Below are 57,671 nucleotides of genomic sequence, written 5' to 3'. Positions count from 1 at the left end.
CACATCCATTGCCAATGTATCCCGAACCCGTACCTGTCATTATCTGTACCGAATGTTTAGGAGACCCACTCGTAACCTTCGTCCGTCAGTTCAAAATATTCGTCCATTCCCGGTTTCACAAAAAACATGAGATAAAAAAGGAACGAAGCTGATTATAAAAGGTGATGGTTCTGTATTTCAGTCATTCAATAAAGGATACCGCAACCACCTCTGGCGGGTGCGTTGCGGTATTTTGCGGGCAGCATTTTTATGCGGCCTTGTCCGGCTTGCGCTGCCTTGTTTTCCAGCCGTACACGGCGGCTACATACGGATAGAGGGAACGTGTTCTCCGGCGGAAGCCTTCTTCGTCGATTTCACGGTTGTAAATCTTATCGGCGATACGTTCCGCTTCGTCACGGCCTTTGGCGATACGGTATAAGGTATAGTTCGTACCGTCATGATGGTCCATCCGTCCGCGAATGTTGTAGCCGTCGCCGTACCATTCTGCATCGTCGCACTGGGATTTCAAAATATCGGCAATGGTGCTGCCCAATATTTGATAGCCTCGTCTCCGGCCGTTCCATAATCCCAAGTTGCCGAACACGACAATAATGCCGTCCACTTCTTTATTCAGATTGCTTCGTTCGTCGTCCAGCCGGCAATATACTTCTTCTGCCCATTCTTCATCGCTGACCTCGTAACTGTCATCGTCCAATATTTCCCGCTGGGAATTTTGATATTCTTCTTTTGCCGTTTCGTCCAACAGGTCATAGCTTGACCAAATCATCTGTTTCATACATTTTGAATTTTAAGTTTGACTTTCGTTTTTATCCCTGCTTTCGGAGGGTTTCCCTCGTCCGGCGGGATTTGATTTACGTGCGGGCCACAAGGCGGACAGAAGGGAAATAAGGCAAGGAGGAAGCGGATAGTCCCGTGGACGATTTCATTTGTGTTGAACAAGTATTGACGAGCTTGCGAGTTGATGGTTGTTAACGACAAATGAAGCCGCGCCTTGCCGATTCCCGACCGCCTTAACTTTGCACGGGAAAATCAATGGACGGCGGCGGACTCTTCGTGTGGAGTATGAAGGAGTATAAAAGTGTGGACGTTCCGGAACGGTAACGAGTAAAACAAAAGCGGCTTTCAAGCCGCTTTGTCCGGATAAGGCAGGAATTACTTCTTGCCTTTTTCCTGCTTCTTTACCGGTTCCGCAGGAGCTTCCTCCTCTTTCTCGACAGCGGGATAGAACTTGACGGCGACCGTTACGATGCGGTTGTGCAGCACGCCGTCTTTGTCGGTCCACTCTTCGGGCTTGAAGTAGCCCTCCACGGTAAGCAGCGTGCCCTTGGTGAGCTGGTCGAACGACCCGGTATTCTCGTTCTTGCGCCACGCTTCAATGTTCATGAAAGCGGATATGCGCTTGGTTTCTTCGCCGTTCTTCTCCTGACGGGCTACTGCCAGCGGGAAACGTGCGACACTTGTGGTGGTGAACTGACGGACTTCGGCATCTTTTGCCACGAATCCGGTTACTGCGAAATTGTTCTCGATCTTTTTCATTGCGATTGCTTTTTGAAGTTAATAAATCAGTTTTACGGTGCATAAAAAGTAGGTGCAGTAAAGGGCTGCACCAAGGATAGCGCATAAATACTCTTTATTTTGGAGGCGAAGCCCCAAACCGCAGGCCCGATAAAGGAAGATTTGTGCGATACGCCATTGGTCAAGACCACCAGGTCGCGCCCGTCTGCATACTAACTTTGCAACGAAAAACGATATGGCGACTTCAAATAGAAAGCGGTCGCGAAAAAGTCGAGGCGAAACAATCCGCAGCGGATTCGGAGACATGAAAGACCTGTCCGTCCACTGACACAAGACCGCTCCCGTTCCGGCAGGTGGGCGGGAAGAACATCTGGCAAGAAAGCGTATCGGTTGTTTGGGGTTGAAGCGGCAAGAACGATATACCGTTTATACAACCATGTACGCTGCATAGTGGAAAGGGGGCCCAAACGAAGAGCCGACAAAAGATGTATGCAGCGTATTGATGTCGCTGTCTCTATCCGGCAAGAGAAATGAGGGAAAGAAGAGGAAAAGGAAAAAGGGCTGAAGTCTGTCTTGAAACAAAGCGGAGGAACCGCCTTCGCACGAACGGACGTTTTCTACAAAAGGATATAGCCTGCCAAAAGGTATAAAAGGTTATTTCCGAAGGAAACGGTATGGATGTCTGTTACGGAGATAAAAAAGGGATTCCCGCCGGTGTGTACCTGTTTAGCCGGTATAAGCGGGCTGAAACCGATGCTACGTTCAGCCCGCTTGCTTTTACCTCTTTTCTGTTTCGGTCTGCAATTCCACCGGTTCATCATCCCATGTCAGCTCCTTACCGAGTAGTTTGTAAACAGACCCCTTGGGGAGTTCTATCTCGATTGATACGTACCCTTGCTCGCTCTCGACGTACACTTTTTCCGAGTACTCCCAATGCCCGCACCAGCCTCGAACGGGCTTTCCGGGCATTATCCATTCTGTTCCGTCTTTATTTACTGCTAACCATGCCATAAAATCACATTTTTAGTCTGTTCCTTAGTTGTAATTTTATTCTTCTTGAGCTATCATTTTCTTGCTGTATTCTAAAATCTCATCCATCGTAAGCCATTCTGGTTTTTCGTCCTCTTTGAAACTCTCATGCAGTTTTATCATAAATTCAATTTGCAATTTTTCGTCGCCAGCCCATAAGGATTTCGGGTGTCTGTTACCGTAATTAAGGTAATACTCGCAATCTGACCGTAAGCGGTCTAACAGTTGGTATCTGAAAACCGAATCCTTGTGTATTACTTCGTCTGCCGTTACTCGTCCATTTGAATTTGTTACATCGTTTGCCATAATCTATAAAATTTTGAGTTTTCTTTTTTCCCTCTTGTAGCACCAGCTACTTTCGGGCCTGATTTAATTATGTCGCCTCGAAAGGTGTCATGGCTCTTTATGCAAGGTTTCACGATTAAATACTACCCGTGCGGAGCGAAGGGTGGAGATTTTGTCGTGAACCGTCAGTCTTTGACCTTGCATACAAGAATGACATGACAAGTACCTTTGCGACACAATTCATATCAGGCAGCCCGAAAGCGACGTGCGAACACAGGGAAAAGAAGGTCTCTTGCAAAAGGTTCGATAGCTTATATAAAAGAGTTGCAGCGAAAAGAAAATATAAATGGGCCTCCGGGTTGTATAAGAATTTTAATTATGAGGATAAAAAAGGTATTGCGCCGGCATGTCTGCCGAGAGAAAAAGAAACGGGCTGAAACTGGCAGTTCCGGTTTAGCCCGCAAAAGTACATCGGAGGTCTCTTGCCCGTTCCCGTCAGAAATGGGCTACCATAATCCGATTTTTGAAAATTCTGTTTTTATCACTCGGTCGCCGTTGGTTTATCCAGATATGGTGTGCTCCGTATCCGAATATAAAATACTCATCGAGTGAGGTCTCGTTCTTCAAACGTTCCATACTTGCACGAAGTTCGGTTTCGTCAGTTGCAAAAAGAATCGTGTTCATGATTCGGAAATAGATTTCTTCCGCTTCATCGCTATAGCGGCAAAAGACGTGTTCGATTGTTACGTTCATGGTTCTATTGGTTTGATTGAGGTGTTTTAGGTACATTGGTCATTATTGATTCTCCGTCTTCGTTGAAAATCTCTATTGTCGGGTTGCCGTCGTTTTCTTCGGGGAGCATAGATTCCGATGTATCGGTCAATGCTTGCCACTCTTCATAGCAAAGACGGTTGTCAATGATGTTCGACACGTCCTCACAGTTCCATGAGCGGACGATTGCCTCGGCTTCTTCGTAACTATTTGCTTTTACACTGAAATAATCCCGTTCCCAACTTGTAACCTTACGGTCTTGATAAAATTTGTATTCTCCCATATCCTTGTTGTTTAACTGTTTACTTCTACAATATCCTCGATTCTGCCGTACAGTATCGAGCGTAACGCTGTTTTGTCAATCGCATAATACTCGTGAATGCTTCCGTGCTGTTTGACGAAATACCGTTTGAGAACGTCGGAAAAATCAAAATGATAACCGCTCAAGGCAATTCCACGTTTGAAATAGATGCTTTCCCACACGTTACGGGTAATCCAGTTCTTTTCTTCCCGGTTTAACTTGCCTCCGTTGTTCAGGTGTACCCGCAATTTGTAAACCTTGCTGTCCTGTAATGTCGCCAGTTCGGGAATATCCCATTTGACGAATTTTGTTGCTATCTGTGTCATACGTTTGCTATCGTTTAATCATGGATAATCACTTCATCACGGTATTCTGAAATTTCCTTGCCGCTTTCAAGGCGGACAACTATGGTGTTACCATAGTTGCCCACGATTGTACCTTCCGTGTAACCTTTGTATGGATTGAGCAGTGTGCAAGACAAACCGATAATATCGCTGTCTTCTTCGTATTCGTACATAGTGAATGCGTTTTTAGGTTACAGCTTAATGTCCCACTTGCCTTGCGAGAATATCCGAAAGCTCACGTATTCGTCCTCTAACTCGTATGTCAGTATGCGGATATAGATTTTATCTTTGGCTTCCAAAGAAGCTACCAGTTCGTCGATTTCTTTTTCTGGGTATTCCCAACGGGAAGAAAATTCTGCATCTACAGTGTCGCCATACCGATTGACAAAACCGTTGAAATTATCGTCCAGAAATGCCTCTATTTTATCGAGGTCTTGCTTGTTTTCCGTACTTGCGTGAAAAATGTTTGTTGCATAGTTCGCCATAATCTTAAATTTTGAGTTTTCTTTTTTCCCTCTTGTAGCATCAGCTACTTTCGGGCTTGATTTAATTATGTCGCTTCAAAAGGTGACATGGCTCTTTATGCAGGGTTTCACAACCAAATACTACCTCCGCAAAGCGGAGCGTGGAGATTTTGTCGTGAACCGTCAGGCTGTGACCTTGCATACAAGAAAGACATGTCAAGTACCTTTGCGACACAATTCATATCAGACAGCCCGAAAGCGGATGTGCGAATACAGGGAAGAGAAGATCTCGTGTAAAAGGTTGATGGTTTATAAAAAGGGAGTTGCAGCGAAAAGAAAAATATGCCGTGGAATCTTTTTTTCTTTTGGCTGCACAATGGGACCAGAGTGTTTTACGAAGTTCGGGAAAAGGTTTAGTTTAGTCCATTAGCCTATATATATGCTAAATCAAAGTAAACTATATTTAGGCAGACAAATTTGCCTGCCTATAAGTTTTTCCTTATCTTTGTATGAATTAAAGAAGGCTTGCTTTTCTTTTGGCTGCAATGGTTCTTGGAAGTTCAAATACAACCGTCGGACGAGGAAAAAAATTCTGGTAGGAAGCTGGTTCAAGAAGTCCCGATTATAAGTAAGTGCAAGGAAAGAAACAGAGTGAAAACAAAAAATCGGGAAATGCCTTTAATTAGCAATTTTGTTTCTTATTTGTTCCTCAATTAAAACTATAAAATTTTCAACACACTGAATTTCAAATCATTATATATACTATTTTTGAGAGATTGGATTTATTGTTAAGTAAGGAACTCCGTGGAGATACTGAGATGGATTCTGGTATCTATACTCGTAGAAATTTTAAAGATGATCAGGTCGATGATCAATCTAAAAAAGAAAAAAAGCATAAAGAAAAGGTGAGAGATGAAAAAGGAGGTGACGATCTTTACTACTAATTGCTTGTTTATGATATGGTTGAAAACAAAATTTTAAATATAACATCGGATGATGTATTCAAAGAAACCGATATAACAATATTATTGGATTGGAGAAGAACCCTACTTCAGGCTGCAAGGGAAATGAAGGATCGGTTGCGTGTTTTGCACACAGATTTAGATAAAAACCACTCAGAAGAATTGAAGTCAAGATACATCAGAACCTCTGATGCTCGGAGTTACAATCTTGCTTTCGTTGATATCATAAATCAGCAAATACGCCAGATTAGGGGAACAATAATTAAAAAAGATATTCCAACTAAGTATAAGGCTAAGGAGTATATAAAATATCTAAAGACTTTCCGGACACTCGTGAAAGAAAGTATTGACGAAGAATTGTTTCAGTCTTTGGATAATTTGGCAAAAGAGCGTTCTTCCTGGACTGATACGACAGAATAAATAGAATTAAATCCTTTTACTAAATCCGATGACTATGTCATTCTTGTGATGTCACAAAAATGTTAAATATGAAATGGCGGTTGCCCTCTTTTCCAATTCTTAAGCCTTTGGGATTACGAATCATTGTTTGACGACATGGAAAATGGCAACCGTTTTTGGAGGTCAAAAACTATTCCAATCAATGCTGTCCCAATTCTCAACGATATCTTTTGAGTCTCCAATATAGATACTGTTCCCTTTTATATCACGTAATAAATAATAAGGATTACCATTTTCATCAGTATGTAATGTTTCGAATATCTCTTTTGTGTCTTTTATAGAGTTGTCGGCTTCTTTTAAATCAAAGTGCTTAGCTATTCTATTTGTGCTATCCAAATATGAACATAGTTTCTCTGATTCGTCTTTAAAGGTACATTTCCTATTTAGCTCGTCTAACATATCTTGCACAAAAGCAATTCGTTTGTCTCTATCTCCAAAAGCATTCAGGATTTCTCGTTTTAATCTTGCTTCCTGTTTAGCATTCCCTTTTATTTTTATTTTCATTTTAGTATCTGATGCCAAGGGAATAAATACATTTGCTCCGTTATATGTATCCTTGTTCATTCTCTTATGTATGTGTATGCCTGGTTTAAATTCGATTGGAGAACCATCACCCTGTTTATGGTTATCAATACCTATGATTTGTCCGTTAATTAATGCACGCATGTTTCTGCTCATAATTGAAAGATTTTAAGATTATATGTACAAATATATAAATAAAAAAACCACTATACGAAACTTTTACTCCTTTTTTGGGGAGAAATATTGTTATTTTCTTTTTGACTTTTCAAATTTTATCCCCATCTTTGCAGAAGCTAAAAGTCAAGCATGTTTGTCATGTACATAGAAGCAGCGTTAAGTGCTCAATACGAATTTGGGCTTTTTTTATGCCCATATATCATCTTCTTGGCATCAAGAAAATGATTCGAAATACATAATGAAATGGCGGCTGCCTTTCCCAAAACTTTTTTTGCTCTACGGAGTGACAACTGTTTGACTTTTAGCGAAGCGGGAATGTGCAGCCGTTTCTGTATTTCCGGTTGTTGGGCGGTTCTCAACAAAAAGCTAAAAGTCAAACAGTTATGAAAAAAAGAACTCAATCCGGCAAAGTTCCGGTATCTAAGCTCCAAACATTCTTAAGTGAGCTTTCAGGCATGCTATCTCAAGAAGGTAGCGAGTTTTTCGTTAACCGTTCCGATGACGGTACCACCTCCATCCGCCTCGCTCGAGGTCAGTATTTAACCATTTCCATGCAGAAAGGAGGTCAGTCATGATGTATTTCACAAGCAGTCTTTCTATCATCTCACCTAAAAACCGGACTTGGAAGAAACTCGTTGACTGGATCCGGCAGTTCGAACACGTTCTTATCTTGGATGAATGTTCTCTCGATGCCTTGAAAATGGAAATTGAAGCTAAGGTAAATGAAATTAATGCTGAACATCCTAAACTTAAACCAATCATTTTCAGTGGTGATAACAGTAAATTTTCCGGTTGCATCTCTGCGAGGGTAATGTCGTGTGGATGTCCTGATACTGTATTTAATCTCAATTATTGCATCGTAAAAAGCACATACGCATTTTCAGAAGATAATTCTAAGGAGACCATTTTACTTGATAGTCAGAAAGGAGGTCAATCATGACTTCAGGCAAGGAATTAGCTGTCGATAAGATTGAAACCTATCGGATCAATGGCAAATCTGAATTATTTTTAATCAAGATTGATGGAAACGAAATTGTAGCGTTCAATCGTGAAGAATCTGAAGAAGTGGTATTTCTATTACAGGGTGCACTTAAAAAAGAAAAGGAGGTTGACCATGAACACTAATGTTGATGGAGCGATTATAACTCCCGAAGCCATTCAAACCATTAAGTTTCTTCAGCAAGAAAACTATGTTGATGAAACAGTGAAGCAAATTAACGAGGTTATAGACATCGTCATCGCCGAAGATATTCCAGCCGTTTTAGACTCAGAGAAGGATTGTCTCCGTATTGTGCGTAACCTTCGTTATCTTGCACAACATATATCATCTTTCAAAAAACCTATAAATCATGGATAATCAAGAACAGAAAATCACCGATATCAGCATTTACATAGCTGGATTGCAAGCAACCTATCGTCCGGCTCCGGACGCTCGTCATACCACCCATTGGTTCTCTACCGATGAAGTCTATACCGCTATCAAACGTCTGGATCCTTCGGCCAATATTACGAAGGAACAACTCTTCCAGGCAATGACTGCTGCCGGCTTCAAGTTCCAAAACCGTCCGGGAGCATCCGGATGCGATTTCCGCTGGATGCTTCAGGAGCGTAGTAATAAATAGAAGAAGCCTGGGAACTACCATCGTTTGAGTTCCGTTACACAAAAGATTAGCCGGTCGGTAGTTCCCGGCTTTTTTTGTGTCCTTTCCCCTCCTGTATCCCCTTCCTACATTCGCTGAAAAATAACTTCAGCGCACTATGATTACTGACGATTTAATCAGAAAACGTTTTATTCATGACACTATTTCCCAGGGTATAAACCAAATTTATGCCATTCAGGAAAATGTTGTCCAGGTCAACCTAAAAACCCAATCCGGACAGCTCAAAGCACATCTCAGCCGACGACCTTTTAGTTTTACTGAGTCCGATTCCAGGGAAGAATTCTTCATTCGTATCTTCCCATACCTTCGTTTCCTTGATATTAATTATCGTCGTGGTTCCGATCGTATCTCTCGTCACATTCGCAGTAACCTGGCTCTCTACAATCGTGCTATCTGGGGAGTTCTTTATCACGAGACTTTTCCGCAAATCCGATACGGTTTCAATGACGAGATCCGGAACTCAATCCGCCAGGAACTGGAGCAGGCACTTCAATATGAAACATCTAACAGTTAATTCCCATGGCTAAGAAACATTTATCAGAAGACGAAATCCGTTATATCATATCGGCAGAGAGTTCCGAAGCCCAGAAAGCCGTTCATGCACTGACTCAGGAAAACAAGTCTCTTAAAAAAGAAGAGCGGGAGAGGCGGAAGGCGATGGTCGAGCTCGAGGCCCAAGGCAAAAAAGAAACTGACACTTATCGTAACCTTCAAAAAGAGGTCACAGCGTACTCTAAGCGCATATCCGAGAATAATGACAAGATTAATCGGCTCACCCGGCAGCTCGATGTCAATGCTATGTCGATGCGCCAGCTAAAGAAGCTCGCTAAGGAGCTTACCACTGAACTTGAAGATATGTCGGAGGCTGCCAATCCGGAAGAGTATGCCGCACTCAGTAGCCATTTACAAACAGTGCGTTCCCGGATGGACGAGCTTAGGAACTCTGGAAAGAAAGTATCTCAGGAGTTTGATGTCACCAAATCAGCATTATCCAAACTGAAGGCGATAGCTGTTGCTTTCATCACAGTGAAGTTAGCCGGTTACCTGAAGGATATCGGTGCCAATGCCTATTCAACACGTAAAGAGTTTGCTAAGTACGAAGCAGTTCTTCGCAATACACTACGTTCCCAGGAGAAAGCTGCTCAAGCAATGAAGATGCTCCAGCAGTTAGCTGCTGATACTCCTGCTTCTCTGAAGGAGTGGACCGAAGCTTTTATTAAACTTGTCAACCGTGGCATTAAGCCCACCAGTGACGAACTTACTAATATGGGTGACCTTGCTTCTTCTCAAGGTAAGGACGTTGATCAATTGATAGAGGCCATCTTGGATGCTATGACCGGAGAGAACGAGCGTCTGAAGGAATTCGGTATTAAAGCAAGTAAGAATGGAAATACGGTCAAATATACCTTCCGTGGTGTTACAACTGAAGTTCAGAACTCAGAAGAAGCTATTAAAAACTATTTGTTGTCGCTTGGAAAGCTCGATGGTGTTGCCGGATCCATGGCTGTACAGATGAAGGAACTTGAGGGCATGCAGTCCAATCTGGGTGATACGCTTGACAGCTTTTATAATAAACTTGGCAAGCGGATGGAGTCGTTCTTCAAAAAGGGAATTACTTGGATGAAGAACTTTGTTACAGACTTATCTAAAGCCATAGAACCTCTTTCCGATACTTTTGACGAACAGTTCGAAAAGGTAGTATCTCTTGAAAGGACCCTTCCTTCTTTGATTGACCGGTACGATAAATTGAAGAGTAAGGTTCATCTGAATGCTACAGAGCAGAAAGAACTAAATTCTCTTATTGAAAATATTGCTCGTATTGTACCATCTGCTGTTACAGGGTGGGATCGGTATGGTAGAGCAATATCTGTTAATACAAACAAAGCTCGTGAGTTTCTAAAAGTGGAGAAAGCCCGTTTAAATTATATTAATAAGGAACAAATTGAGAAACTTCAAGCTCGCCAAAAACAAATTGAAAAGGAAAAAAAAGACTTAGAATTTATTTATGATAGAGGTACAATATGGGCTGGGGGAACTGGTGCTTATCGTAGTAAGGATAAAGGTGTACATCAATTGACAGAGTTCGAAAAGGATGAATATTCTAAGCAAATAACTGCTTTGGGAGAAAAGTTACAAGGAATTGATGCCGAACTTGATAGACTTACCGGCACCGATATTGAGAAAATGGTGCAGAAAGAAATTGCAGCTACGGACGCTGCTACTGCTGCCCGGGAACGCTTCACAAAAATGAATAAATCCATGCTATCAGCTTGGCTCAAGGACGAAAAGAATGCTGCCGATCAATACAAGGAAATAGCCCAGGAAGTTTACGACACCCGTTTTCCGAAAACCAATGCTACAGAAGACAAGTCAGACCCGAACGCAGTCGCTCTCAAGAACCTTGAGTCAACTCACAATGCCGAAATCAACCAGATCCGGTTAGCCGGTCAGGAGAAACAGCAGGAAGAGAGTGAAGTTAACTTGGCCATATTAAAATCAGATCAGGCATACTACGAGAAGCGTATCGTTGCTCTTGAGAAATTTAAAAAGAACGAGAAGAAGTCTTCTAAACAGGCTGAATACCAGAATCAGATCGTTACTGCCAAATCTAAACTGTTGGATATCGAAGTCAATATGGAGAAGCAGGCCATTGCCTCTATTGAGAAACTCCGCTCCGATGATTTAACCAGGGAAAAGAGTACGACCGAAGCTTATAAACTCTATTACACCAAGTCCCTGTCCGAGAAGAAGATATCGAAAGAGCAATATGATATGCTTATGTCTTCTCTTGATGTTGCCAGTACCGAAACCCGCTTAGCTATCGAACAGCGTTATCTCAACGATGTAAACGACTTGGAGCTGAAGAATGGGCAACTCAAAGCCGATGCTGTCAAGAAGGCAAATGAAGCGGTGATGACCGCTGATCAGAATGCTGCCAATGCCCGTGCTGCCCAGCAACAGAAACTGGATGACTTTATTAAGGATTTCAAATCTCAGTTTAAAGTAACTACTGTTGATGAAGATTATGATGCCCAGAAAAAGGTTCTTGAAGCATCTTATCAAGCCAGATTACAAATGGCTAAAGAGGAAAATCTTGATTCAACTAAGTTGACTGAAGCCTATCATCGTGCACAAGAACAACTTGAACTGGATCATCAACAACGTATTCAATCTATTAAAGATCAGTACGGCATTTCCACTCAGCAGGAGCGTTTCGATGCCGAGCTTGCCCAGTTGAAGAGTGCTCACGAACAGGGTTATCTGGAAGAAGAAGAATATCAGAAGGCCGTTCAGAACCTGAAGCGTGATTCCTTTAAGAAACAATTCGACTATTACTCCAACCTCTTCTCCGGGGCGGTTCAGGCACTTCAGCAAGCAGAAATGGATAATGTCGATGCTCAGTATGATGCCGAAATTGAAGCAGCTCAGGGAAATTCAGAGGAAGTGGAACGTCTCGAGAAAGAGAAAGCCCAGAAGAAGCTCGATATCCAGAAGAAGTATGCCGATGTCAACTTCGCAATTAAAGTCTCCCAGATCATTGCGGATACTTCGGTCTCTATAATGAAAGCCTTTGCCGATCTTGGTCCCATTGCCGGCGCGATAGCAGCTGCTCTGATGGGGGTTACCGGTGCAGCTCAGATAGCATCTGCCAATGCCGAACGTCAGAAGGTTAAGAACATGACCTTGTCCGGATCCTCTTCCTCCAGTAAGGGTGGAGCCCGTATTGCAACCGGTCGCCAAGAAGGTGGTAAAATTGATGTCCGTCGTGCCCAGGATGGTAAACTCTTTCCGGGTACCGATTACGATCCTGATGCCCGGGGCTTCATAGATCGTCCCACGGTAATAGTTGGAGAGGGACCGGTCGGTCAGTCTCGGGAGTGGGTGGCAAGTAATGCTGCAGTCGAGAATCCCACGGTTGCTCCTATACTCAATCTACTCGATCAGGCCCAGCAAGCCGGTACTATCCGTACACTTGATCTTAATCAGGTGATTCGGGCACGGATGGCCGGTTTCTCCTCGGGTGGATCTGTCGATAAGTCGCTTTCGGTTCCTCCTGATAACTCTAATCCGGATATTGGTGTTACCCTTCCACCTGAATTAATGCGGAGATTGGCCATGGCTGTTATCTCAATTGAAGAAAATGGAGTGTCTGCTCCAATTGTTCTTTCCGAGATTGATAAGAAGCGGGCGCTTCTTGAACGCTCTCGTTCCATTGGTTCAAAAAACGATTAACTTTTAGAATATGAAAATTATTAATACGGCCTCTGGTCTGGCCTATCAGCTAACTTCTGGTACACAACTTAAAGTTGAACGTCCTAATCTGTTCTTTAATGAGTATGGTGAGCAGACATTTCCTTTAGATTTACCGGATACAGATCTTAACCGTAAACTTACCGGTTACTCTGACATGCTTGCCAATCGCAAGAAACCTTTTGCTAACATTCAGGCGACTATTCAGGATGGAGAGTATTTTATGCCTTGTAGACAGGCTATTTTAGGTGCTCAACGAAAAAAGAGTATATCCACCTCCTTTTACATGAACGAGGGATCCTTTCTGTCCAGGATATCGAAGACTTCTTTGGCAGAAGTGTTTGGAACTGAGACAATACCAGGGGTATCGACTGTCACTCAAGGGATTTCATTTTGTAAGTCACTACTTGATAACTCTAATCCGCATTTTGCTATTTTTCCTATCTTGGTTGAACTCGATGGGCAGCGTCGATTTTGTAACCGGATGAACTACATGGATGTAAATGGAAAAGTAGTGACTTCTACATCCGGAGTTTTGGGCTTTTATAATGAATTTCCACGTTCTGAGACAGTTAATGACAGTCCTGTTAAGTTGGAACCGGGTTATTATATGACTCCTTTTATTCGTTCCTCTTATCTTCTTCAGCGCATCATGTCGTATTTTGGGTATACTCTCCAAGAGAATTTTTTCACTCGAACTGAGCCGTTCAAAGATATGGTCTTTGTAAATAATACGATTGATTCTTTGGTGAATGGTTCAATCTTGCTTGCTCACTTAGTTCCTGATTGTCTGTGTAGTACAATTCTGAATGTGTATCGAAAGAAGTTTTGCTGTGAATTTGTATCGGATGAATCGAATATGACAGTAAGTATTGAACTCTTTAATGAAATCATGTCCTCCAAAGCAGAGTACGATCTTAGTTCTATGCTTACGGCGTATCCAATAGTTGATGTACCTGAGTATAAACAGATAAAACTCTCTTCTGAGAAGGTCATTCAGGATGGAGACTCATTTGATTCTATAATTGATTTGAAGGCTAAGTATCCGGAAGCATTTTATGATCCGGATGATGGCGCTTTTTACAGATGGGGATATGACAGTACTGATAGAATTCTGCAGAAGGTTGCATCTGCTACGATCCCTTATTACATCGGAGGTAGTTTAAAGACTAAAGAAATTACTTGTCCGGATTGTGCCTATTCTATTGTTTACGGTGCATATGATGATATTACTGCTCAGGACTATCGTAGGGGAGTGGAGCGTGGTACTTTGGCACCCTATATTGGAGACGGGCGCTGTCTGAATTCTACACTAAGACTTCCTGGTGCCAACGATGAAGGAGAACCTCAAACTCCTATTACGACATCAGATGACGGACAAGCACCTATTCTCGTATTTGTTTGTAAGGATGGAGAATCTTGTAAGGGGACAAATCATACCAATAATGGTAAATGGAAATATTCCTTATTGTATCCTGGACCTGATGGAATATTTGAACGCTTTTATAGGACATTGGATGATTTACTACGTAATTCGTTGATGCCTGTTAAGGCGGAACTTCTTTTATCTGATTCTCTGAAAAATCGTATAAATGCTCATCATAAAGTTCTCCTTCAGGGGCAGGAACTTCTTGTCAATAAGCTCTGCTATCATTTGGGAGGGGATAATGCTCCGGTAGAGTCCGAGTTTCTTACTACACACTTATATGAGCCTGTCCAAAGTGCTGTTTCTGAGTCAGATATTCTTGTTGAGAATAAGACGTATAAATGGAAGATTCTTCGTTCGACTACGATTATTACAGAGCAGGAGTATAATGATTCTCCTGTTCAAATTGGACAGTTCGATCCTCGGGGAGCATCCCCTCTTCCTGCTATTTATCCAATGCCACCAACTGAGGTGCAATATAATCAAGGAGGTAATTATTATCATCGGGAATATGCACACTATTACGTAGAGCGAGGTTCGAATTCTAAAGTATATTATAAAGTTGACTGGTATCTTACTCCTGTATTATATTCAACTCCTGACTCGGCTCATTCTCGTCCGACTTGAGAATTTTTTGTCCTTTTCATTTTTGTTTCTCACTCTTATTTTTGTTACATAAAATATTTGCTATGACGATTCTTCAACAACCCGATGTGCTTTCTTTGAGTGGTAATATTGCTCCGTTTCGTATAAATTCAGCAAGCCCGGTCTTATTTACGTTAAGACAAGGCTCTGAGGAGATATTATCACATCGTTATGCTCCTGGACAGGATGGGTATATTACTATTGATATTCGTGATATTGTTCATGCCCGTCTTTCTTTCTTGCTTCAAGAGTCTTCAACGGTTTATGTCCAACCTTCTTTAGCGGCCACCTTTACAGCTGTTATTGATGGTACAGAGGTCAATTTTCGTGTTGTTCGTGCTGGAGTCGATAGGCTTACGGATACCACTTCTAATTTTCTCACACAAAACTTCCTTTCTTGGCAACCTTCGGTTAAGCCAGTTACATATTATTCCCCGGAATTTCTTACTTACTATGCAATCCTCCCTTGCAAAGCAAAACTCCGTGCCTATTTTACTGATAGCTCTGGAAATATGATCTCACAGCAAGATCTTGAACTATACACCTTTGCTTCCGGTAATGCCTATACTATTCCATTGCAATATGCGATAGTTGCAGGTCGGTTGGGGCATAAACTACCTGCCTATTATGATGTTTGGATAGAAAACAACTCTTCAGAGCGTTTAACATATATACAACGGTATTATGCATCCGATATGCGCTCGGAGCAAGAGCAATGGATTCTATTCGAAAACTCACTTGGAGGAATTGATACTTTTCGTGCTTATGGTACAACTGATTTTATAGGTGAACACACACATAATATTGCGGAAGTTGAAGATATAGCTTTTGAGTATCGGGTAGACACAGAACGGAAATTTCAAAAAAATACAGGGCATCTTAATCGGAAAGAACGGCAGTGGTTACTTGATTTCTTTCCTTCTGAGGTGAAGTATATTTATTCAGGTTCTGCTTTGCGACGCATAGTTGTCGTAGAAAGTAATGTTACTTATACTGACCGAGAACTTCCGAGTCATTACACGTTTACTTATCGTTATGCAGACGCTCGCCCATTATTGAATCTTCCCAGAACTGATATTCCTACTGAAGTACTTAATATTACAGTACCCGAAGTCGGTTCTTTTACGGTGCCCCCTCGACTTGTTGAATTTTCTCGCTTATCACTAACTGAGGGGGCACTATTTCCTGTCCAGCAACCTTATTCAGAAGAATGGAATACTACCACAGCAGGTGCTTTGGAAGAATATATCTCAAATAGAATTTACGCAAAATACAATGCTGCTTGGAGTAAGCAGATATACTTAATAAGAAGGAATGATAAGACTCCTCCAACTGAAGAAAATGCTTACTCTGCCTTGGAAGCTGATAATAGGTTTCTTACTAAGGAAGAAGTTCCTGACTCCTACTTCACGAAGAAAAGATCTCCTGATGGACAAGAGTACTTGCATACGAATTATCCACTTGTACTTGAAAGGTATGCTGTTTTTGGGCATGGTGATACTCCTTATCTTCCTTCCATGTTTGAAGAAATTCCTTTGGATCAGCAGACTTTGGGCTGGAAGGATGGGGTAATTACTGTGTTAGGAGGTGGAGGTTCTGACTTCGATGAATTGGCCATGTGGGGTGTCCTCGGTAAAGAAGGTGTTCAGCAGATCGACAAGTCACATTTGTCCGGTGCTCTTGCCGGATATGCGACAGAGAAATTTGTCACAGATAAAGGTTATATCACTTCCTCCGCTCTTACCGGCTACGCTACGGAGACCTTCGTCAGAGAGAACTTTGTAACCCTTGCCGGTGCCCAGGAGATTACCGGTGAAAAAGATTTCACCGGCGGACTGAAAGTAAACGGTGGCCTGCTCGATTACGATCCGACCGAAAGAGTTTGGAAACTGAACGGTAATATGCTGATCTCAGGTAACATCACTTTCGGCTGGGACAATGGAACATACACAGCTCCGACCCTTCTTGATCTGTTGCCTTATGATCCGGCTACCCTGTCAAAAGAGGGCGGCCGGCTGTCAGTAATCGGCAGTGCCGGTTCAAGCTTCGACGAATCCGCCATGTGGACCGCACTCTTGAAAAGTGGTTCTCAACAGATCGACAAATCACATCTGGGTACAGCTCTTGCCGGATATGCAACAGAGAACTTTGTAAATACGAACCTTAATGCCCTGAAAGGAGCTGGTCTTCCAACTACGGAAGGATATCGCAATGTTACAGAGATAGCCAATACTCTGCTTACCTTTCTCACCGGATCAGATACCGACTCGACAATCAACAAATGGAAGGAACTTGAAGCGTTCCTGGCCGGATTCTCCGAAACGGATACCCTTGCTACTGCTCTATCTGTCAAAGCGGATAAAACCCGTAGCATCATTGCTGGAATCGGTCTTTCCGGGGGCGGTGATTTGTCTGCGGATCGTACCTTGTCCCTTTCTCCTTCCGGGATAAAGGCCGGTACATACACAAAACTCACTGTTGACGCTTATGGTCGCGCAACGTCCGCATCAGAGTTGATAGCCTCTGATATCCCCACTTTAGAGATTAGCAAAATCAATGGTTTGCAGGATCGTTTGAATACCTTCGTCACCCTCGCCGGTGCTCAGGAGATTACCGGTGAAAAGAATTTCACCGGCGGTCTGAAAGTAAACGGTGGCCTGCTCGATTACGATCCGACACATAAAGTCTGGAAACTGGATGGTAATCTGTTAATCACAGGTAGCACAACCTGGAATGCGGTGGGCGATTATACTGCTCCGACCCTTCTCGACCTGCTACCTTACGACCCGGCCACTCTGTCGAAAGAAGGTGGCAGACTTTCCGTTATCGGTGGCAGTGGAAGTATCGGTGGTGGAAACATTATGTTGAACGGCACACTCTATGAAGCGGCTAACGGAGTCATCACACTGCCTGATTTATATCAGAAAACACCTAATGGAACCGCATCACAATTTCTCAAGGCCGATGGTAGTGTGGATTCCAACCTTTATGCATTAGCGTATGGTGGTGACCAAAACAGTATTCAGTATTCAAGTAAATCTAATTACTTAAGAGTTATTGATAGAAGAAATGACACAATACTTCCAACCTCTTATGATAATTATAATATTAGTGGCTTATTTCATATGTCCGGCATGCCATCATCTAACTGGTGGTCAGGTATTCATGTGAAAGGTTGGGGAGAAGGTTATGCTACCTGGGAACTTGTTGGTCCTTCTTCAACAGATAACACTAATAATAGATTATACTATAGAGATGGCAAAGGTTCTTCTTGGGCTACTGATTGGAAAGGTATAGCTTTTCTCGAAGATTGTAATAAAGTTGCAACTCCTTACTTTGAGGGACAAAATATATATTCAGACTATGGGTGGTGGGTAGTTGCTTTATGTAAACTTAGTCCTGCTGATTCTGAATATAATTATGCAAGCGGTACTATGTTTTACAGAAGAGGAAATGGTATATATGGCAATGGCTCTGTAAACTTTAGTGTTATGAAGAAATATAGTACTACTAATGTTTATGCAGGAGTTATATATAATGGATTTGGAGTATCTACAGATGAAGATGCTCCTAAACTATGTACTTTTACTTATGGTGGAGTTAAATATTGTGGTCTTAAATGGACAGGAGCAGCAAGTTTAGATAATATCAAAACTCTTATATATGATATAAGTTCTACAGGATTACCGTTTTATGTCAAGTATTTCAATTCTCAGAGTGGAGAAGTATTTAACGCTGAAATAAAAAATTCTATTGTTGAACTTGGAAGTGATATTATATTATATAATACCAGTACACCTTGTGGATTATTTACATCTGCTAATAAAGGTTTAGAGATTAAAGCTAAAGACAACGCTTGGGCATTTACAAGATATAATACTAATGGTAGAATAGTCGATACTGGTTTATCTGGTACTACTGCTGGTTTAGCAGGACAAGCAGGTAATTATGAAATTAGACCTGGAGCAAATAATAATGAAGGAGTATTTGTTAGATATAGTGGAAGTTCTTATGGCAAATTTGCTGTAGTTAATAGAAGTGGTTCAGAATGTTCTATTGGATATTATAATAACGTCAACCCTACAGGGGATAAACCTGTTTGGACAGTAGGCGCTGGTATTAGGAATCAATGGTCATTTGATTGGTGGTATTCAGATGCTGGTATTAAAATGACTATGGATAGTGATGGTAAACTATTTGTTAATAGAAAAAGTGGAGATGCACCAAGTATTTCACTTGCTATTGGGGACAATGATTCCGGTTTACATCAGATAGAAGATGGAAGAATTAGATGTTATTCTAATAATAAGGATGTTGGTAACTGGGGCTATACTGATGCCCGTTTTCATAATGTAACATTCAGAGAAGCAAGCAACAACGACTATAATGGCTTGGGTCTTATGGTTAATGGAAATGGAACAGCTAATACAGTTAAGCCTGGTATTGGTTTCCATCAGCCGGGAGTATATGCCGGAAGTCTTAGGCTTGATGGTGCAGGAGGTTGGACATTTGCAGTTCAAGGAGGGAGTACCGGCGGTACTGTCAGCGCAGGTTCTTTTTATGCCAATGGAGGCTGGTTATACAGTAATGTTAATGGTTGCGAGATAAGAATAGGTAGTCAAAATACAAGCTATGTTCATATAACGAACAATGCTAACAGACCGTATTATATTGATAATACTATTAATATATCCGGCACTATATCTCCTTATTCAGACAACACTTATGATTTAGGCAGAAGTGCAAGTAAATGGAATTATATATGGGGTAATCACTTTATGGGTAATTCTGCATCTGCCACATTTATACTTCCGAACTATGTCGGCGGACAACAGGCGAATCCTCAAACCTATTTCAATAATAGTATGGGGGTCAAAGTAGCTATGACAGGCGTTAATCCTGATTCATATTGGGGCGATACTTTATGGATTAATGGATATTGGGGTACTGATGTCCCGGATATGTGTGCTTTGCATTTCTCAAGGGGCGGTGCTCCTCTTATTTATATAAGCAGTCAAAAATATCACGCTACGAGTTATGGCACAATGTACCATATATGGACCGGCTATAATTCAAACCATTCTTCTGCCGCCTGGACTTGCAGTACCTTAAATGCAAACGGAAGAATTAGCACTACCTCTGATATATATTCTACCGGTTGGGTCAGGGCCGGCGGAAGTAACGGATTCTATTGTGAATCCTATGGCGGTGGCATTCACATGACAGATTCGACCTGGGTACGTGTCTATAATGGTAAACAGTTCTATGTAGGCAGCACCTCTTCCGATGCTATCCATACCGCCGGAGGTATTAACGCAAGTGGCAGGATTTATGCCGGTGGTCACCTGAGTACTAATGGTGGGCTTGCTGTAAGTGGAATTTATGGCGGCTCAGGCGCATCAGGTTTTAATGTGTATGCTGTATTCCAGGGCAGGTCAGACCATGGAGGAATAGAAGTGAGGGCTTCTGACAATACCTTTGGTATCGGTGTACACTCCAATGATCACATGTACTGGTGGTGGGGAACATCAACCTCAACCAATTCCAGTTCTGGAAAATCCTATATCATGGACTATGGCGGCGGTAACTGGAGTTTCACCGGTAACCACTACGTCTCCGGCTATTCAACCTGGGGTTCCGACTCACGTTATAAAACCTATCTGGGTGAAGTAACCCTGCAATTGGATCAGATCGCAGACTCACCCACTATCTACTACCGCTGGAACAGCAAGAAGAGAGATCGTGACGGACTTCTCCATGTGGGTGGTTATGCTCAGTACACCGAGCAGATCCTTCCGGAACTGACCCATGAGACAAGCGATTTTAAAACGATGGACTATGCTGTATGCGCATATGTGTATGCAGTGCATGCAGCCCGGTTCCTCCGGAATCATCTCCTTTCAGACTATGAATGGAAGTCGGACACGGAGTTGAGAATGGATGCTTTGGAAAAGGAAAATATCAAATTGAGAAACAGAATTGAACAATTAGAAAGGAGGGCTGCTTAATGGCGGTATATAATCGAATCCCTGAGCGGTTTACTAACCTGGATATCCGCGATACCCTGAACGCTTATGGTGGAAGTGTGGGTGATAACTCGCTTAACTATTTCTCAGCTGCTGCACGCATTAACATGTGGAGCAAACGTAAACCGGTGAAAAGAAATATCATGTTTAATACGGAGGACCCGAACTGGTTCCGTGCCGATTCCGGAAACTACGGTATCAATGTCCCCCGTGCAGCGGATATTGCGCTACTGACCGGAACTTACACCTATGATATACCTGTTCAGGGATCGTACAACCTGCGTGTCGGTGATTTTGCCGGATACAATCCGGAAGCTACCGTACCATTCACTACCATGCTTCCCTCCGGACTTATCCTTGCCTCCGGCAGTGCCACTGTTGTGAAGTTGATGCTGAAATCACTTGATTCAACATACAATGTTGTCCCGGCCGATATATTCCCATCTAATTCATATTTGGGATGTGCTGTCACATACGGAGCCCGGACGCTTATTAAAACGCTTTCGGTTACAATCTTCAATGGAGGGGTAACTCTGAACATATCCGATTGCGAGCTCTTGAAATCAGATAAGACGGGAGTCAGGATAAAGGTATTCATCTGTACATCGCAGGTTCCATCCTGGCAGGGTGAAACGACACAATCCTATTACAGCTTGAACGCAGAGGACGGCTTTGATGAATCGACCGTTGATATCGTCACCCCGCATGCCGATGTTTACTCGTTCGGCATCCTTGGACTCAGCATTATCGAAGCGAGAAAGATATCTTTAATCGGTACGGCGATTATCAACTCCGGAAGTCTCTTTCAAGAGGGCCACTTAATAAGCAGACTGGATAATAATTACTATTTAAAGTCAGTAAAAGTCGTTGCGACCCGTGCAAGTGACGGTGTTACTGTTGCCGAGAAAGCACAAAGCATAACATCTTCCACTACACCGACACGCTTAGGAAACGACTGGATGGCAGGTGAGTCCGTCAACTTCAGAACACCGGTCTCTATGCCGGATGTTCCGGCCCTTCCTGCTAATGATTATTATCATTTTACATGCTATTTTAGATTTGAATGATATGGAAAGAGTAAAACTATTTATTGAAGGTAACCTTATTGTAAAATATGGTTACAAAATGGGGGGGGTAAAATCTCCTTACAACAAAAGAAAGAGGATTTTGAGTATGAAAAACTAATTGAAGGTGATTATGTCTATAACGGTGAAACTGGCGATATCGCTTTGTCTGGCAGTATTACTTTCCTTCGGAAAGGAGGTGAGGATGGCTGTTTATAATGTTATTCCTGACCGTTTCACGAATCTTGATGTTCGCGATACCCTGAACGCAAACGGTGGTAGCGTCGGGGATAACTCAAGCGATTATTTTGGGGTCCGGGCGAATGTGAACATCTTCTCTTTGAAGAAGCCCGTTAAATTCAACAAACAGTTTGTAACGGATGCCGATGCTTGGTGGAAAGCTGATAATGGGAATTTCGGTATCATCCTTCCTCCGACCGGCTCTCTTCCGGCTGTGGGTTCCCCCATGTCTCCTTGGTCATGGGATTTTCCCGGCGGTAGCGGCAGTCCGTTGAGGATTTCAGATTATGCAGGCTATAATCCTAAAGCCCCACATCTGTTTTCGATGCATCCGGACCCCGGCCTGTATCCCAATTCGCAATTCAGATGCTCCATCCTGCTAAGGCAGAATGCTGAGATATCCATTAATAACATAGCTGATATCAGCAGGGCTTATATGGGTGTGGTGGTAAGGCATCAGGCAAACGGAGAACTTCGATTCCGTACACTGGACAGGTCCGTTATGGAGATGCAGCAACAAGAATATGCAGTGGTACTGGATGTGCCGAATTGGCCGGACGGTAAAGTGGATGTTTATATGGTTGCTTCCTATGCTGAAGCTTCAGAGCAGTCTTACAGTAGTATAAATGTGACTCTGTTTTCAATGAATCAGGGTCCTTTAGAGACAGCTTACATGGTCAAGACCCTTGCCAAGCCTGTACCGAACAGCTTTAAATTTGATTATAAGGTCGTTAATGACTTTGCGAATGAATATCATTTGGAATGTACATTTACGTCTATTAAAGGAGCATGGGAGAAAGCCCGATTCTCAGTATTCCTTGAGTCTGATCCGATTGGTGCTTTCCTCGGTGGTATGGGTGAGTCTTTATCTCCTGCTCCGATCGGAGAAATGCTGTCACAGGGAGAGTCGTATACATTCAACTCTCAATCATTTACTCGTGTACAGACTTCTCAAAATAACTATGTAAACTATACAGCGAGATACTTAGGAGACAATTATCAATCCGGCTCTATCTTCTTTAGAGCCAAATAAATTAGAATAATGGAAAATCAAGAAACAAAAATCAGTAATGTAACCACTTCAATGAAAGTGGAGAAAGAGATCAACGGATTTAAAGTATCCGGAACGGTCGAAGTCTATAACGACAGTAAACGGATCAAGCGCATTGACGCTTCCGTACAAAAAACAGATTCGAACGCTATGGCACCTTTCAAGTATTCCTTTACGGTTACCCGTGGACTGAACGATATGGTCAATCCATCTGAGGAGAATGAACCGGAACGGGACCAGGCTCTGACAGCCGGCATCGAATTTGAGAAAGCTGTCGAACAGGCTGTATCCGGTATGATATTTAACACTATCGTAGAATAACATTAAAACAGAATCAATGGAAAATCAAGAAACAAAAACAGAAAAGAAAATCGTGAAAGTGAAACTCAGTGATGCAATTAAGAAGGCATCTATCCTGAAAGCCGTTCTTCTTGCTTATAAAGATAAGGAACTGTCGGCAGAGCTCAAATCTAAAGTGATGATGACCCGTATTTATTACGGCAAATTTCGCAAACAGTTTGAAGAGGATGTAAAGGAAGCCCGTGAAGGGCTGAAGCCGGAAGGTTATGATAAACAACTTCAGGAAATCGACGAACTGGAAAACAAGGCCCGTGGAGATAAGGACATTCGTAACCTTACTCCTGAAATGCTAAAATCTGCTCTCACCCAAGAGGAATACGACAAGCATGAAGCTTTCATGCCAATTTTCAACAAGTATATGGAAGAGGTCACTAACTTCAAATCTGAGAAGTTGGATGAAGAGGTGGAGATGGAAGAAAAGAAATTCACTCAGAAAGAGTTCGATGAAATTCTGAATGTCAATACCGCTGAGAGCTATAATCTTGACCTGTGTATGCCCTATAACGGTAAGAATATGATCTTTCCCGGATCAATGAAAAGTGCCGATTTTATGGAGGTACTGTATGAAGAATTGGTAGGGTAAATGTAATTTCGCCCAACCTTCTCAGGCTGGGCGGAATGTACGGTATGAAAGAGGAATGGATAATTGGTTTATACTCATACCGTATAGTTGGTAATGCGTATTTAAGATTTATACTAATATAACAATTAAATCGAAAAAAAGTTGAAAAACGATCTTGCTTGTTATGTAGGACGGTAGGACAGTAGTTTATAAATAATAGCATGTACAATATTTCCATGTAGATTTTAGATGGAACCATTGAAATGCTTGGTTTCCTCATGCACAGCTAAGTTATTACCTTTCAGATATTGGTTGGTAGTCGATATGTCTGAATGTCGTGCTTGATCTCTTGCAATAACAATTCCTTCAGCGTTGGCCAGGTCGCGGATTCCAGAATCCTTTAATGAATAAAATTGATAATTCTTCGGAAAGCTTAAAAGGGCTCGTATCTTGGCAAAGTATTCTCGGAAAATTCTGGCATCTGCTTTCTTCTCCGCTGGTTTAAAATCTCGACCAAACAAAAAATAGTGGGAAGGATTATCAAATGTACCAAGCTCAATCATCAGTTTTATTAGTTCGTCGTTAAGTCCTACCATTCCATCTCTACGGTTCTTTGATATCGATGATGCAATGAATACCCGTTGCTCTTTGATATTGATATCCTGTAGGCGAATGTTTGTTAGTTCATCGGGACGTATAAAGGTGTAATACTCCATTCTACATGCGAGTAAATAGAATTTGTTTGTTTCTTCAAGGTAATCCTTCATTCGAAGCAGGTCCTCTTTGCTTAAGGCTGATCGGAATTTTATTTCTTCTGCTAAACTCTTAATCTTTTCCACTGGATTATTTTCTAAATATTGTTTCTCAATTAGCCAACTGCAAAATGCTGAAGCCCATACTCGGTAGTTGTTACGGGTCCGGGGGGATGCATCTCGATCCAATAATATGTAATCGAGGAAGTCACTAATGTATGCTTGATTGAATTGGTAGATATATATAATAGGTATGGCTAAGCTGGAATTGTAATCCATCAACATGTTTAGTCGCGATTGATAATCAATGTTTGTTTTTGCTTTCAGTGCTGAAGTGCTGGTCAATTTATTAAGGTATTTACGGTAGAGTTCGCATACTTTATAGAACTCGGCATATTGGCGTGAGTTTGATGCTTCAGCCCATGGATTCCATCCTGATCGGAGACGATTGGTACAGTTGGTTATAATTTCGGCAGCTTGTTTTTTGCGTGCTGATTGTGATTTTATAGAATCAAGCATGTACTTTTTGCGTCGCATTTTACCTTCTACCGGGTCGTAGCATAGAAAATCGACATACCAATTTTTTCCTGTGTGTAACTTGGGTAACGTGTAGTTGATAACTTCGTGTAAGGAAGCTCCTTTTCTTGTTTTAGGGCACATTTTTTTTACATTCTTTCGATTGAGAAGAATGTAAGCGGTTAATTCTCTATTATTTTTTTAGTCCGACATTTGTCCGACCTATCTTTAAAAAAGAAAGGCAAATAACTATTTTACAGTCATTTACCTTTTATTTAGTTGCGGAGGCCTGACTCGAACAGACGACCTTTGGGTTATGAGCCCAACGAGCTACCAACTGCTCCACTCCGCGATGTTTCTGTTTTGTGAGTGCAAAGGTACGGCTTTTATTTGAACTACCAAATATTTCGATATTTATTTTTCGATAAAAATGTCTTTTTTATGCTATGTTCCTGAAAATCAGAGATGATCTGTTTTGCTTTTTTTTATAGTGTTTTCAGGTACAATTGTTAATAATTTATTTATTTTCTTGTGTGGACGAAAGAAAAGAATTACTTTTGCACAAATAATTCAGCAATGTGCAATTAACCTATGACCGTATCAAAAACAAAAGCCAAGTTAGTAGACGTTGCCCGTCAGCTTTTCGCCAAGATGGGCGTGGAGAATACTACAATGAATGATATCGCTCTTGCTTCTAAAAAGGGTAGGCGTACGCTCTATACCTATTTTAAAAGTAAGGATGAAATCTATTTGGCTGTTGTAGAGTCTGAACTGGATATTCTGTCGGATATGATGAAGCGTGTGGCAGATAAAGATATCTCTCCTGATAAAAAAATTATAGAGATGATCTACACGCGACTGGATGCAGTAAAAGAGGTGGTTTATCGTAACGGAACACTCCGTGCCAACTTCTTCAGAGATATTTGGCGGGTGGAGAAAGTCCGCAAAAGGTTTGATGCAAAAGAAATGCAACTTTTCAAAAGTGTGCTGAAGGAAGGACAAGACAAAGGGGTGTTCCATATAGATGATGTGGAAATGACCGCTGCGTTGGTACATTACTGCGTAAAAGGCATCGAGGTGCCATATATTCGAGGACATATCGGGGCGAACCTGGATATGGAAACCCGAAAAAGATATGTTGCCAACATCGTGTTTGGTGCACTACATAGAACAAAAATTAATCAATAATTTAAATTTAGTATGGGATTATTAGATGGAAAAACAGCCATTGTGACCGGTGCGGCTCGTGGTATTGGTAAAGCTATTGCTTTGAAGTTCGCTTCTGAAGGAGCAAATATCGCATTTACAGATCTTGTTATCGACGAAAATGCACAGAACACAGCGAGAGAAATCGAGGCAATGGGTGTAAAAGCTAAAGGATATGCTTCGAATGCTGCCAATTTTGAAGATACTGCAAAGGTGGTAGAAGAGATTCATAAAGATTTTGGATGTATTGATATTCTGGTTAACAATGCAGGCATTACTCGTGACGGATTGATGATGCGTATGAGTGAACAGCAGTGGGATATGGTTATCAACGTAAACCTGAAATCTGCTTTCAACTTTGTTCATGCTTGTACACCGATTATGATGCGTCAGAAAGCAGGAAGCATTATTAACATGGCGTCAGTGGTAGGAGTTCATGGTAATGCGGGACAGTCTAACTATTCAGCTTCAAAAGCCGGTATGATTGGTTTGGCTAAATCTATCGCACAGGAGCTTGGCTCTCGTGGTATTCGTGCCAATGCCATTGCTCCCGGATTTATAATCACTGATATGACAGCCGGCCTTTCGGAAGAAGTGAAAACTGAATGGGCTAAGAAAATTCCATTGCGCCGTGGCGGTACTCCTGAAGATGTGGCCAATGTGGCTACTTTCCTTGCTTCTGATATGTCTTCTTATGTATCAGGACAGGTGATCCAGGTTGATGGTGGTATGAATATGTAATATTCGGTATGACCGTTGTATACGAAGACAATCATATTATAGTAGTTAACAAGACCGCTTCCGAAATCGTTCAGGGAGACAAAACGGGGGATACTCCTCTTTCAGAAACAGTTAAGCAATATCTGAAAGATAAATATCAGAAGCCCGGAAATGTCTTTATCGGTGTAACCCATCGGCTGGACCGCCCCGTGAGCGGTCTTGTTATTTTTGCGAAAACCAGTAAGGCCTTATCCCGGCTGAATGAGATGTTCAAGAACAGTGAGGTCAGAAAGACCTATTGGGCTGTTGTGAAAAATTGCCCGAAGCAACCTGAAGGTGAACTGATACATTATCTGGTACGTAACGAAAAGCAGAATAAGAGCTATGCTTATGATAAGGAGGTTCCCAATAGTAAGAAAGCAATTCTGAGCTATAAGCTTATCGGCCGTTCGGATAATTACTTCCTGCTTGAGGTTGACCTTAAGACCGGACGTCATCATCAGATCCGTTGCCAACTGGCAAAGATGGGATGCCCTATTAAAGGTGATTTGAAGTATGGCTCTCCACGTTCCAATCCGGATGGTAGTATCTGTCTGCATGCCAGGTATGTACGTTTTGTTCATCCGGTATCCAAAGAATTGATAGAACTCGATGCTCCTGTGCCGGATAGTAATTTGTGGCATGGGTTTGAAATAGATATATAGCAAAAAAGCCATTCCCTGAATAGACGAAGTAGGAATGGCTTTTTTGTTGTAGTGTGCTTACTATTATTCGGCAAACTGTGCAAATGCTCCTGGTGCTGCGACCGTTGTAGCAGTTGTATCAGCTACTTCTTTTTTAGGCTCGGTTTTCACAGTGTCTTTGACCTCTTTCTTTTGATCTTTTTTCACCGGATCCTGTGCCATGGCAAAGAATGATCCACAAGCAAACATAAACATAGCTACTACTAAAACTAACTTTTTCATAATTATTGCTTTTTAAAAGTTTTGATTGTCTGTTTTTTTAATTTCATGTTAAGGTCTAGGTTAAAAACCATCACAAACAAACATAAACATTGCTACTACTATAAAACTAACTCCTTAGTTTTATTTTCATTTGGTTAAACACTTGTACAGAGTATTTCCCAAATGCTGTGCCAGAAAGGAAGGCCTGATGTAACCGGTTGATTTGCAGTATGCTAAAAGAAAGATAAAGATGAAGGATAGTGTAGAACACTGTGGAAAGTGTGGAATGGGGTGTGGAAATATTCCACACCTTGCTGTTCGTTAAAGATCGATTCCGTATAGTTTCAATTTATTATATAATGTTTTGCGGTCAATGTCAAGTAATTGCGCGGCGCGACTTTTATTGTTGCCTGTCTGTCGCAACGCCTCCATTATATGCTCTTTTTCGGTATCTTCATCCCGCAATGCCATTTTGGGAGTTGAGGGTTGCGTCTCCTGTATCTCATTTCCCAGTTCTGTGAGACCAATAAAACTACCTTGTGCGAGCAGTGTGGCACGTTTGATTATATTCTTCATCTGTCTCAGGTTGCCGGGCCAGTGATATTCAAGAAGTGCTTTTGAAGCGTTGGCATCGAAGCCGATAAGTTGCTTGTCAAGTTCTTTATTAGCTTGGTCGAGGAAGAAGTTGGCAAAAAGAAGGATATCTTCTCCACGTTCTTTCAGCGTAGGCATTCGCAAAGTGAATTCATTAATCCGATGATATAGATCTTCACGGAATGTTCCTTTTTCGATAGCTTGTTCCAAATTCTCATTGGTTGCAGATACCAGACGGATATCGACTGTTATTTCTGTATTTGAACCAACAGGACGTATTTTACGTTCCTGTAATGCACGAAGAAGTTGAATTTGTATTTCGTAGCTGAGGTTACCTATTTCATCAAGAAAAATGGTACCTCCGTTTGCTGCTACAAATGCACCGGTTTTGTCAGAGAGTGCTCCGGTAAAAGAGCCTTTGATGTGTCCGAAAAACTCAGAAGCAGCCAATTCCTTGGGGATGGAGCCACAATCGATAGCGATAAACGGTTTGTCGCAACGTTTGCTTAACTGATGAATACGGTGAGCTACATATTCCTTACCGGTTCCGCTGGCACCGTTGATCAGGACTGACATGTTAGTGGGAGCTACCAGGCTGACATAATTATAAAGTTGTTTGGCTGCATCGCTTTCTCCCTCCAGATAGGAATGGGATTCCTGTTTGGTTTTGGGACTTTTACCATGTGGGGCTACCTGTAGAAGAGGGGATTCTTTAACTTGAAGGGCTTCAGTTATTTTTTTGAGTAGCTCTTCAGGATTAACCGGTTTGGCAATATAATCTTGCGCGCCCAATTTCATGGCTTGTACTGCTGATTGGATGTCTGCATATCCTGTCATGATAATCAATGGGATATGAAGTTCTTTCTCACCCATCCATTTCAATAGATGGATGCCATCGTGGTCGGGAAGTCGTAAGTCGGAAAGAATCAGATCTGTCGGTTGTGCATCGATGTGCTTTTGCGCACGTGCAATGTTACTTACCGATGATACATTAAACCCTTTTTTGCCTAACCAGGTTTTTAGCATCATTCCGAACGTAATATCATCTTCAACTATCAGTATGGATCTCATGATGTTAGCTTTTGCCTCTTTTTGTGAGCTACAAAGGTAAGAGGTTTTGAGGTAAAGTCGTATATTTGCAGACTTAAATTAAATAAAAGCGTTATGAGAAAGAATTTTTGGATATTATTAATTATACTGGTTTGCGGTGCAGTAGCTTGTAAACCGGGACAAAAGAAAAATGGAAACATGGAAAAAGAAACTGTATTGAAAATTGAGACCTCTTTAGGAGATATCAAAGTGAAATTGTATAATGAGACTCCAAAACACAGAGATAATTTTATTAAATTGGCTGAAGACGGAACATATAATGGGACGCTGTTTCATCGCGTAATAAAAGACTTTATGGTGCAAGCCGGTGATCCGGAATCGAAAAATGCTCCGAAGGGTAAGATGTTAGGTTCGGGTGATGTCGGCTATACAGTTCCGGCAGAGTTTGTATATCCTAAATATTTCCATAAGAAAGGTGCCTTGTCTGCTGCTCGTCAGGGCGATGAGGTAAATCCTAATAAGGAGTCATCCGGCTGTCAGTTCTATATTGTTACCGGAAAAGTGTTCAGTGATTCGACTCTTCTGAATATGGAACAGCAGAAGAATCAGAATAAAGTGACTGAGGCTTTTAATGCTTTGGCACAGAAACATATGAAGGAAATCTATAAAATGCGTAAGGCTAACGATCAGGATGGACTTTTCGCTTTACAAGATACTTTGTTTATACAGGCTGAGGCTGAAGCTGCCAAACAACCGGATTTTCATTTTACTCCTGAGCAGATAAAAGCTTATACTACCGTCGGAGGTACTCCGCATTTGGATGGTGAATATACAGTTTTTGGAGAAGTTATAGAAGGTATGGATGTTGTTGATAAAATTCAGCAGGTAAAAACGGACCGCAGTGACCGTCCGGAAGAAGATGTGAAGATTATCAACGTTTCTGTTATCGAATAAATATGCTGCAGATCAACAGGCATATTCTGAGCAATGGCTTGAGGCTGGTTCACTCACAGGATGCCAGCACGCAGATGGTTGCACTCAACGTTCTTTATAATGTGGGAGCCAGGGATGAAAACCCGGAACATACCGGGTTTGCTCACCTTTTTGAGCATCTGATGTTTGGGGGCTCGGTGAATATACCCGATTATGATGCACCGCTTCAATTAGCGGGAGGAGAAAATAATGCCTGGACCAATAATGATATTACCAACTATTATCTCACTGTACCCCGGCAGAATGTGGAAACTGGATTTTGGCTTGAATCTGATAGGATGCTGAGTCTTGATTTTAGTGAGCGCAGCCTGGAAGTGCAACGTGGAGTGGTAATGGAAGAGTTCAAGCAACGCTGTCTCAATCAGCCATATGGTGATGTCGGGCATTTGTTGCGCCCTTTGGCATATCGGGTTCATCCCTATCAGTGGCCTACCATTGGTAAAGAATTGTCCCACATAGCCAATGCAACATTGGAAGAGGTCAAAGATTTCTTTTTTCGTTTTTATGCGCCCAATAATGCTGTGCTTGCTGTCACCGGAAATATATCATTTGAAGAGGCCGTAAGTCTTACGGAAAAGTGGTTCGGACCCATTCCCCGTCGGGAGGTTCCTTTACGGCAGTTGCCCAAGGAGCCTGTCCAGACAGGAGAGCGCCGCCAGGTAGTCGAGCGGAATGTGCCGCTTGATTCGCTTTTTATGGCTTATCACATGTGTGACCGTTTGGATGCCGATTATTATGCATTTGATATTTTATCGGATATTTTAAGTAACGGACGTTCCAGTCGCCTGAATCAGCATCTTGTACAAGAAAAACAATTGTTTTCGAGTATTGATGCCTATATATCAGGAACGATTGATGCCGGTTTGTTTCATATCAGTGGTAAACCGGCTGCCGGTGTATCATTGGAAGAGGCCGAGGCAGCCGTACGTGAAGAGTTGAACGAGTTGCAAACTGCTTTGGTACAGGAACATGAACTTGAGAAAGTGAAGAATAAATTTGAGTCTACCCAGATATTTGGAAATATCAATTACCTGAATGTAGCGACGAATCTTGCATGGTTTGAGTTGAACGGACAAGCAGAAGATATGGAGAAGGAAGTAGAACGTTATCGTGCTGTAACTGCCGACCGTCTGAAAGCAGTGGCACAAACCGCATTCCGTGAAGAAAATGGGGTGGTACTTTACTATAAGAGTAGCAAGGGAGAGCAGGAATGAGACTTATATATAAGAATCATTATAAAGCACTATTTCTTCTTGGCCTTCCTATTGTCATCGGGCAGGTGGGAGTGATTGTACTTGGTTTTGCCGATACCTTGATGATTGGGCATCACAGTACCAATGAACTGGGGGCGGCTTCCTTCGTCAATAATATGTTTACGTTGGCTATCATTTTCAGCACCGGATTCTCGTATGGGCTTACACCCATTGTTGGCGGTTTTTATGGTGTGCGTAAATTTGCTGCTGCAGGACAAGCTTTGCGTTGTAGCTTGCTTGCCAATCTTTTGGTGGGCATTTTGCTAACCGGAATTATGGCGATTCTTTATCTGAATGTGGAAAGGTTAGGGCAGCCGGAAGAATTGCTTTCTCTGATCAAACCCTACTATCTGATATTGCTTGCTTCATTAATTTTTGTGCTGTTATTTAACGGATTCAAACAGTTTACTGACGGAATAACCGATACCAAGACAGCTATGTGGATACTTCTGGGTGGTAATGTGCTGAATATTGTAGGAAATTATATACTGATTAATGGTAAACTGGGATTCCCTGAGTTGGGACTATTGGGAGCCGGAATCAGCACATTGTTTTCGCGCATTGTCATGGTGTTGGTTTTTGTATTGGTCTTTTTTAGTAGTCGCCGTTTTTTGCGTTATAAACTGGGATTTATCCGTTTAGGATGGTCGCGTGCGTTGTTTCGGCAGTTAAATGCTTTGGGGTGGCCTGTCGCTTTTCAGATGGGGATGGAGACTGCTTCATTTAGTTTGAGTACGGTGATGGTAGGATGGTTGGGCACTATTGCTCTGGCTTCCCATCAGGTGATGCTCACTATCTCACAGTTTACTTTTATGATGTTTTATGGGATGGGAGCGGCAGTGGCTGTACGGGTCAGCAATTTCAAAGGTCAAAACGATATCGTTAATGTGCGACGTACGGCTTATGCCGGCGCACATATCATATTGGCTATGGGAATCGTATTGTTATCCATTGTTTTCTTTTTCCGATATCAGGTGGGAGGATGGTTTACTGACAATACGGAAGTGTCAGCGATGGTAGTCGTTCTGATGGTGCCTTTTCTGGCTTATCAGTTTGGAGACGGAATGCAAATCAACTTTGCCAATGCCCTGCGTGGCATTTCGGATGTAAAACCTATGATGCTGATTGCTTTCATTGCCTATTTTATTATTTCTCTCCCGGCCGGGTATTTCTTTGGTTTTGTCATGGGGTGGGGATTGTTCGGAGTCTGGATGGCTTTCCCTTTCGGCCTAAGCAGTGCGGCAGTCATGTTATGGTTACGTTTCAGGTATAAAACAAGATAAGTTATGGCTATTCCTTCCCGTTTCACAAAAGTAAAGATCGCGGCGGGGTATACTTTGTTGCTGGTCGTGTTATTGTTCTCTCTGTTGTTCGTACATAGGGAGATGGAGAAATTGTCTGATACGGATGATGTACAAAGTTTACAGACGGACAGTTTGCTTCTTCTGTTGAAAGAAAAGGATGAAAATACTATCCGGATGCTTCAGATCATCAATGAAGCGAATGAAAGCATGATTACTCCGGTTGAGTTGGATTCCATTATTGCCGAGCAGGATACGGTGATCACCCAGCAGCGTGTGCAGCACCGTATCATTACCAAACGCGATTCTGTTATTACCAAGCGAAAAAAGAAGGGTTTTTTTAGGAGGCTTGGTGAGGTTTTTGTGCCTTCAAAGGAAGATACTGCTGTATTGGTCAATACAGCAGTAGAGTTTGCCACGGACACTATTCTTGAGTCTTATAACCCGATTGACTCGTTACATCAGCGTATACGTACGGTAACCAAGCGGAAGGCAAAGCCGGCAGTACGCCCTAATTATAATGCCCGCCTCCGTCGGATGAACAGGGAACTGACCACTCGCATAGACAGTATGATTACAACTTATGAACAGGTAGTCACCCGGCGTGCTGTGGATAATGCGTCCGAACAGCAAGAGCTTCGCAATAGATCCACTCGAACTATCGGAGGAATTGCCGTTGCTGCTGTATTGTTGTCTGCTTGTTTCTTGATTATGATCTGGCGGGATATTACCCGTAGCAATCGTTACCGTAGAGAATTGGAAGAGGCCAATAAACGTGCAGAAGCATTACTTGAGGCCCGCGAAAAGTTAATGCTTGCCATTACTCATGACTTTAAAGCTCCTCTGGGTTCTATTATCGGATATACGGATTTGCTTTCAGGGTTGACAACGGACGAAAGGCAACGATTCTATCTGGACAATATGAAAAGTTCTTCGCAACATTTGCTTAAACTGGTAAGTGATTTGCTTGATTTCCATCGGTTGGATCTGAATAAAGCAGAAGTCAACCGGGTTACATTCAATCCGGCACAACTGTTCGAAGAGATTCGTGTAAGTTTCAAACCACTGACCGATGCCAAACACTTAGCTTTGGACTACAGTATAGATTCTGAGTTGGATGGACGTTTTATCAGCGATCCTTTACGCATCCGGCAAATTGTGAATAATTTGCTTTCGAATGCTGTGAAATTTACAGTAAAGGGCAATATCGCATTGAATGTCACCTACCATTCATCCAGTGTCCGCATTGAGGTTGCGGATACGGGTAAAGGAATGGCGCCCGGCGATCGTGAGAAGATTTTTCAGGAGTTTACCCGGTTACCCGGAGCACAGGGGGAGGAAGGATTTGGGTTGGGACTTTCTATCGTTCACAAACTTGTGACGTTACTTGAAGGCTCGATTAGCGTGCAAAGTACGCTGGGGGAAGGAAGCCGTTTTATTGTCATTTTGCCACTGTATCCGGTAGGGCCTGTTGTCGGGGAGAAGCAGGAGGAGGCAGTTGCTTCAACCTCAGTTTCAGACCAGGCTGGTGATAGAGAAGAAATATCCTTCCAAAAGCTAAATCATGTTTTATTGATTGATGATGACCGGATTCAATTGGCACTGACCGCGGCTATGCTTGAGCAGCAGAATATTCGAGCTACTTGCTGTCAGCAGCCGGACGAGTTGATAGAACAACTTCGTACTTCTTCATTTGACGTATTGCTGACTGACGTTCAGATGCCTGCCATTAACGGGTTCGATTTGCTGAAGTTATTGCGTGCATCCAATATTCCTCAGGCACGTGCTATCCCGGTTATTGCTGTTACTGCACGTAGTGAGATGGGCGAACAGGATTTCCGGGAATATGGGTTTGCGGGATGTCTGCACAAACCTTTTACGGTGAAGGAACTGTTAGCGATAATAACGGGTGAAGTCCTTGAAAATTCGTCAATCAGGCCGACGGAGACCTCTCTTGATTTTCGGGCGTTGACGGCTTTTTCCGAGGATGACTCGGAAGCAGCTTCAGCTATTATTCAAACTTTTATTGAAGAAACGGAGAAAAACCGGAGTCGGATGGAAGAATCTGTCCGGACCATGGATGTGGATGGGATAGCAGGGATGGCACATAAGCTGCTGCCTCTGTTTACTTTACTTGGGGCTTCAGGAGTACTTCCCTTACTTTCGTGGTTGGAGCAGCGCCGTGGAGAAGCTATTTCGGACGAAATTGTACGAAAAGCAAAAGAAGCCCTTCAGCAAGTAGATATCGTGCTGACAGAAGCGCGCCGGTATGCGGCAGAGGATCAGTCCCGGTGATTGTTGTGAGTCTACTCATATATAAAATCATCGTCACTTTAATCTTTTTCCGGATAATTTTGTTTTCTTTGTATCACTTTTTACATTGAGACACAAGCTTCATGAAACGAAAATGGATCAAATGGGTAAGCTGGATTTTGCTTACTCCTGTCATACTCTTTGTGATACTGATGGTATTACTCTATATTCCTCCCGTACAGAATTTTCTGAGAAAGGAGGCTGCTGCTTATGCTTCCGAAGCGACCGGTATGCAGATTAATGTCCGGCGTATCGATTTGCGATTTCCTTTAAATTTGCTGGTAAGAGGGGTTGAGGTCATTCAGACTCCCGATACATTATTATCACTTGAAAGTTTCAATGTGCATGTGCAGGCACTTCCGCTTTTTCGTGGAAAAGTAGAAGTGGATGATATCACTCTTCGTCAGGTGACTGTTAACTCTGCTGACCTGATAGATGGTATGCGTCTGAAAGGTGTCTTAGGCAGCTTTAAACTCGAAAGCCATGGGGTGGATTTACCCAATGAAGTAGCTGTTATTAATCGGGCCGAATTATCCGATACCCATGTTCAGTTACTTCTGAATGATACTACTGCTACACCGAAAGATACTGCTCAGAGTGAGGTTCGTTGGAAAGTTGATTTACGCCATTTGAAATTAAAGAATGTTTCCTTCAGCATGCAGTTACCGGCAGACAGTATGCGTTTGGCAGCCCATGTGGGAGACGCACAAATCAATGAGGCCGAAGCCGATTTGAAGAATCTGCGTTACGGGCTTCGCAGCTTTTTGTTGTCGGGTACTTCTGTGAATTATGATGTGGGTTCGATGGAACCAGCCGAAGGCTTTGATCCGTCACATATTGCTTTGCGTGATATACGTATCGGGCTCGATTCGATGTATTATCGCGGGCGTAATATGAATGCTGTCATCCGTGAGTTTTCGATGAACGACCGGTCCGGGTTAAGTGTCACTTCACTTACCGGGCGTGTGTTTGCCAATGATACTGTCATCCGGGTGCCGGACTTGAAACTGTTGACACCCCATTCTGAAATAAATTTTACGGCACAGACCTATTGGGAGTTGGTGAATATTCCTACGACCGGACGGCTGACCGCACGCTTTAATGCGATGATCGGGAAGCAGGATGTTCTGCTTCTTGCCGGTGGGTTGCCTGATAGCTTCAAGGAGGCCTATCCTTTCCGCCCTTTGGTGATACGTGCCGGTACGGAGGGCAATCTGAAAGAGATGCAGATCACTCGTTTCAGCGCTGAGCTACCCGGAGCTTTCTCACTTTCGGGAGGTGGGGAGTTGCTGAACCTGACTGATAGCGTGGAGCGGTCGGCTGTTATCGACCTGAGAATGCAGACCCAGAATCTTAATTTCCTGACAACTCTGGGTGGAACAAGGGCGGACAGTTCTCTTGTCATTCCCAATCAGATGTCGCTTGTCGCAAAAGCCCGGATGAAAGGTCCGCAATATATGGCGCAACTCTTGCTGAAAGAGGGTGAGGGATCACTGAATGTAGATGCGGCTTACAATGGAAGTACCGAGGCTTATCGGGCCGATCTGAAGGTGGAAGCCTTGCAGCTCCATCATTTCCTGCCTAAAGACTCGATTTATGAACTGACTACATCGGTAGCAGCAGTAGGCAGGGGAACGGACTTTACTTCTTATCGTACGGTTGCTTCACTGAAAGCTTCGTTGGAGTCACTCCATTACGGACGTTACCGTATTTCGGGAATTGAAGTGACCGGTGATGTTAAGAATGCACTTGCCACAGCCCATGTGGTTAGTGACAACCGGTTGTTGAAGATGAACGCCAATGCCGAATATCATCTTGCCAAACCCTACATGGACGGAAAGGCTGATTTGGATGTTACCCAACTCGACTTGTATGAACTGGGTATTGCTCCCAAACCCTTGAAGCATCCTTTAGCTTTTAATTTTACAGCAGAGGCTCGTCGTGACCGTATTTTCACCCATCTTACGGCTGGTGATATGAAACTTAACCTTTCGGCACGTTCCAGTCTGGACAAGTTGATTGAACAATCTATTCACTTTGCCGATGTGCTGATTGAGCAGATTGATAAAAAAGAGCTTGATCATGGAGAATTGCGTAAGGCGTTGCCTACTGCCATTTTTTCGATGTCTGCCGGTAAAGAAAATCCCCTGGCATATTATCTGGCAACAAAAGATATTGCTTTTCATGATATGGGTGTGAAGTTTGGCACCGCTCCCGATTGGGGTATCAACGGAAAAGCTGCTATTCACGCATTGAAGATGGATACCCTGCAATTGGATACGATTTACTTTACTGTCAAGCAAGATACGACTCGCATGAGTTTGCATGGAGGAGTCATCAACGGGCCCAAGAATCCGCAGATTGTATTTAAATCGAGTATTGCCGGAGAAATACGCAACGATGATGCCGAACTCACGTTGCGCTATGAAAATGATAAAGGAGAAACCGGTGTACTTTTCGGTGTGAATGTCCGTCCATTGGTTGAGGGAAGTGGAAAAGGGGAGGGACTTGCTTTCACGCTGATACCGGAGAACCCCATTATCGCTTTTCGGAAGTTCCACTTCGTAGACCGGCACAACTGGATATATCTTCATAAAAACATGCGTCTGTATGCCAATGTCGATATGGTAGATGATGAAGATATGGGATTCCGAATGAAATCAAACCAGAGTGACACCGTGTCATTGCAGAATATTGACGTGGAGTTGCAACGCATCCGGTTGGCTGAGATCAGTAAGGTACTTCCTTACCTTCCTGATTTGTCCGGTCTCTTCTCGGCTGAGGCCAATTATGTGCAGACAGCTACTTCTTTGCAGGTATCTGCCGAGGCCAGTATCGATGAACTGACTTATGAGCGCCAACGTATCGGAGACGTTGCACTTGGGGTAACGTGGCTTCCGGGTGAAAGAGGGAAACATTACATCAGTACTTATCTGACCCATGAGGGTGAGGAAATTCTGATGGCCGACGGTTCGCTTCATCCCTCGGTAACCGGTAAGGACAGTATCGAGGTAAATGCCACAATGGAGCATTTCCCGCTAAAGATAGCCAATGCTTTTGTACCGGATCAGGTTGTTAACCTTTCGGGTGATATGGATGGTGGACTGCACATAACCGGAGATACGGATCAGCCATTGGTCAATGGTGACCTGATTCTGGACAGCGTGTCGGTCTTCGCCCGTCAGGCGGGAGCAAGGTTTACGTTCGACAACCGTCCCGTACAGATTAAGAACAGTCGTTTGATGTTCGACAAATTTGCTATTTTTACCACCAGTAAGAATCCTTTCACGATTGATGGTACAGTCGATTTTCGCGATTTGAGCAGTCCTAAAGTGAATCTGTCGATGTTGGCGGAAAACTACATGCTGCTCAACGCTCCCCGTACTAAAGAGAGTCTGGTATATGGAAAAGTGTTTGTGGACTTTAATGCAACTTTGCGTGGTCCGGTGGATGCGTTGGTGATGCGTGGCAATATGAACCTGCTGGGCAATACGGATGTCACCTATGTCTTGATGGATTCGCCGCTCACTGTGCAAGACCGGTTGGGGGACCTGGTTACTTTTACTTCTTTCAGTGATACGACCACCGTACAGAAAGAAGAAGCTCCTGTCGTGTCACTTGGCGGACTCGATATGATTATGACTGTGCAGATTGATCCCGGAGTCCGGTTGAAAGCGGATTTGAGTGCTGACCGCAGCAGCCGGGTCGAATTGCAGGGAGGAGGTAATCTGAGCATGCAATATACTCCACAAGGAGACTTATCTCTTTCAGGACGATATACCCTTACGGGGGGAATGATGAAATATGCCCTTCCTGTGATTCCGTTGAAAGAATTCAATATAAACAATGGCAGCTATGTAGAATGGACGGGAAACCCGATGGACCCGATGCTAAACCTGAAAGCCACCGAGCGCCTTCGTGCTTCGGTAGGCAGCGAAAGCGGACAGTCGCGTATGGTTAACTTTGACGTGTCGATTGTCGTGAAGAATCGTTTGGATAACCTTTCGCTGGCTTTTGAAATTGATGCACCCGATGATGCAGAAGTGCAGAATCAGTTGGCTTCTATGAGTGCTGACGAACGTGGGAAGCAAGCCATTGCCATGCTGGCTACCGGACTCTATCTTGCAAATTCCGGAAGTTCCGGAGGTGGCGGACTGAATATGGGATCGGCACTAAACAGTATACTTTCCAGTCAGATCAACGCATTGGCGGGTAATTTGAAGAATGCCAGTTTCTCGATGGGGGTAGAAGACCATGATGCTGCCGATGCAGGAGGAAAGCGTACCGACTATAGTTTCCGTTATTCACAGCGTTTCTTCAACGATCGTTTCCAGATAGTGCTTGGCGGCAAGGTATCTACCGGTGCACAAGCTACAAATGATGTTGAATCGTTTATCGATAATATTTCTTTGGAATATCGTCTCGATACATCCGGAACCCGTTACATCCGTCTTTTCCATAATAAGAATTATGAAAGTGTGCTTGAAGGAGAAATTACGGAGACCGGTATCGGTTTGGTACTGCGTAAGCGTATCGACAGATTAAGTGAGTTGTTTATTTTCCGTAAAAAGAAGAAGACATCTCCTGATACACAGAAGGCTTCATCAACCGGTGAAGCACATCAGTAATTGATTAATAAAAGAGATTAAAATAGGATGATACGTAAAAAGATATTTCATATATTTCTTGGCACCATACAAGCCGGTTTGGTAATGCTGCTTTTGGGAGCTTGTTCTACGACCAAACATTTGCCCGAAGGAGAAGTGCTTTATACCGGATCGAAAACTATTATTGAAAACCGTCCGCAGGCACCTTTGACGGACGATGCCCTGACAGAACTGGATGCTGCGCTCGAAAAGGCTCCCAGTACAAAGGTGTTGGGATTCATTCCTATCCCTTTTAAAATGTGGGCTTACAACAGTCTGGTTCATTATAAGAAAGGATTCGGGCGCTGGCTCTTTAATCGATTTGCCGCCAATCCTCCCGTATTCATTTCTACTGTTAATCCGGAGATACGTGCCAAGGTGGGTACTAATTTGCTGCACGATTATGGATACTTTAATGGTACGGTCCGTTATCAGACTCTGCCGGACAAGAAAGACAGCCTGAAAGCAAGCATACGTTATACGGTTGACATGAAAGACCCTTATTATATTGATACGGTTTATTACACTCGTTTCAATCCGCGTACGTTGAGAATCATGGAGAGAGGGCGACGAGGTTCGCTGTTGACACCGGGCGAACAGTTCAATGTCAGTGATCTTGATGAAGAACGTAGCCGTATCAGCGCTTTGCTGCGTAACCGGGGATATTTTTATTTTCGTCCGGATTACATGAAATATCAGGCGGATACTCTGTTGAATCCCGGACATGTCAGTCTCCGGCTGATACCTGTACCCGGGCTTCCGGAAGCAGCCCAACGCCCATACTATGTAGGGAAGACATCAGTTTATCTGTATGGAAAGGGTGGAGAAGTGCCTAACAGCACACTTGAATACCGTGGACTTGACATTCATTATTATAAGAAAATGCAGGTGCGTCCGAATATGCTTTACCGTTGGCTGAATTATCAGGCATATGTCCGCAATGATTCTTTACGTAACTCCGCCCATAGCCGCTTGTATAGCCAATACCGGCAGACACGTATTCAGGAACGTCTTTCACAATTGAGTATTTTCCGTTATCTTGATCTGCAATATATACCTCAGGACTCTACGGCAACATGTGACACACTGAACGTACGTTTACAGGCTACATTTGATAAACCGTATGATGCCGAACTGGAATTTAACCTGACGACCAAGAGTAACAACCAGACCGGGCCGGGGGCATCTTTCGGGCTGACTCGTTACAATGTATTCGGTGGGGGAGAAACGTGGAATGTAAAATTGAAAGGTTCTTATGAATGGCAGACCGGGCAGAATAAAGGAAGTTCATTGATGAATAGCTGGGAGATGGGAGTGTCTACGGCTTTGACTTTCCCCCGGGTGGTATTTCCTTCTTTCGGAGGACGTGAATATGACTTCCCGGCAACAACTACTTTCCGTTTGTATATCGACCAGCTGAACCGTGCTAAATATTATAAACTATTGGCGTTCGGGGGGAATGCCACTTATGATTTTCAGCCGACTCGTACCAGCCGTCACAGCCTGACACCCCTCCGGGTGACTTTCAATGTGCTGCAACATACAACAAAAGCTTTTGAAGAGATAGCCGAACAAAATAAGGCATTGTACCGCAGTTTACAGAATCAGTTTATTCCGGCCATGGAATATACTTATACGTTTGATAACGCAGCTTTGCGCGGGGTGCGTAACCCTATTTGGTGGCAGACTACGTTTACTTCTGCCGGAAATATCACTTCCGGCATTTACCGTATTTTCGGACGGAAGTTTAGCCAGAAAGACAAAAAGTTGTTTGGTGTTCCTTTTGCTCAATTTTTAAAGGTGAACAGTGATTTCCGTTATACTTGGAGGATCGACAAGAATCAGTCCATAGCCAGTCGTGTTGCAGGAGGAATTATCTGGGCTTATGGCAATACTAATACGGCCCCTTACAGCGAGCAGTTCTATATCGGAGGTGCCAATAGTGTACGTGCTTTTACTGCACGGAGCATTGGTCCGGGTGGATTTCGTCCCACGAAAACATCCAAGGGGCTTTATCTGGACCAGACCGGGGACATCCGTATGGAGGCTAATGTAGAATATCGTTTCCGCATTTATGGTGACTTGCATGGTGCTGTCTTTTTGGATGCAGGTAACGTCTGGATGTTACGTAAAGATGATGAGGCGCCGGAGAAGCAATTGCGCTGGAAGACTTTCGGTAAACAGATTGCTTTGGGAACGGGTACCGGTTTGCGCTATGATCTCGATTTCCTTATTTTGCGTCTGGATTGTGGCGTACCTTTGCATGACCCATACGATACGGGAAAGAAGGGATATTACAATGTGACCGGTTCTTTCTGGAAAGGGCTGGGGGTACACTTTGCTGTAGGTTATCCGTTCTAAAATAGTCGATGGCGATGAACGGAGTAAGAAAATTCTTCATACTTCGTTCTTCATTCTTCATTCTATTTTGTACTTTTGCAACGATATCTGATGAGACACATCACTAACCTTTTAATATTCACAGTTATGAAACCAACATTATTTGTGCTTGCTGCCGGCATGGGCAGTCGTTACGGAGGATTGAAACAATTGGACGGACTGGGTCCTAACGGCGAAACTATCATGGATTACTCTATCTACGATGCTATTCGTGGTGGATTTGGTAAAGTTGTATTCGTTATCCGTAAAGATTTTGAGCAGGATTTCCGTGATAAGATTCTGAGCAAATACGAAAATCATATTCCGGTGGAACTTGTGTTCCAGGCATTGGATAACCTGCCCGAAGGCTTCACTTGTCCTGCCGACCGTGTAAAACCCTGGGGTACTAACCATGCTGTCCTGATGGGTAAAGATGTTATCAAGGAACCATTTGCCGTTATCAATGCCGATGACTTCTACGGACGTGACAGCTTTGCTGTATTGGGTGCCGAACTGTCTAAGATGGACGGTAAAAAGAACGACTACTGCATGGTAGGTTACCGTGTAGGAAATACGCTTTCAGAAAGCGGATCTGTAGCCCGTGGCGTTTGCGAGACAAATCCGGAAGGTTATCTGACTACTGTGGTAGAGCGTACTGCCATCGAACGTATCGACGGTAAAGTATCATTTAAGGACGAAAACGGTGAAATGCAGACAATCGGTGATAACACTCCGGTTTCAATGAATATGTGGGGATTCACTCCCGACTATTTTGCTTATTCGGAAGAGTACTTCAAAGAATTCCTGAAAGAAAACGAAGGAAACCTGAAATCAGAATATTTCATTCCGTTGATGGTAAACAAGTTGGTGAACGAAGGCACTGCTCGTGTGAAAGTTCTGGATACTACAAGCAAATGGTTCGGCGTGACTTATGCAGCCGATCGTCAAGGTGTAGTAGATAAGATCCAGGCATTGGTAGATGCAGGTGAATATCCTAACAAACTGTTCTAAAGCTAATTTGCTCATTTCTATAATGTAGATTTTGAAAGGGACGTCTTTGTGAAGATGTCCCTTTTTAATATCAAGCCGGATCACACCTCTTCTGTGTGATTCCTTCCGATGAACTTTAAATCACCATTCGGGTTATGATGGTAAAGATTGTCAATTTGTCAAAGTGTCAAATTGATAATATGATTTCTCTATATCTCGTTTTTTCGGACCGCAATCCGATAAGGTTCATAAAAACGGCTTACAGGCAAATATCCGTTTGCGCTTTTGATTTTGTTTCATTCATAATGGCGGTAAATGGAAAGGAAGTATGACCTTCCTGTTTCTAAATCTTTTCTTCGAGGAGTTTTGCCTACTCTTTTGATACTTTGTAAAGGGCGACCGAAGAAAGGCAAGCAGGAAAAAATCAGTTGCTCTCGCCACCCGATTATCGTTACAATATATGTAATCTGCCAAAACATATAGAGATATTCAGAAAAGAAGTAAGCATTTTCCGAAAATGCTTACTTCTTTTCACCCGAATGCTTACTTCTTTTGGGGTAAATGCTTCCTTCTTTCCGAGAAAACAAAGGTGCAATCGGCTAAAAATCCCGGCTTTTCTGCAGAAAAAATCTTTTACTGGGCTCTGTTTCTTCTGCTTTGACCCGGAAACAAAAAGGGCTTGTAAGTGAAACCTGCAATTCGGTGTCTTTTTGATGTCTGTGTTTGCAAATGGGTGTCGATTCTTTATAAGGAAATAAAGTGTATGAAGCTCCGGAACGAATGAAAAAGGATGAATATTCAGGATGTGCCACATATTTGCACTCTTTTCGTTGCTTATTTCAAAATATGTGTTTATATTTGAAATATTCCTTGATACTTAATCCTGATTATGTATGAAAGAACTCCTTATTCTGATTGCCCTTTTTTTCTCTTTTATTCGGCTGTCTGCCCAGTCCGATTCTATCTGGCCTCATGAGAAACTTTATGTCCATACGGACCGTGCCAATTATGAGCGCGGCGACACGGTGCGGTTCCGTGCTTACCTGATGGATACCCGCCTCGAGGCAACGGCTTACAGCCGTTACGTTTATGCCGAACTGTTGGCTGACAGTCAGGTCATCTCCCGTGAGATGGTGAAGGATGATCACGGTGTCTTTTCCGGTTACATCTCTTTGGGTGATACGCTTCGTTCCGGCAATTATACGCTTCGTTTCTATACTCGTCATCTTTCCTCTTTGCCCGATCCCCGTTATTTCTATCGTCAGATTATTGTCGGCGGTCGTCCCTTTCAGGATTACCGCAAGGAGAGTGTGACTCGTATGGCGGCTTCCTATCACGTCTCTTTCTTTCCCGAAGGCGGACATCTTCCCTCGGGTTGTGTCAGTCGTGTCGCTTTCAAGGCTTTGAGTTCTGACGGTTTGGGGACAGATGTTCAAGGCTTTGTGCTCAATCAGCGTGGAGATACCGTCACCACACTGAGTTCGGTTCATCGGGGTATGGGCTTTTTCAATCTTGAACCGATTCCCGATGATAGTTATACAGCGGTATGTCGTAATCGTGAGGGTAAAGAGTTACGTTTCGCCCTTCCGAAGGTTGAACCGGTTTCTGCGGTAGCCCTCCGTGTCGATATTCGTAAGGATGACTTTTGGGTGCGTCTGAATTCAGGTACTGTCGTGTCTTCGGGTTATTCCCTTCGTGTCGAATATCGGGATAGTGTTCTTTTACATGCGGCTTTTTCCGGCTCCACCCCATTGCGTGTACCTCGCTCTCCGCTGCCTCCGGGTGTACTCCGTTTTGTTTTGTTGGATGGTTCGGGCGTCCCCTTAAGCGGCCGTACCGCTTTCAATTGGAACCCTTCCGTGCGTGCTGATGTTGATTTCTCCGCTTGCCTGAAAGAGGATAAAGGACGTTCATTTTGGGATATTACTATGGGGCTTCGTGATACTTCCGGTGAGCCGTTGAGCGGTACACTCTCTGTTTCAGTTACCGACGACCGTTATGCTCTTCAAGATACCACGGTCAATATTCTTTCCTCTTTTCTTCTGAGTTCCGATCTTCAGGGATATGTTGAGGATCCCTCTTTCTATTTTTCCAGTGATGACTCCCGTACCTCGTATCTGTTGGACTTGTTGATGCTGACTCAGGGTTGGGTGAAATACAGCCTTGTTCCGTCCCGCAGTACCTTTTTGGTAGAGAGTAGTCAGTGCATTAGTGGCAAGGTGGTTTCCGAATATTCCGAGAAGAAGTGCATCCCTGATGCGGTTGTCACTTTATTCTCTTTCGATAAAACGGTTATGCTTCAGACGAGGAGTGACGCTTCGGGCTGTTTCCGTTTCGACAGTCTTTCTTTTCCTCAAGGTACGCATTTCATTCTTCAGGCGCGTAAGGAAAAAGGGGGTACGGGTGTGGCGCTGTTAGTCGACCGGGATTCCATTCCGCCTGTGCATTCTTCTCTTCCCATTTATGCGGATTGGTTTCGTGCGGAGATGGACGAGCCGATTGTTGCCGAGCAATCCGGTGATGATCCTTCTCCGGCAAGCGTGGATATGTTTCAGCGGTCTTCTACCGATCCTTTTTCTATGGAGCAATATTTAGACGAAGTTGTTGTTTCCACCCAGAAGATTGAGAAAAAGAAACGGTATGCAATCGAGTCTTTAATGGCTCACTCCGATTGGAATAAAACTTATCATGTGGACGAAATGACTCTTTCACCTTATTCATCTATCAAAGATTTATTGATTAATATTCCCGGAGTGGGGCGGGCAGTCGATTCACAGGCAGGAGATTTCTTTTATATAACACGGTTATGCATGGGGATGAATTCTACTCCTCCTCCGGCTCTATTGATGGTAGATGGACTGGAAACTTCTTATTCCGAACTTGTTGCTATTCCTGTATCCATTGTCGAATCCGTCGAGTTGGTAAAAGATGCTGCCCAAATGGCATATATTGGATCTAAGGCATCGAATGGCGCTATTCTGATTAGTACAAAATCGGGTTTAGGTACTATTGGTAAGAAAGCATCTAATTTTAGGATGATTCGTCCCATGGGGTATCAGCTGAAACGTGAATTTTATTCGCCTTTCTACCCTATCGTGCAGAAGTCGGCAAATAACAGTGAAAATAATTGCAAAACGATATATTGGCTTCCTGCTCTTCCGTTAAATAAAACCGGCTCCCAGTTGGAATTCAGTGATCCGGGACAAAGCCGGTTAACTTTTGTTGTTCAGGGTATCGCTTCAAATGGTCAGTTGGTCAGTTTGATACGTTCTTTAAAAAAAGAATAGTGGTGCGGTAGCATTATTTCTTTGGGTAATGTCCGGAAGAATCGATTGAACTGTCATTCCGGATATTTATTGCTGTTTCCGAAGATGCATATTTATATAGATTCTTTTTCGCAGTCTGCATAATTGAGTATCTTTGTTGCCTCAATTCCCTTATTTATAGAAAGAAGTGATTTCAGTAGAAGGATTAACAGTAGAATTTAACGCCACACCATTGTTTGAGGACGTTAGTTATGTCATCAATAAGAAAGACCGCATAGCCCTGGCGGGTAAAAACGGTGCAGGAAAATCAACGATGTTAAAGATCCTGGCCGGACTGCAAAGTCCGACACGGGGTGTTATAGCTATTCCGCGTGATGTAACGATCGGCTATCTGCCGCAGGTGATGATTCTCGCCGATAACCACACTGTGATGGAAGAGGCAGAACTGGCATTTGAACATATTTTCGAGCTTCAAGCCGATTTGGAGAGGATGAATCAGGAGTTAGCCGACCGCACTGACTATGATTCTGAAGAGTATCATAAACTTATTGACCGTTTTACGCACGAGAACGACCGTTTTCTAATGATGGGAGGGACTAACTTTCATGCAGAGATAGAACGTACCCTCTTAGGATTGGGCTTCAGTCGGGATGACTTTAATCGTCCTACCAGTGAATTTTCCGGTGGATGGCGTATGCGGATCGAGTTGGCAAAACTTTTGCTCCGCAAACCGGATGTACTGCTGCTCGATGAACCTACCAATCATTTGGATATTGAGAGTATCCAATGGCTGGAGAATTTTTTATCTACCCGTGCCAATGCGGTAGTACTGGTCAGCCACGACCGGGCTTTCCTGAATAATGTAACTACCCGTACCATCGAAATAACCTGTGGACAGATATATGATTACAAGGTGAAGTACGATGAGTTTATTGTTCTGCGTCAGGAGCGTCGTGAACAGCAGCTGCGCGCTTACGAGAATCAGCAGAAGCAGATTGAAGATACAGAGGCTTTCATTGAGCGTTTCCGATATAAAGCAACTAAGGCCGTACAGGTTCAGAGTCGTATGAAGCAGCTGGAAAAGATAGAGCGGATCGAAGTGGACGAAGTGGATAACTCAGCGTTGAGGCTTAAGTTTGTCTGCTCCAGCCGTAGTGGCAACTATCCTGTAATCTGCGAAGATGTGAAAAAAACTTACGGATCGCATGTTGTCTTCCATGATGTCAATCTGACCATCAATCGTGGTGAGAAGGTTGCTTTTGTGGGAAAGAACGGCGAAGGTAAGTCTACCCTTGTGAAATGTATCATGAGCGAGATTGATTATGAAGGCAAGCTTACCTTGGGACATAATGTACAGATAGGTTATTTTGCACAGAATCAGGCACAGATGCTTGACGAGAACCTGACTGTTTTCGATACGATCGACCGGGTGGCAGTGGGAGATATCCGTCTCAAAATACGCGATATACTGGGAGCCTTCATGTTTGGTGGTGAAGCCTCGGATAAGAAGGTAAAAGTGCTTTCGGGGGGGGAGCGCACCCGGCTGGCAATGATAAAATTATTGTTGGAACCTGTGAACTTCCTGATACTCGACGAGCCTACCAATCATTTGGATATGCGTTCGAAGGATGTATTGAAAGAGGCCATACGCGAATTTGACGGTACAGTAATTATTGTCAGTCATGACCGTGATTTCCTGGACGGACTTGCGACTAAAGTATATGAGTTCGGTGGTGGTGTAGTGAAAGAGCACTTGGGAGGTATCTATGATTTCCTTCAAAAGAAAAAAATAGAGAACCTGAACGAACTTCAGAAAAACAATCCTTTGTCTGTCTCACCTACAGGCGGTAAGAAAGAGGAAGGAGCTGAAGAGGGGCTATCCGAAAATAAACTGTCCTACGAAGCACAGAAAGAATTTAATAAGAAGATAAAGAAACTGGAGCGCCAGGTGGCAGACTGTGAAGCTGCCATCGAACAAACAGAATCGGCTATAGCTATCCTTGAAGAGAAGATGGCTACACCCGATGGTGCTTCGGATATGTCACTTTACGAACAACACCAGAAGTTGAAACAACAACTTGACCACACGGTGGAAGAGTGGGAACGTGTTTCAATGGAGCTGGAGGAGATGAATGAAAAATAATAGTTTTTAAGTGTATGAAAGTAATTAAGTATTTACCAATCCTTGCAATCTGTTGTATGGCAACAGGATGCAACAGTAAGAAAGAGGCCGTACTTACGTCCGGCATTGACCTTGCCAACCTTGACACAACTGCCCTGCCGGGCACCAGTTTCTATCAGTACGCTTGTGGCGGATGGATGAAAAACCATCCTCTGACAGACGAATATTCGCGTTTCGGTTCGTTTGATATGCTTGCCGAGAACAATCGCCGGCAATTGCGCGGGCTGATTGAAGGTTTGGCAGCAGGCAAACACGAAGCGGGCAGCATTGCACAGAAAGTAGGTGAACTTTATAATATTGCTATGGACAGCGTAAAGCTGAATAAGGAAGGCGTTGCTCCCATTAAACCCGAACTGGATAAAATAGGTGCTATCAAAAGTAAAACTGAGATTTATCCGTTGATCGTGGAAATGCAAAAGAATGGTATGTATCCCTATTTTATTTTTTATGTCAGCGCTGATGACATGAATAGCAATGAAAACATGGTACACACCATGCAGGGAGGCCTGGGTATGGGCGAACGGGATTATTATCTGGAGAATGATGCACAGACAAAAGAGATCCGTGATAAATATCAGCAGCATGTAGGTAAGATGTTCCGATTGGCAGGATATGATGAGACTACTGCCGGAAAAGCAGTGAAAGCTGTGATGAACATTGAAACCCGCCTGGCCCGGTCGGCACGTTCACAAGTAGAATTACGCGATCCGCATGCCAACTATAACAAGAAGACTTTGGAAACATTGCAAAAAGAATATCCCTCTTTCGCATGGGATGTATTTTTCTCGACTGCCGGACTGAATAACTTGAAAGAGATTAATATCGGGCAGCCTGATGCAATGAAAGAAGTGAATGCCATTATCGATACAGTACCGCTTGAGGACCAGATTCTGTACTTGCAGTGGAATCTGATCAATTCGGCCGCCAATTACCTGAGTGATGACTTCGTGGCTCAGAATTTTGACTTCTATGGTCGTACCATGTCGGGTAAGAAAGAAATGCAACCTCGTTGGAAGCGTGCTGTCAGCACAGTTGACAGTTCATTGGGCGAAGCTGTCGGACAGATGTATGTGGAGAAGTACTTCCCTGCTGCGGCCAAAGAAAGAATGGTGGCTCTGGTCAAGAATCTGCAAGAATCTCTGGGCGAACGTATCAGGGAACTGAGCTGGATGGGAGAAGAGACTAAAGAAAAGGCCATGGAAAAACTGGCAACTTTCCATGTAAAGATCGGATATCCGGATAAATGGAAAGACTACTCTTCACTTGAGATAAAGGATGATTCGTATTGGGCTAATATTGAGCGCGCCAGTCAGTGGGGCTACAATGAAATGATTGCCAAATACGGTAAGCCGGTAGATAAAGAGGAGTGGCACATGACTCCGCAGACAGTAAATGCATATTACAATCCGACGACGAATGAAATCTGTTTCCCGGCCGGAATACTTCAATATCCTTTCTTTGATATGAATGCGGACGATGCTTTCAATTATGGAGCGATTGGTGTAGTTATCGGACATGAGATGACTCATGGATTTGATGATCAGGGCCGTCAGTATGATAAGGATGGTAACTTGAAAGACTGGTGGACGGCAGAGGATGCCAAGAACTTTGAAGCACGTGCAGCAGTGATGGTTAACTTCTTCGACAGCATTGAAGTAGCTCCCGGGGTTCATGCCAACGGAGAGTTTACTTTGGGTGAAAATATTGCCGATCACGGTGGACTTCAAGTGTCTTACCAGGCATTCAAAAAAGCAACGGCGGCTGCACCTTTGAAAAATGAAAATGGATTTACACCCGAACAACGTTTCTTCCTGTCTTACGCAAATGTGTGGGCTGGTAATATCCGTCCGGAAGAAATCCTGAAACTTACGAAGATTGATCCGCACTCATTAGGCAAATGGCGTGTAGATGGCGCACTACCTCAGATTGGTGCATGGTACGAGGCTTTCAATATTACTGAAAAAGATCCGATGTACTTGCCAGTGGATAAACGGGTATCTATTTGGTAATAGATTGTTGCAAATAAACTGATAATAAGAAAGGCGCTGACTCATTTAATTGTGAGTCAGCGCTTTTTTATTATTAATTCACACCTTATTTATAACGTGTGATAAACAATATTTTGTAACTTTGCGCACCAAATACTTAATAAGCAAATCAATGTCTGAGTCTAAAAGAATAAAAACCGCACTGGTATCGGTTTATCACAAAGAAGGTTTGGATGAAATCATTACCAAACTGCACGAAGAAGGAGTGGAGTTCTTATCAACGGGAGGAACTCGTCAGTTTATCGAATCACTGGGCTATCCCTGTAAGGCTGTCGAAGATTTGACTTCGTACCCTTCGATTTTGGGTGGCAGAGTGAAGACGCTGCATCCGAAGATTTTCGGAGGTATTCTTTGCCGTCGCGGACTGGAACAAGACATCCAGCAGATTGAAAAATATGAAATTCCTGAAATAGATCTTGTCATTGTAGATCTTTATCCATTTGAGGCTACGGTTGCTTCAGGTGCCGATGAAGCTGCTATTATCGAGAAAATTGATATAGGCGGAATCTCTTTGATTCGTGCCGCTGCTAAAAATTACAACGATGTGATTATTGTTGCTTCTCAGGCCCAGTATAAACCATTGCTCGATATGTTGATGGAGCATGGAGCTACTTCTTCCCTTGAAGAACGCCGCTGGATGGCAAAAGAGGCATTTGCAGTTTCATCACATTATGATTCGGCTATTTTCAATTACTTTGATGCCGAGGAGGGATCTGCTTTCCGTTGTTCTGCAAACAGCCAGAAGGCGCTGCGTTATGGTGAAAATCCGCATCAGAAAGGATATTTCTATGGAAACCTGGACGAAATGTTCGACCAGATTCATGGAAAAGAAATTTCTTACAACAATCTGCTCGACATTAATGCTGCTGTAGACTTGATTGATGAATTTGATGACGTTACATTTGCTATTCTGAAGCATAACAATGCTTGCGGACTGGCTTCCCGCCCGACTGTGCTTGAGGCATGGAAAGATGCTTTGGCCGGTGATCCGGTTTCTGCGTTTGGCGGCGTATTGATCACGAATGCCGTTATTGATAAAGAGACTGCGGAAGAGATTAATAAAATCTTCTTTGAAGTAGTGATTGCTCCTGATTATGATGTAGATGCACTTGAAATTCTTGGGCAGAAAAAGAACCGTATTATTTTGGTTCGTAAAGAAGCCAAATTGCCGAGAAAGCAATTCCGTTCTTTGCTCAATGGTGTACTGGTTCAGGATAGAGACTTGAATATTGAAACAACGGCAGACCTTAAAACGGTAACTGATAAAATTCCTACTCCCGAAGAGGTCGAAGATCTGTTGTTTGCTAATAAGATAGTGAAAAACAGTAAATCGAATGCCATCGTACTGGCAAAAGGTAAACAATTACTGGCAAGCGGTGTAGGACAGACTTCGCGTGTGGATGCATTGAAGCAGGCTATCGAGAAGGCTAAGTCATTTGGATTTGACCTGCAGGGTGCAGTGATGGCGTCGGATGCTTTCTTCCCTTTCCCCGACTGTGTGGAAATTGCGGATAAAGAAGGTGTGACAGCTGTTATTCAGCCGGGAGGTTCGGTGAAAGACCAGTTGACATTTGACTATTGCAACGAACATGGCATGGCAATGGTGACAACGGGTATCCGCCACTTTAAGCACTAATTAAAAACTTGTTGTATGCCGGACAACCCGTTAGGGCACACTGGCATATCGACGCATTAGAAATTTATTCATTATGGGATTATTCTCTTTTACACAAGAAATAGCAATGGACCTCGGTACGGCCAATACTATCATAATTACCGGTGGTAAGATTGTAGTAGATGAGCCTTCGGTGGTGGCCCTTGACCGTCGGACAGACAAGATGATTGCTGTGGGGGAAAAGGCAAAACTGATGCACGAAAAGACCCACGAGAATATTCGTACCATCCGTCCGCTACGTGACGGAGTGATTGCCGACTTCTATGCTTGCGAGCAGATGATGCGCGGATTAATCAAACAGGTAAATACTCGCAACCGTCTTTTTTCTCCGTCGCTTCGTATGGTGATCGGAGTGCCTTCGGGTAGTACGGAAGTTGAACTTCGTGCTGTTCGTGACTCTGCCGAACATGCCGGTGGACGTGATGTTTATCTGGTATTTGAACCTATGGCCGCAGCTATTGGCATTGGTATCGATGTAGAGGCACCGGAAGGAAATATGATTGTCGATATAGGTGGTGGTTCTACCGAGATTGCCGTAATTTCATTGGGAGGTATTGTTTCGAATAACTCTATCCGCATTGCAGGTGACGATCTGACAGCAGATATTCAGGAATATATGAGCCGCCAACATAACGTTAAAGTCAGTGAACGTATGGCCGAGCGTATTAAAATCAATGTAGGTGCTGCTTTGACCGAACTGGGTGAGGATGCTCCGGAAGATTATATTGTTCACGGACCGAACCGTATTACTGCGCTTCCGATGGAAGTGCCGGTATGTTATCAGGAAGTAGCACACTGCCTTGAGAAATCAATTTCAAAAATTGAAACGGCTATTTTGAGTGCGTTGGAGAATACGCCTCCTGAACTGTATGCTGATATTGTACACAATGGAATCTATCTGGCCGGTGGTGGAGCGCTGCTTCGTGGCTTGGACAAACGTCTGACTGATAAGATTAATATTCCTTTCCACATTGCGGAAGATCCGTTGCATGCAGTGGCTAAAGGTACAGGTGTTGCATTGAAGAATGTAGACCGTTTCTCATTCTTGATGAGATAAATAATTAACTACGAATTACGAGCTATAAGTTACTGGCAGTGCATAAATGTAGCTGCATATACTTGTAGCTCGTAGTTCGTAGCTTGTAACTTATATGTCTTTATGCGGAATTTACTGAACTTTCTCTTGAAATATAATCACTGGTTCCTCTTCATTTTATTGGAGGTGATCAGTTTTGTTTTGTTATTTCGCTTTAATCACTATCAACACAGTGTTTATTTCAGTTCGGCTAATGCGGTTGCCGGCAAAGTGTATGAAGTATCCGGAGGGATTACTTCTTATTTCCATTTAAAATCGGTCAATGAAGATTTGCTGGATCGCATTATGGAACTGGAACAACAGAATCACAATCTGGAGGATGCTCTGGGAAGGCATTTATCAGACTCTACCGAATTAAATAGTATCCGCAATTTACCTAATACGGATTATCAGGTTTTTAAGGCGCGGGTCATCAATAACAGTCTCAATCTGGTAGATAATTACATCACTTTAAATCGTGGATCGAAAGATGGGATCCGCCCGGAAATGGGAGTTGTCGACGGAAACGGAGTCGTTGGTATCGTATACGATACTTCTTCTCATTATTCCCGGGTCATTTCGGTGCTGAACAGCAAGTCCAGTATTAGTTGTAAAATTGTGGGTAGTGAATATTTTGGTTATCTGAAATGGGAGTATGGAGATTCCCGATATGCTTATTTGAAAGATTTACCCCGTCATGCAGAGTTCAACTTAGGGGATACAGTGGTAACCAGTGGTTATTCTACCGTTTTTCCTGAAGGGATCATGATTGGTACTGTAGATGATATGGCCGATTCGAATGACGGGCTCTCTTATTTGTTGAAAGTAAAGCTGGCAACGGATTTTGGTAAAGTGAGTGAAGTGCGTGTGATTGCAAGGACCGGCCAGCATGAACAAAAAGAATTGGAACAAAAGAGTTTGGCGCAATGATTATCAACTATATACATAGAATAGGATGGTTTGTCGGTCTGATCTTGCTTCAGGTACTGATCCTGAATAATGTGCATATTGCCGGTGTGGCTACTCCTTTTTTATATGTCTACTTTATTTTAAAGTTTAATTCCGGTACTTCCCGAAACGAATTGATGTTATGGGGCTTTTGCATAGGTCTTGCCATTGATATCTTTTCTAACACACCGGGTATGAATGCGGCGGCGACAGTGTTACTGGCTTTTCTACGTCCGTTGTTTCTCCGTTTGTTTACTCCCCGCGATACTTTGGACAGCATTGTACCTTCGTTGAAAAGTATGGGGATTGCTTCTTTTCTCAAATATCTGGTGGTGAGTGTCTTTGTACATCATCTTATGTTGCTTACTCTTGAGTTCTTCTCATTTACCAGCATACCGTTATTGCTGTTAAGGGTGGTGTCGAGCACCATTTTGACTATAACTTGTATTATGGCTGTTGAAGGAGTGAGGAAATAGATATGGCAAAAGATTATGTGCTGGAGAAACGAAAATATGTGATCGGTGGAGTAGCGCTGGCTATTGTCCTGATCTACTTAGTGCGTTTATTTTCACTCCAGATAGCTACGGATGACTATAAGAAGAATGCCGACAGTAATGCTTTCTTAAATAAAATTCAGTATCCGTCACGTGGGGCGATGTACGATCGGAATGATAAATTGTTGGTGTTTAATCAGCCTGCTTATGATATTACAATGGTTCCAAAGGAAGTTGAGAACCTTGATACACTTGATTTGTGTCAGACGCTGAATATCACCCGTGCGCAGTTCCTGAGAATTATGAGTGATATGAAAGACCGCCGTAGAAATCCGGGATATTCACGTTATACTAATCAGGTATTTATGTCTCAGCTTTCGGCAGAAGAGTGTGGGGTGTTTCAGGAGAAACTATTTAAATTCCGGGGATTCTATATACAGCGTCGCACCATTCGACAATATAGTTATAACTCTGCTGCCCATGTGCTTGGTGATATCGGTGAGGTATCAATGAAAGACATAGAAAATGATGATTACTACATCCGTGGCGACTATATCGGTAAGCAAGGCATTGAAAAATCGTATGAATCTTTTTTGCGCGGTGAAAAGGGAGTGGAAGTATTGCTGCGTGATGCCCATGGGCGCATACAGGGGCATTATATGGATGGGAAGTATGATAAACGTCCGATACCCGGGAAGAATCTGAAACTCGGAATTGACATTGATCTCCAGATGCTGGGAGAGCGTTTATTGAAAAACAAAATCGGTAGTATTGTAGCTATTGAGCCGGAAACGGGGGAAATACTTTGTATGGTTTCCTCGCCTGATTTTGATCCGAGACTGATGATTGGGCGTCAGCGTGGAAAGAATCACCTCATGCTTCAGAGAGATCCGATGAAACCTTTGCTAAACCGTTCGATTATGGGGGTATATCCTCCGGGATCAACGTTTAAGACAGCACAAGCACTGACTTTCTTACAGGAAGGAATTATTCAGACCAATACGCCGGCCTTTCCTTGTGCTCATGGATTCAATTACGGAAGCCTGCATGTAGGTTGCCATGCTCATGGTTCACCGCTGCCATTGATACCGGCCATTGCTACTTCATGTAACTCTTATTTTTGTTGGGGATTGTTCCGGATGTTTGGTGACCGGAAGTATGGCTCCTCGCAAAATGCCATTACTGTTTGGAAAGATCACATGGTTTCTCAAGGTTTTGGTTATAAACTTGGAGTAGACTTGCCGGGGGAGAAGCGCGGATTGATCCCTAATGCTCAGTTTTATGATAAAGCTTATCGTGGACGCTGGAATGGATTGACGGTAATCAGTATTGCCATCGGTCAGGGAGAGATTCTGGCAACTCCGTTGCAGATAGCCAATCTGGGTGCTACTATTGCCAATCGGGGACATTTTATCACTCCGCATATTGTGAAAGAAATACAGGACGAACAGCTTGACAGTATCTATCGGGTGCCCAGAAAGACCTCTATCGACCGAAAACATTATGAAGATGTGGTGACCGGTATGCGGGCTGCGGTTACGGGAGGAACTTGCCGGGTGGCTGGGGCCATTTTGCCGGATGTTGAAGTGTGTGGTAAGACCGGTACGGCGCAGAATCGTGGTCATGACCATTCTGTCTTTATGGGATTTGCTCCGATGAATAATCCCAAGATAGCCATTGCTGTATATGTTGAGAACGGTGGCTTTGGTGCGGTTTACGGAGTACCTATCGGGGCACTGATGATGGAACAATATTTAAAAGGAAAGCTGTCCCCCGAGAACGAGATACGTGCAGAAGAATATAGTAATAGAGTGATTATGTATGGAAACGAGGAGCGTTAGTTTATGGAAAACATTGGATTGGGTAACGATCGGTATTTACCTGCTCCTTATTATCGGCGGATGGTTCAGTGTGTGTGGAGCCAGTTATGATTATGGTGATCGTGACTTTCTGGATTTTTCTACCCGCGCCGGTAGGCAGTTTGTGTGGATTATCTGTTCTTTCGGGCTTGGCTTCATTCTTCTGATGCTTGAAGAACGGATGTACGATATGTTTGCATACCTTGTATATATAGGTCTGATTCTTCTGTTGATAGTGACTATCTTTATCGCACCTGATACAAAAGGCTCCCGTTCCTGGTTAATATTAGGTCCGGTCAGTCTCCAGCCGGCGGAATTCGCAAAGTTTGCAACGGCTTTGGCATTGGCGAAG

General features: G+C 43.2%; 44 protein-coding genes, 1 tRNA gene and 2 pseudogenes (1 of these 47 only partly in view). 32 read left to right on the top strand and 15 right to left on the bottom strand.

Translation table 11 applies throughout. The annotated features are described in order from the left end of the window. Positions 1–247 precede the first annotated feature (247 nt). The 9 genes from R3O62_RS01760 to R3O62_RS01720 form a co-directional block, all read right to left on the bottom strand. Complete coding sequence (locus R3O62_RS01760; protein WP_004289498.1) at positions 248–775, bottom strand: hypothetical protein; 528 nt, start codon at positions 773–775, stop codon at positions 248–250. Between the two features lie 377 nt (positions 776–1,152). Next, the gene (locus R3O62_RS01755) at positions 1,153–1,536 is read right to left on the bottom strand and encodes a single-stranded DNA-binding protein (protein WP_004289499.1); all 384 of its coding nucleotides are present in this window, start codon (positions 1,534–1,536) and stop codon (positions 1,153–1,155) included. A gap of 756 nt (positions 1,537–2,292) precedes the next feature. Further along, positions 2,293–2,526, bottom strand: coding sequence for a hypothetical protein (locus R3O62_RS01750; protein ID WP_004289500.1), 234 nt, complete (start codon positions 2,524–2,526; stop codon positions 2,293–2,295). 36 nt (positions 2,527–2,562) lie between these two features. After that, entirely contained in the window at positions 2,563–2,850 is a 288-nt protein-coding gene (locus R3O62_RS01745) for an LPD11 domain-containing protein (protein WP_004289501.1), read from the bottom strand. Positions 2,851–3,324: 474 nt separating this feature from the next. Further along, positions 3,325–3,582 (bottom strand): hypothetical protein, encoded by a 258-nt coding sequence (locus tag R3O62_RS01740; protein WP_004289503.1) that lies wholly within the window; start codon positions 3,580–3,582, stop codon positions 3,325–3,327. Positions 3,583–3,586: 4 nt separating this feature from the next. Further along, positions 3,587–3,883: a hypothetical protein gene (locus tag R3O62_RS01735; RefSeq protein ID WP_004289504.1), complete on the bottom strand. Its 297-nt coding sequence runs from the start codon at positions 3,881–3,883 to the stop codon at positions 3,587–3,589. 11 nt (positions 3,884–3,894) lie between these two features. Next, the gene (locus tag R3O62_RS01730; RefSeq protein ID WP_005777168.1) at positions 3,895–4,227 is read right to left on the bottom strand and encodes a hypothetical protein; all 333 of its coding nucleotides are present in this window, start codon (positions 4,225–4,227) and stop codon (positions 3,895–3,897) included. A gap of 14 nt (positions 4,228–4,241) precedes the next feature. Beyond that, the gene (locus tag R3O62_RS01725) at positions 4,242–4,418 is read right to left on the bottom strand and encodes a hypothetical protein (RefSeq protein ID WP_004289506.1); all 177 of its coding nucleotides are present in this window, start codon (positions 4,416–4,418) and stop codon (positions 4,242–4,244) included. 18 nt (positions 4,419–4,436) lie between these two features. Next, positions 4,437–4,730, bottom strand: coding sequence for a hypothetical protein (locus R3O62_RS01720; RefSeq protein ID WP_004289507.1), 294 nt, complete (start codon positions 4,728–4,730; stop codon positions 4,437–4,439). Positions 4,731–5,668: 938 nt separating this feature from the next. On the opposite strand from R3O62_RS01720, the gene R3O62_RS01715 reads away from it, so the two are divergent. Continuing rightward, positions 5,669–6,091: a hypothetical protein gene (locus R3O62_RS01715; RefSeq protein ID WP_317472931.1), complete on the top strand. Its 423-nt coding sequence runs from the start codon at positions 5,669–5,671 to the stop codon at positions 6,089–6,091. A 162-nt stretch (positions 6,092–6,253) separates the two neighbouring features. Here the strand turns inward: R3O62_RS01715 and R3O62_RS01710 are convergent, their stop codons facing one another. Beyond that, positions 6,254–6,808: a hypothetical protein gene (locus R3O62_RS01710; protein WP_413958295.1), complete on the bottom strand. Its 555-nt coding sequence runs from the start codon at positions 6,806–6,808 to the stop codon at positions 6,254–6,256. Positions 6,809–7,212: 404 nt separating this feature from the next. Between R3O62_RS01710 and R3O62_RS01705 the strand changes: the two genes are divergently transcribed. The 12 genes from R3O62_RS01705 (at position 7,213) to R3O62_RS01650 (ending at position 24,136) form a co-directional block, all read left to right on the top strand. Continuing rightward, complete coding sequence (locus R3O62_RS01705) at positions 7,213–7,404, top strand: hypothetical protein (protein WP_005810988.1); 192 nt, start codon at positions 7,213–7,215, stop codon at positions 7,402–7,404. A 361-nt stretch (positions 7,405–7,765) separates the two neighbouring features. Continuing rightward, positions 7,766–7,954, top strand: coding sequence for a hypothetical protein (locus tag R3O62_RS01700; protein WP_005810984.1), 189 nt, complete (start codon positions 7,766–7,768; stop codon positions 7,952–7,954). Continuing rightward, the gene (locus R3O62_RS01695; protein ID WP_005810982.1) at positions 7,944–8,186 is read left to right on the top strand and encodes a hypothetical protein; all 243 of its coding nucleotides are present in this window, start codon (positions 7,944–7,946) and stop codon (positions 8,184–8,186) included. Before R3O62_RS01700 ends, R3O62_RS01695 begins: the two co-directional genes overlap by 11 nt. Beyond that, positions 8,179–8,451: a hypothetical protein gene (locus tag R3O62_RS01690; RefSeq protein ID WP_005810980.1), complete on the top strand. Its 273-nt coding sequence runs from the start codon at positions 8,179–8,181 to the stop codon at positions 8,449–8,451. The genes R3O62_RS01695 and R3O62_RS01690 overlap by 8 nt, the downstream gene beginning before the upstream one ends. 136 nt (positions 8,452–8,587) lie before the next feature. Continuing rightward, positions 8,588–9,004 (top strand): hypothetical protein, encoded by a 417-nt coding sequence (locus tag R3O62_RS01685; protein WP_317472933.1) that lies wholly within the window; start codon positions 8,588–8,590, stop codon positions 9,002–9,004. A gap of 5 nt (positions 9,005–9,009) precedes the next feature. Next, positions 9,010–12,723: a hypothetical protein gene (locus R3O62_RS01680; protein WP_317472934.1), complete on the top strand. Its 3,714-nt coding sequence runs from the start codon at positions 9,010–9,012 to the stop codon at positions 12,721–12,723. Between the two features lie 10 nt (positions 12,724–12,733). Next, on the top strand, positions 12,734–14,794 hold the full coding sequence (locus R3O62_RS01675) for a hypothetical protein (RefSeq protein ID WP_317472935.1): 2,061 nt from the start codon (positions 12,734–12,736) through the stop codon (positions 14,792–14,794). A 62-nt stretch (positions 14,795–14,856) separates the two neighbouring features. Further along, complete coding sequence (locus R3O62_RS01670) at positions 14,857–20,820, top strand: tail fiber domain-containing protein (RefSeq protein WP_317472936.1); 5,964 nt, start codon at positions 14,857–14,859, stop codon at positions 20,818–20,820. Then, positions 20,820–21,905, top strand: coding sequence for a hypothetical protein (locus R3O62_RS01665; RefSeq protein WP_182115098.1), 1,086 nt, complete (start codon positions 20,820–20,822; stop codon positions 21,903–21,905). Before R3O62_RS01670 ends, R3O62_RS01665 begins: the two co-directional genes overlap by 1 nt. Positions 21,906–22,035: 130 nt before the next feature. Beyond that, on the top strand, positions 22,036–23,175 hold the full coding sequence (locus tag R3O62_RS01660; RefSeq protein ID WP_234141959.1) for a hypothetical protein: 1,140 nt from the start codon (positions 22,036–22,038) through the stop codon (positions 23,173–23,175). 9 nt (positions 23,176–23,184) lie between these two features. Continuing rightward, positions 23,185–23,514 carry a hypothetical protein gene (locus R3O62_RS01655; RefSeq protein WP_005810966.1) on the top strand — a complete coding sequence of 110 codons (330 nt, stop codon included), beginning with the start codon at positions 23,185–23,187 and terminating at the stop codon, positions 23,512–23,514. A gap of 16 nt (positions 23,515–23,530) precedes the next feature. Further along, positions 23,531–24,136, top strand: a complete 606-nt coding sequence (locus R3O62_RS01650) for a hypothetical protein (RefSeq protein ID WP_317472937.1) — start codon at positions 23,531–23,533, stop codon at positions 24,134–24,136. A gap of 224 nt (positions 24,137–24,360) precedes the next feature. Here the strand turns inward: R3O62_RS01650 and R3O62_RS01645 are convergent, their stop codons facing one another. Then, positions 24,361–25,527: a tyrosine-type recombinase/integrase gene (locus R3O62_RS01645; protein ID WP_005810962.1), complete on the bottom strand. Its 1,167-nt coding sequence runs from the start codon at positions 25,525–25,527 to the stop codon at positions 24,361–24,363. Between the two features lie 135 nt (positions 25,528–25,662). Then, positions 25,663–25,735 (bottom strand) — tRNA-Met (locus R3O62_RS01640). A gap of 239 nt (positions 25,736–25,974) precedes the next feature. On the opposite strand from R3O62_RS01640, the gene R3O62_RS01635 reads away from it, so the two are divergent. Genes R3O62_RS01635 through R3O62_RS01625 form a run of 3 tightly spaced genes read left to right on the top strand, consistent with a single transcriptional unit; the run spans position 25,975 to position 28,013 of the window. Then, positions 25,975–26,571 (top strand): TetR/AcrR family transcriptional regulator, encoded by a 597-nt coding sequence (locus tag R3O62_RS01635; protein WP_005783024.1) that lies wholly within the window; start codon positions 25,975–25,977, stop codon positions 26,569–26,571. Positions 26,572–26,583: 12 nt separating this feature from the next. Next, positions 26,584–27,330, top strand: coding sequence for a 3-oxoacyl-[acyl-carrier-protein] reductase (fabG, locus tag R3O62_RS01630; RefSeq protein WP_250738440.1), 747 nt, complete (start codon positions 26,584–26,586; stop codon positions 27,328–27,330). Between the two features lie 8 nt (positions 27,331–27,338). After that, on the top strand, positions 27,339–28,013 hold the full coding sequence (locus R3O62_RS01625) for an RluA family pseudouridine synthase (protein WP_005783026.1): 675 nt from the start codon (positions 27,339–27,341) through the stop codon (positions 28,011–28,013). A 63-nt stretch (positions 28,014–28,076) separates the two neighbouring features. Here the strand turns inward: R3O62_RS01625 and R3O62_RS01620 are convergent, their stop codons facing one another. The 3 genes and pseudogenes from R3O62_RS01620 to R3O62_RS01610 form a co-directional block, all read right to left on the bottom strand. Continuing rightward, positions 28,077–28,274, bottom strand: a complete 198-nt coding sequence (locus tag R3O62_RS01620) for a hypothetical protein (protein WP_032543743.1) — start codon at positions 28,272–28,274, stop codon at positions 28,077–28,079. 300 nt (positions 28,275–28,574) lie between these two features. Continuing rightward, positions 28,575–29,495: pseudogene (locus R3O62_RS01615) on the bottom strand (sigma-54 interaction domain-containing protein); the annotation flags it as partial. A 54-nt stretch (positions 29,496–29,549) separates the two neighbouring features. After that, positions 29,550–29,921: pseudogene (locus R3O62_RS01610) on the bottom strand (response regulator); the annotation flags it as partial. A 90-nt stretch (positions 29,922–30,011) separates the two neighbouring features. On the opposite strand from R3O62_RS01610, the gene R3O62_RS01605 reads away from it, so the two are divergent. The 16 genes from R3O62_RS01605 to rodA form a co-directional block, all read left to right on the top strand. Next, entirely contained in the window at positions 30,012–30,851 is an 840-nt protein-coding gene (locus R3O62_RS01605; RefSeq protein WP_005783032.1) for a peptidylprolyl isomerase, read from the top strand. A gap of 5 nt (positions 30,852–30,856) precedes the next feature. Beyond that, entirely contained in the window at positions 30,857–32,104 is a 1,248-nt protein-coding gene (locus tag R3O62_RS01600; RefSeq protein WP_005783034.1) for a M16 family metallopeptidase, read from the top strand. Continuing rightward, on the top strand, positions 32,101–33,426 hold the full coding sequence (locus tag R3O62_RS01595) for an MATE family efflux transporter (RefSeq protein WP_022011171.1): 1,326 nt from the start codon (positions 32,101–32,103) through the stop codon (positions 33,424–33,426). The genes R3O62_RS01600 and R3O62_RS01595 overlap by 4 nt, the downstream gene beginning before the upstream one ends. Before the next feature lie 3 nt (positions 33,427–33,429). Beyond that, the gene (locus R3O62_RS01590) at positions 33,430–35,739 is read left to right on the top strand and encodes an ATP-binding protein (protein WP_022011172.1); all 2,310 of its coding nucleotides are present in this window, start codon (positions 33,430–33,432) and stop codon (positions 35,737–35,739) included. Positions 35,740–35,840: 101 nt separating this feature from the next. Next, entirely contained in the window at positions 35,841–40,385 is a 4,545-nt protein-coding gene (locus R3O62_RS01585; protein ID WP_317472938.1) for a translocation/assembly module TamB domain-containing protein, read from the top strand. A 27-nt stretch (positions 40,386–40,412) separates the two neighbouring features. Beyond that, positions 40,413–42,764 (top strand): BamA/TamA family outer membrane protein, encoded by a 2,352-nt coding sequence (locus tag R3O62_RS01580; protein WP_022011174.1) that lies wholly within the window; start codon positions 40,413–40,415, stop codon positions 42,762–42,764. Positions 42,765–42,890: 126 nt separating this feature from the next. Beyond that, the gene (locus tag R3O62_RS01575) at positions 42,891–43,793 is read left to right on the top strand and encodes a hypothetical protein (protein ID WP_005783042.1); all 903 of its coding nucleotides are present in this window, start codon (positions 42,891–42,893) and stop codon (positions 43,791–43,793) included. Positions 43,794–44,665: 872 nt separating this feature from the next. After that, positions 44,666–47,059, top strand: a complete 2,394-nt coding sequence (locus R3O62_RS01570; protein WP_005810944.1) for a TonB-dependent receptor plug domain-containing protein — start codon at positions 44,666–44,668, stop codon at positions 47,057–47,059. A gap of 166 nt (positions 47,060–47,225) precedes the next feature. Further along, complete coding sequence (locus R3O62_RS01565; protein ID WP_317472939.1) at positions 47,226–49,181, top strand: ABC-F family ATP-binding cassette domain-containing protein; 1,956 nt, start codon at positions 47,226–47,228, stop codon at positions 49,179–49,181. A 14-nt stretch (positions 49,182–49,195) separates the two neighbouring features. After that, on the top strand, positions 49,196–51,229 hold the full coding sequence (locus R3O62_RS01560) for a M13 family metallopeptidase (RefSeq protein WP_005810940.1): 2,034 nt from the start codon (positions 49,196–49,198) through the stop codon (positions 51,227–51,229). Positions 51,230–51,380: 151 nt separating this feature from the next. Continuing rightward, complete coding sequence (purH, locus tag R3O62_RS01555) at positions 51,381–52,904, top strand: bifunctional phosphoribosylaminoimidazolecarboxamide formyltransferase/IMP cyclohydrolase (RefSeq protein WP_005810937.1); 1,524 nt, start codon at positions 51,381–51,383, stop codon at positions 52,902–52,904. Positions 52,905–52,977: 73 nt separating this feature from the next. Beyond that, positions 52,978–54,000 carry a rod shape-determining protein gene (locus R3O62_RS01550; protein ID WP_005792050.1) on the top strand — a complete coding sequence of 341 codons (1,023 nt, stop codon included), beginning with the start codon at positions 52,978–52,980 and terminating at the stop codon, positions 53,998–54,000. Between the two features lie 102 nt (positions 54,001–54,102). Then, positions 54,103–54,948, top strand: a complete 846-nt coding sequence (gene mreC, locus R3O62_RS01545; protein ID WP_005783073.1) for a rod shape-determining protein MreC — start codon at positions 54,103–54,105, stop codon at positions 54,946–54,948. Then, positions 54,945–55,442: a rod shape-determining protein MreD gene (gene mreD / locus R3O62_RS01540; protein ID WP_005822050.1), complete on the top strand. Its 498-nt coding sequence runs from the start codon at positions 54,945–54,947 to the stop codon at positions 55,440–55,442. The genes mreC and mreD overlap by 4 nt, the downstream gene beginning before the upstream one ends. A gap of 2 nt (positions 55,443–55,444) precedes the next feature. Continuing rightward, complete coding sequence (gene mrdA / locus R3O62_RS01535) at positions 55,445–57,301, top strand: penicillin-binding protein 2 (RefSeq protein WP_005810930.1); 1,857 nt, start codon at positions 55,445–55,447, stop codon at positions 57,299–57,301. Then, on the top strand, positions 57,282–57,671 hold the beginning of the coding sequence (rodA, locus tag R3O62_RS01530) for a rod shape-determining protein RodA (RefSeq protein WP_022011752.1). It continues 1,068 nt past the right edge of the window; only the first 390 of its 1,458 coding nucleotides appear in the window; its start codon is at positions 57,282–57,284; its stop codon lies beyond the right edge, outside the window. The genes mrdA and rodA overlap by 20 nt, the downstream gene beginning before the upstream one ends.

This window comes from Bacteroides hominis (genome assembly GCF_033042785.2).
GTDB lineage: Bacteria > Bacteroidota > Bacteroidia > Bacteroidales > Bacteroidaceae > Bacteroides > Bacteroides hominis.
This window is presented reverse-complemented; position numbering and strand designations above follow the sequence as displayed.

Coding starts and splice junctions, on each gene's coding strand:
- R3O62_RS01620 (WP_032543743.1), bottom strand. CDS start 28,274: ATGAAAAAGTTAGTTTTAGTAGTAGCTATGTTTATGTTTGCTTGTGGA.
- R3O62_RS01735 (WP_004289504.1), bottom strand. CDS start 3,883: ATGGGAGAATACAAATTTTATCAAGACCGTAAGGTTACAAGTTGGGAA.
- R3O62_RS01605 (WP_005783032.1), top strand. CDS start 30,012: ATGAGAAAGAATTTTTGGATATTATTAATTATACTGGTTTGCGGTGCA.
- R3O62_RS01755 (WP_004289499.1), bottom strand. CDS start 1,536: ATGAAAAAGATCGAGAACAATTTCGCAGTAACCGGATTCGTGGCAAAA.
- R3O62_RS01680 (WP_317472934.1), top strand. CDS start 9,010: ATGGCTAAGAAACATTTATCAGAAGACGAAATCCGTTATATCATATCG.
- R3O62_RS01570 (WP_005810944.1), top strand. CDS start 44,666: ATGAAAGAACTCCTTATTCTGATTGCCCTTTTTTTCTCTTTTATTCGG.
- R3O62_RS01675 (WP_317472935.1), top strand. CDS start 12,734: ATGAAAATTATTAATACGGCCTCTGGTCTGGCCTATCAGCTAACTTCT.
- mrdA (WP_005810930.1), top strand. CDS start 55,445: ATGGCAAAAGATTATGTGCTGGAGAAACGAAAATATGTGATCGGTGGA.
- R3O62_RS01645 (WP_005810962.1), bottom strand. CDS start 25,527: ATGTGCCCTAAAACAAGAAAAGGAGCTTCCTTACACGAAGTTATCAAC.
- R3O62_RS01730 (WP_005777168.1), bottom strand. CDS start 4,227: ATGACACAGATAGCAACAAAATTCGTCAAATGGGATATTCCCGAACTG.
- mreC (WP_005783073.1), top strand. CDS start 54,103: ATGCGGAATTTACTGAACTTTCTCTTGAAATATAATCACTGGTTCCTC.
- R3O62_RS01585 (WP_317472938.1), top strand. CDS start 35,841: ATGAAACGAAAATGGATCAAATGGGTAAGCTGGATTTTGCTTACTCCT.
- R3O62_RS01670 (WP_317472936.1), top strand. CDS start 14,857: ATGACGATTCTTCAACAACCCGATGTGCTTTCTTTGAGTGGTAATATT.
- purH (WP_005810937.1), top strand. CDS start 51,381: ATGTCTGAGTCTAAAAGAATAAAAACCGCACTGGTATCGGTTTATCAC.
- R3O62_RS01740 (WP_004289503.1), bottom strand. CDS start 3,582: ATGAACGTAACAATCGAACACGTCTTTTGCCGCTATAGCGATGAAGCG.
- fabG (WP_250738440.1), top strand. CDS start 26,584: ATGGGATTATTAGATGGAAAAACAGCCATTGTGACCGGTGCGGCTCGT.
- R3O62_RS01700 (WP_005810984.1), top strand. CDS start 7,766: ATGACTTCAGGCAAGGAATTAGCTGTCGATAAGATTGAAACCTATCGG.
- R3O62_RS01725 (WP_004289506.1), bottom strand. CDS start 4,418: ATGTACGAATACGAAGAAGACAGCGATATTATCGGTTTGTCTTGCACA.
- R3O62_RS01650 (WP_317472937.1), top strand. CDS start 23,531: ATGGAAAATCAAGAAACAAAAACAGAAAAGAAAATCGTGAAAGTGAAA.
- R3O62_RS01560 (WP_005810940.1), top strand. CDS start 49,196: ATGAAAGTAATTAAGTATTTACCAATCCTTGCAATCTGTTGTATGGCA.
- R3O62_RS01685 (WP_317472933.1), top strand. CDS start 8,588: ATGATTACTGACGATTTAATCAGAAAACGTTTTATTCATGACACTATT.
- R3O62_RS01690 (WP_005810980.1), top strand. CDS start 8,179: ATGGATAATCAAGAACAGAAAATCACCGATATCAGCATTTACATAGCT.
- R3O62_RS01705 (WP_005810988.1), top strand. CDS start 7,213: ATGAAAAAAAGAACTCAATCCGGCAAAGTTCCGGTATCTAAGCTCCAA.
- R3O62_RS01580 (WP_022011174.1), top strand. CDS start 40,413: ATGATACGTAAAAAGATATTTCATATATTTCTTGGCACCATACAAGCC.
- mreD (WP_005822050.1), top strand. CDS start 54,945: ATGATTATCAACTATATACATAGAATAGGATGGTTTGTCGGTCTGATC.
- R3O62_RS01665 (WP_182115098.1), top strand. CDS start 20,820: ATGGCGGTATATAATCGAATCCCTGAGCGGTTTACTAACCTGGATATC.
- R3O62_RS01660 (WP_234141959.1), top strand. CDS start 22,036: ATGTCTATAACGGTGAAACTGGCGATATCGCTTTGTCTGGCAGTATTA.
- R3O62_RS01575 (WP_005783042.1), top strand. CDS start 42,891: ATGAAACCAACATTATTTGTGCTTGCTGCCGGCATGGGCAGTCGTTAC.
- R3O62_RS01590 (WP_022011172.1), top strand. CDS start 33,430: ATGGCTATTCCTTCCCGTTTCACAAAAGTAAAGATCGCGGCGGGGTAT.
- R3O62_RS01760 (WP_004289498.1), bottom strand. CDS start 775: ATGAAACAGATGATTTGGTCAAGCTATGACCTGTTGGACGAAACGGCA.
- R3O62_RS01695 (WP_005810982.1), top strand. CDS start 7,944: ATGAACACTAATGTTGATGGAGCGATTATAACTCCCGAAGCCATTCAA.
- R3O62_RS01655 (WP_005810966.1), top strand. CDS start 23,185: ATGGAAAATCAAGAAACAAAAATCAGTAATGTAACCACTTCAATGAAA.
- R3O62_RS01720 (WP_004289507.1), bottom strand. CDS start 4,730: ATGGCGAACTATGCAACAAACATTTTTCACGCAAGTACGGAAAACAAG.
- R3O62_RS01745 (WP_004289501.1), bottom strand. CDS start 2,850: ATGGCAAACGATGTAACAAATTCAAATGGACGAGTAACGGCAGACGAA.
- R3O62_RS01595 (WP_022011171.1), top strand. CDS start 32,101: ATGAGACTTATATATAAGAATCATTATAAAGCACTATTTCTTCTTGGC.
- R3O62_RS01750 (WP_004289500.1), bottom strand. CDS start 2,526: ATGGCATGGTTAGCAGTAAATAAAGACGGAACAGAATGGATAATGCCC.
- R3O62_RS01715 (WP_317472931.1), top strand. CDS start 5,669: ATGGTTGAAAACAAAATTTTAAATATAACATCGGATGATGTATTCAAA.
- R3O62_RS01550 (WP_005792050.1), top strand. CDS start 52,978: ATGGGATTATTCTCTTTTACACAAGAAATAGCAATGGACCTCGGTACG.
- R3O62_RS01635 (WP_005783024.1), top strand. CDS start 25,975: ATGACCGTATCAAAAACAAAAGCCAAGTTAGTAGACGTTGCCCGTCAG.
- R3O62_RS01710 (WP_413958295.1), bottom strand. CDS start 6,808: ATGAGCAGAAACATGCGTGCATTAATTAACGGACAAATCATAGGTATT.
- R3O62_RS01625 (WP_005783026.1), top strand. CDS start 27,339: ATGACCGTTGTATACGAAGACAATCATATTATAGTAGTTAACAAGACC.